The 57,671-nt window shown below is 45.2% G+C and carries 47 protein-coding genes and 1 pseudogene (2 of these 48 running past the window's edge); 37 read left to right on the top strand and 11 right to left on the bottom strand.

What is annotated here, in order from left to right:
* From M3085_RS05690 to M3085_RS05675, 4 genes are all read left to right on the top strand, one after another.
* Nucleotides 1-273 carry the 3' portion of a peptidylprolyl isomerase gene (locus M3085_RS05690; protein ID WP_178257128.1) on the top strand. The gene continues 315 nt to the left of window position 1, outside the view, so the window shows 273 of its 588 coding nt (coding positions 316-588); the start codon falls outside the window, past its left edge; its stop codon occupies nt 271-273.
* Nucleotides 274-359: 86 nt separating this feature from the next.
* Complete coding sequence (locus tag M3085_RS05685; RefSeq protein WP_249052496.1) at nt 360-1,205, top strand: ATPase; 846 nt, start codon at nt 360-362, stop codon at nt 1,203-1,205.
* Nucleotides 1,206-1,247: 42 nt separating this feature from the next.
* Nucleotides 1,248-1,952 (top strand): SIMPL domain-containing protein, encoded by a 705-nt coding sequence (locus M3085_RS05680; protein WP_178257126.1) that lies wholly within the window; start codon nt 1,248-1,250, stop codon nt 1,950-1,952.
* A 293-nt stretch (nt 1,953-2,245) separates the two neighbouring features.
* Nucleotides 2,246-2,683, top strand: coding sequence for an Hsp20/alpha crystallin family protein (locus M3085_RS05675; RefSeq protein ID WP_178257125.1), 438 nt, complete (start codon nt 2,246-2,248; stop codon nt 2,681-2,683).
* A 64-nt stretch (nt 2,684-2,747) separates the two neighbouring features.
* On the opposite strand, the pseudogene M3085_RS05670 reads toward M3085_RS05675, so the two are convergent.
* Nucleotides 2,748-3,137 (bottom strand): annotated as a pseudogene (locus M3085_RS05670) (VOC family protein); the annotation flags it as partial.
* 139 nt (nt 3,138-3,276) lie between these two features.
* Between M3085_RS05670 and M3085_RS05665 the strand changes: the two are divergent.
* From M3085_RS05665 to groL, 3 genes are all read left to right on the top strand, one after another.
* Entirely contained in the window at nt 3,277-4,197 is a 921-nt protein-coding gene (locus M3085_RS05665) for a DMT family transporter (protein ID WP_178257188.1), read from the top strand.
* 390 nt (nt 4,198-4,587) lie between these two features.
* Nucleotides 4,588-4,860: a co-chaperone GroES gene (locus M3085_RS05660; protein WP_178257187.1), complete on the top strand. Its 273-nt coding sequence runs from the start codon at nt 4,588-4,590 to the stop codon at nt 4,858-4,860.
* 65 nt (nt 4,861-4,925) lie between these two features.
* Nucleotides 4,926-6,557 (top strand): chaperonin GroEL, encoded by a 1,632-nt coding sequence (gene groL / locus M3085_RS05655; RefSeq protein ID WP_178257186.1) that lies wholly within the window; start codon nt 4,926-4,928, stop codon nt 6,555-6,557.
* A gap of 65 nt (nt 6,558-6,622) precedes the next feature.
* Here the strand turns inward: groL and rmuC are convergent, their stop codons facing one another.
* Entirely contained in the window at nt 6,623-8,047 is a 1,425-nt protein-coding gene (gene rmuC / locus M3085_RS05650; RefSeq protein ID WP_178257185.1) for a DNA recombination protein RmuC, read from the bottom strand.
* A gap of 151 nt (nt 8,048-8,198) precedes the next feature.
* Complete coding sequence (locus tag M3085_RS05645; protein WP_178257184.1) at nt 8,199-9,173, bottom strand: ROK family protein; 975 nt, start codon at nt 9,171-9,173, stop codon at nt 8,199-8,201.
* A gap of 147 nt (nt 9,174-9,320) precedes the next feature.
* On the opposite strand from M3085_RS05645, the gene M3085_RS05640 reads away from it, so the two are divergent.
* The 5 genes from M3085_RS05640 (at nt 9,321) to M3085_RS05620 (ending at nt 15,060) form a co-directional block, all read left to right on the top strand.
* Nucleotides 9,321-10,040 (top strand): ABC transporter ATP-binding protein, encoded by a 720-nt coding sequence (locus M3085_RS05640; RefSeq protein WP_178257183.1) that lies wholly within the window; start codon nt 9,321-9,323, stop codon nt 10,038-10,040.
* A 24-nt stretch (nt 10,041-10,064) separates the two neighbouring features.
* Entirely contained in the window at nt 10,065-11,315 is a 1,251-nt protein-coding gene (locus M3085_RS05635; protein WP_178257182.1) for an ABC transporter permease, read from the top strand.
* Between the two features lie 2 nt (nt 11,316-11,317).
* A complete protein-coding gene (locus M3085_RS05630; protein ID WP_178257181.1) occupies nt 11,318-12,562 on the top strand; it encodes an ABC transporter permease in 1,245 nt (414 codons plus the stop codon).
* Nucleotides 12,563-12,627: 65 nt separating this feature from the next.
* Nucleotides 12,628-13,725, top strand: a complete 1,098-nt coding sequence (locus M3085_RS05625; RefSeq protein WP_178257180.1) for an efflux RND transporter periplasmic adaptor subunit — start codon at nt 12,628-12,630, stop codon at nt 13,723-13,725.
* Between the two features lie 3 nt (nt 13,726-13,728).
* Entirely contained in the window at nt 13,729-15,060 is a 1,332-nt protein-coding gene (locus tag M3085_RS05620) for a TolC family protein (protein ID WP_178257179.1), read from the top strand.
* A gap of 93 nt (nt 15,061-15,153) precedes the next feature.
* On the opposite strand, the gene M3085_RS05615 is transcribed toward M3085_RS05620, so the two are convergent.
* From M3085_RS05615 to M3085_RS05605, 3 genes are all read right to left on the bottom strand, one after another.
* Nucleotides 15,154-16,374: an anaerobic sulfatase-maturation protein gene (locus tag M3085_RS05615; RefSeq protein ID WP_249052494.1), complete on the bottom strand. Its 1,221-nt coding sequence runs from the start codon at nt 16,372-16,374 to the stop codon at nt 15,154-15,156.
* Between the two features lie 157 nt (nt 16,375-16,531).
* Nucleotides 16,532-17,050 (bottom strand): PH domain-containing protein, encoded by a 519-nt coding sequence (locus M3085_RS05610; RefSeq protein WP_249052493.1) that lies wholly within the window; start codon nt 17,048-17,050, stop codon nt 16,532-16,534.
* Between the two features lie 260 nt (nt 17,051-17,310).
* On the bottom strand, nt 17,311-19,638 hold the full coding sequence (locus tag M3085_RS05605) for a family 20 glycosylhydrolase (RefSeq protein ID WP_178257176.1): 2,328 nt from the start codon (nt 19,636-19,638) through the stop codon (nt 17,311-17,313).
* Nucleotides 19,639-19,949: 311 nt separating this feature from the next.
* On the opposite strand from M3085_RS05605, the gene M3085_RS05600 reads away from it, so the two are divergent.
* The 4 genes from M3085_RS05600 (at nt 19,950) to M3085_RS05585 (ending at nt 29,465) form a co-directional block, all read left to right on the top strand.
* Nucleotides 19,950-23,168: a SusC/RagA family TonB-linked outer membrane protein gene (locus M3085_RS05600; RefSeq protein WP_178257189.1), complete on the top strand. Its 3,219-nt coding sequence runs from the start codon at nt 19,950-19,952 to the stop codon at nt 23,166-23,168.
* A 16-nt stretch (nt 23,169-23,184) separates the two neighbouring features.
* Nucleotides 23,185-25,020, top strand: coding sequence for a RagB/SusD family nutrient uptake outer membrane protein (locus tag M3085_RS05595; RefSeq protein ID WP_249052492.1), 1,836 nt, complete (start codon nt 23,185-23,187; stop codon nt 25,018-25,020).
* Between the two features lie 152 nt (nt 25,021-25,172).
* Nucleotides 25,173-26,753, top strand: coding sequence for a sulfatase (locus M3085_RS05590; protein ID WP_178257174.1), 1,581 nt, complete (start codon nt 25,173-25,175; stop codon nt 26,751-26,753).
* 153 nt (nt 26,754-26,906) lie between these two features.
* Nucleotides 26,907-29,465, top strand: coding sequence for a beta-mannosidase (locus M3085_RS05585; RefSeq protein ID WP_249052491.1), 2,559 nt, complete (start codon nt 26,907-26,909; stop codon nt 29,463-29,465).
* A gap of 230 nt (nt 29,466-29,695) precedes the next feature.
* Here M3085_RS05585 and M3085_RS05580 read toward each other — a convergent pair whose 3' ends face one another.
* Nucleotides 29,696-30,532 (bottom strand): S1 RNA-binding domain-containing protein, encoded by an 837-nt coding sequence (locus tag M3085_RS05580; protein WP_178257172.1) that lies wholly within the window; start codon nt 30,530-30,532, stop codon nt 29,696-29,698.
* Between the two features lie 96 nt (nt 30,533-30,628).
* On the opposite strand from M3085_RS05580, the gene M3085_RS05575 reads away from it, so the two are divergent.
* Entirely contained in the window at nt 30,629-31,492 is an 864-nt protein-coding gene (locus M3085_RS05575) for an endonuclease/exonuclease/phosphatase family protein (protein ID WP_178257171.1), read from the top strand.
* A 9-nt stretch (nt 31,493-31,501) separates the two neighbouring features.
* On the opposite strand, the gene M3085_RS05570 is transcribed toward M3085_RS05575, so the two are convergent.
* Entirely contained in the window at nt 31,502-32,335 is an 834-nt protein-coding gene (locus M3085_RS05570; RefSeq protein ID WP_249052490.1) for a helix-turn-helix domain-containing protein, read from the bottom strand.
* Between the two features lie 167 nt (nt 32,336-32,502).
* On the opposite strand from M3085_RS05570, the gene M3085_RS05565 reads away from it, so the two are divergent.
* From M3085_RS05565 to M3085_RS05535, 7 genes are all read left to right on the top strand, one after another.
* Complete coding sequence (locus tag M3085_RS05565) at nt 32,503-33,789, top strand: cytidylate kinase family protein (RefSeq protein WP_249052489.1); 1,287 nt, start codon at nt 32,503-32,505, stop codon at nt 33,787-33,789.
* A 689-nt stretch (nt 33,790-34,478) separates the two neighbouring features.
* Nucleotides 34,479-35,978 (top strand): hypothetical protein, encoded by a 1,500-nt coding sequence (locus M3085_RS05560; protein WP_249052488.1) that lies wholly within the window; start codon nt 34,479-34,481, stop codon nt 35,976-35,978.
* Nucleotides 35,979-35,981: 3 nt separating this feature from the next.
* Nucleotides 35,982-39,062, top strand: coding sequence for a SusC/RagA family TonB-linked outer membrane protein (locus M3085_RS05555; protein ID WP_191709703.1), 3,081 nt, complete (start codon nt 35,982-35,984; stop codon nt 39,060-39,062).
* A 21-nt stretch (nt 39,063-39,083) separates the two neighbouring features.
* Complete coding sequence (locus tag M3085_RS05550) at nt 39,084-40,655, top strand: SusD/RagB family nutrient-binding outer membrane lipoprotein (RefSeq protein WP_249052487.1); 1,572 nt, start codon at nt 39,084-39,086, stop codon at nt 40,653-40,655.
* A gap of 212 nt (nt 40,656-40,867) precedes the next feature.
* On the top strand, nt 40,868-41,914 hold the full coding sequence (locus tag M3085_RS05545) for a glycoside hydrolase family 18 (protein WP_249052486.1): 1,047 nt from the start codon (nt 40,868-40,870) through the stop codon (nt 41,912-41,914).
* An 8-nt stretch (nt 41,915-41,922) separates the two neighbouring features.
* Nucleotides 41,923-43,293: a DUF1735 and LamG domain-containing protein gene (locus M3085_RS05540; RefSeq protein ID WP_249052485.1), complete on the top strand. Its 1,371-nt coding sequence runs from the start codon at nt 41,923-41,925 to the stop codon at nt 43,291-43,293.
* A gap of 10 nt (nt 43,294-43,303) precedes the next feature.
* Nucleotides 43,304-45,061, top strand: coding sequence for a BT_3987 domain-containing protein (locus M3085_RS05535; RefSeq protein ID WP_249052484.1), 1,758 nt, complete (start codon nt 43,304-43,306; stop codon nt 45,059-45,061).
* Between the two features lie 104 nt (nt 45,062-45,165).
* Here the strand turns inward: M3085_RS05535 and M3085_RS05530 are convergent, their stop codons facing one another.
* The 3 genes from M3085_RS05530 to M3085_RS05520 are packed head-to-tail and all read right to left on the bottom strand — an operon-like array spanning nt 45,166 to nt 48,211.
* Complete coding sequence (locus tag M3085_RS05530) at nt 45,166-46,737, bottom strand: sulfatase (protein ID WP_178257332.1); 1,572 nt, start codon at nt 46,735-46,737, stop codon at nt 45,166-45,168.
* Between the two features lie 26 nt (nt 46,738-46,763).
* Entirely contained in the window at nt 46,764-47,180 is a 417-nt protein-coding gene (locus M3085_RS05525) for a hypothetical protein (protein ID WP_249052483.1), read from the bottom strand.
* Nucleotides 47,181-47,236: 56 nt separating this feature from the next.
* Complete coding sequence (locus M3085_RS05520) at nt 47,237-48,211, bottom strand: GNAT family N-acetyltransferase (RefSeq protein ID WP_204499189.1); 975 nt, start codon at nt 48,209-48,211, stop codon at nt 47,237-47,239.
* 100 nt (nt 48,212-48,311) lie between these two features.
* Between M3085_RS05520 and M3085_RS05515 the strand changes: the two genes are divergently transcribed.
* The 13 genes from M3085_RS05515 to M3085_RS05455 form a co-directional block, all read left to right on the top strand.
* Nucleotides 48,312-48,644 (top strand): hypothetical protein, encoded by a 333-nt coding sequence (locus M3085_RS05515; RefSeq protein WP_178257334.1) that lies wholly within the window; start codon nt 48,312-48,314, stop codon nt 48,642-48,644.
* 8 nt (nt 48,645-48,652) lie between these two features.
* Nucleotides 48,653-49,453 carry a Rossmann-like and DUF2520 domain-containing protein gene (locus tag M3085_RS05510; protein WP_249052482.1) on the top strand — a complete coding sequence of 267 codons (801 nt, stop codon included), beginning with the start codon at nt 48,653-48,655 and terminating at the stop codon, nt 49,451-49,453.
* Between the two features lie 7 nt (nt 49,454-49,460).
* Entirely contained in the window at nt 49,461-49,979 is a 519-nt protein-coding gene (locus M3085_RS05505; RefSeq protein ID WP_178257371.1) for a KdsC family phosphatase, read from the top strand.
* Nucleotides 49,980-50,133: 154 nt separating this feature from the next.
* Nucleotides 50,134-50,718: a Maf-like protein gene (locus tag M3085_RS05500; RefSeq protein WP_249052526.1), complete on the top strand. Its 585-nt coding sequence runs from the start codon at nt 50,134-50,136 to the stop codon at nt 50,716-50,718.
* A gap of 270 nt (nt 50,719-50,988) precedes the next feature.
* On the top strand, nt 50,989-51,141 hold the full coding sequence (locus tag M3085_RS05495; protein ID WP_249052481.1) for a hypothetical protein: 153 nt from the start codon (nt 50,989-50,991) through the stop codon (nt 51,139-51,141).
* A gap of 42 nt (nt 51,142-51,183) precedes the next feature.
* Entirely contained in the window at nt 51,184-51,579 is a 396-nt protein-coding gene (locus tag M3085_RS05490; RefSeq protein WP_249052480.1) for a DUF5053 domain-containing protein, read from the top strand.
* 368 nt (nt 51,580-51,947) lie between these two features.
* Nucleotides 51,948-52,265, top strand: coding sequence for a hypothetical protein (locus tag M3085_RS05485; protein ID WP_191709748.1), 318 nt, complete (start codon nt 51,948-51,950; stop codon nt 52,263-52,265).
* A gap of 311 nt (nt 52,266-52,576) precedes the next feature.
* Nucleotides 52,577-52,981 carry a methylmalonyl-CoA epimerase gene (gene mce / locus M3085_RS05480; RefSeq protein WP_191709749.1) on the top strand — a complete coding sequence of 135 codons (405 nt, stop codon included), beginning with the start codon at nt 52,577-52,579 and terminating at the stop codon, nt 52,979-52,981.
* 98 nt (nt 52,982-53,079) lie between these two features.
* On the top strand, nt 53,080-54,633 hold the full coding sequence (locus tag M3085_RS05475) for an acyl-CoA carboxylase subunit beta (protein WP_191709750.1): 1,554 nt from the start codon (nt 53,080-53,082) through the stop codon (nt 54,631-54,633).
* A 24-nt stretch (nt 54,634-54,657) separates the two neighbouring features.
* Nucleotides 54,658-55,587 (top strand): OadG family transporter subunit, encoded by a 930-nt coding sequence (locus tag M3085_RS05470; RefSeq protein WP_249052479.1) that lies wholly within the window; start codon nt 54,658-54,660, stop codon nt 55,585-55,587.
* Nucleotides 55,588-55,607: 20 nt separating this feature from the next.
* Complete coding sequence (locus M3085_RS05465) at nt 55,608-56,036, top strand: biotin/lipoyl-containing protein (RefSeq protein ID WP_191709752.1); 429 nt, start codon at nt 55,608-55,610, stop codon at nt 56,034-56,036.
* 2 nt (nt 56,037-56,038) lie between these two features.
* On the top strand, nt 56,039-57,199 hold the full coding sequence (locus M3085_RS05460) for a sodium ion-translocating decarboxylase subunit beta (protein WP_191709753.1): 1,161 nt from the start codon (nt 56,039-56,041) through the stop codon (nt 57,197-57,199).
* A gap of 380 nt (nt 57,200-57,579) precedes the next feature.
* Nucleotides 57,580-57,671, top strand: partial view of a cyclomaltodextrinase C-terminal domain-containing protein gene (locus M3085_RS05455; RefSeq protein WP_191709754.1) — the 5' end (the start) only. It continues 160 nt past the right edge of the window; 92 of the gene's 252 nt are visible here — the first part of the coding sequence; its start codon is at nt 57,580-57,582; its stop codon lies beyond the right edge, outside the window.

Raw genomic sequence — 57,671 nt, 5'->3', positions numbered from 1 at the left:
GATGCGGAAGGCAATCGCTTTTATGCCAACGTGGGAGAAATAGGCGACGATAAAGTTGTACTTGACCTGAATCACCCACATGCAGGAAAAGACTTGATTTTCGAAGGAAAGGTTATCGAAATGCGCGATGCCACAAACCAAGAAGTTACCGAAATCCTGAACATGATGAGCGGCGAAGGCTGTGGAGGAGGATGCGAAGGCTGCGGAGGCGGATGCGGCGAACATCACGAAGAAGATGGATGCTGCGGAGGCGGATGCGGGCATTGTCATTAATAGATTTCTTTATTACAAACACGGATTGTACGATCTATGAGCGTACAGTCCGTGTCTCATTTTAACCTTATAACAAACCTATTTCTGTGATTCTACTTGCAGACAGTGGAGCAACAAAAACCGATTGGTGTATTGCTAATACTTCATCGGGGTATACCATCATACAGACCGAAGGAATCAATCCGTTCCATCAGCCTGAAAGCCATATACGGGCTATCATCGAAAACCAACTGTTGCCATCACTGCCTTGTTCTACACGCGATATTCAAGCTATTTTTTTCTACGGAGCCGGTTGTATTCCTTCACAAAAAGGCAGTATCAACAACGCTTTACAAAACAACTTTCCTCAGGCTACTTTCAGCGTAGAAAGTGACTTGTTGGGAGCTGCACGCGCTTTATGCAAACACCGCGAAGGAATTGCCTGTATTTTAGGAACGGGTTCCAATTCATGCCTGTACGACGGAGAGCGTATCGTTCGAAACATTTCCCCGCTGGGATATATTTTAGGCGATGAAGGCAGTGGGGCTTACTTAGGAAAACGCTTTTTAAGCGATTGCCTGAAAGGATTATTACCTGACCGAGTTAGCAACGAGATGTTGGACGAGCTTCAGCTTACCGCTGCCGATATACTCGAAAAAGTGTATCGCCAACCGCAAGCCAACCGTTTTCTTGCCGGCATCGTACCTTGCATTCATAAACATAAAGCAATACCTGAAATACATTCTTTCCTGACCGATTGTTTTTCGGATTTCATCCGTCGCAACGTATTGCCCTACCATGCCTCACTTCCTGTCTCTTTCACAGGCTCGGTAGCGTGGTTTTTCCAAGAAGAAATAAAAGAAACACTGGCTTCGCTGAACCTTACAACCGGCATATTTGTTAAAAATCCCATTAAGGAACTGGTAGATTATCATCTTAGAATCTGCCGATAAAGACAGACAATAATCGTTTCACTTATTTAATACCAATGTATTATGAAGAATTTTAGAATCGAAGCAGCCATTCTGGCTATCGGATTGCTGCTGTTGGGCGTATTTATTGAGAAAGGATTCAGTACATTTGCTGAACGAGACCGCAGTGTAAGCGTAAAAGGACTTGCTGAAATGGAAGTTCCGGCTAATAAGGTTACTTGGCCGCTGGTTTACAAAAGTTTAGGAAACGACCTCGGTGCACTGTACGACGAAATCAAACGTTCTAATCAGACTATTATCCAATTCCTGAAAGAAAAAGGATTGGATGAAAAAGAAATCAGCGTCAATGCTCCTGAAATCATCGACTTGAAGGCAGAACGTTACGGAAATACCCAAGCCGAAAACTACCGCTATAACGTAACAACTGTCATTACGGTAACGTCAGAGAAGGTCGATTTGGTTCGGGGACTGATTAGCGAACAGGGAGAATTGCTAAAACGGGGCATCGCCATTACGTCGGGCGAATATCGGTATAACGTACAATACGAATATACGGACTTGAACAAAATCAAACCGCAAATGATTGAAGAGGCTACCAAGAATGCCCGCGAAGCTGCCGAAAAATTTGCAAAAGATTCTGACAGCGAATTGGGTAAAATCCGCCATGCCAATCAGGGACAGTTCAGCATCAATGACCGCGATGCGAATACGCCTTATATCAAAAAGGTGCGTGTAGTGACTACTGTTGACTATTCTTTGAACAATTAAAGCTACATATTGAGTTTACAACACCCAGCGGGCTGACATTCTGTTATCCAATGATGACGGTTTGTCAGCCCGCTGTCAGTTTATACAGTTAACAATGTATGCAAACCTTTAAAAACAAATTCTTCTGGTTTAAAAAGGTTTTCAGAAGTTTAAAGTAACCGGCAGAGTTGTCAACCGCTCATCAAAGCGGCATATCGTTTGCACTATGTAAGGCGAATCGCGAAACCGAAAGGCGGAGGGGTTCAAAGAGATAACAAACGAAATGTATAACTAAAATATAGGAGATTACAACTATGATGCCTGTTAGAAAGTACAACAATCAGAATTGGTTACCGAGTATCTTTAATGATTTCTTTGATAACGATTGGATGGTAAGAACCAATGCCACAGCTCCTGCAATCAATGTAAGCGAAAGCGATAAAGATTACAAAGTTGAAGTTGCAGCTCCGGGTATGACCAAAGAAGATTTCAACATCCACTTGAGTGAAGATAACGAATTGGTCATCACAATGGAAAAGAAGAACGAAACGAAAGAAGAGGACAAAGAAAACAAGAAATACTTGCGCCGCGAGTTTTCTTACTCTAAGTTCCAGCAAGCGTTGGTTCTTCCGGACGATGTGGAAAAAGATAAAATCAGTGCCAACGTAAGCGATGGCGTTTTAACAATCGACCTTCCGAAACGTACACCTGAGGAAAAGGCTAAAGTCAATCGTCAGATTGAAATCAAATAAAGGTAACGCATAAAAACTTAGAAGCCTGCCGTGCAGCCGGTCGTCAGACGGACTCACACGGCAGGCTTTTTTTGTAAACACACTCGATGCGGTTTCCGTCGGGGTCGAGTATCACGCTTTCAAAATATCCGTCGCCCGACGTGCGCGGCTCGCCCACCACCCGATAACCATCGTTGCGCAACTGCTCTGTTATGCGCAACACATCTTCCTCGCCTGTAAAAGAAAACGCAAGATGTGTCAGCCCCCGCCGGTTTTCTTCGGGGATTTCGTCTGTCACGTCGGGGCGGCTCATCAGTTCCAGCGCTACCCCGCCTTCAAACGTTATGAAGTAAGATTCAAATCTCTTACGCGGGTTTACGTATTTTTCGTTACTCCGCCCGCCAAAATAACGGACGTAAAATGTCCGGAGCTCCTCTAACCGAAATGTCCAGAGGGCAATGTGATGCACTTTCATACCTCTTTTTTTATCAAAATCGGAGGTAAAGATAATATTTTCCATCGTTTTACGATGCTCTTCCGAGGCTTGAACGTAAAAAATTAATATAAAATCTGTATTTTTGCGCCCGTTAACACACATCTTTCAACAAATGAATATGAATACTAAAGTAAAAGGCTTTTTCTACGGGATTATAACCTCGGTTACTTTCGGTTTGATACCGCTGTTTACCTTACCGCTGATGCAGAAGGGAATGCAATCAGACTCTATTCTGTTTTATCGTTTCGTGGCTGCCACACTGGCGCTGGGCACGATGATGCTCATTAAAAAAGAATCGTTCCGAATCGGCGTACGCGACTTGCCGATACTTATCATACTTTCACTTTTCTATACCGGCTCGTCGCTGTTCTTGCTTTACGGCTACGAGGTTATGGGTGCCGGCGTAGCTACCACGCTGCATTTTACGTATCCGGTTTTCGTTACGCTGCTGATGCTGTTTTTGTTTCAGGAAAAAACGTCATGGGTAACGTGGACGGCTGTGGCGTTTGCCGTCGGCGGAGTGGCTAAATTGTCGTTGCAAGGCACTCAACTGCGAATCGAGCCGATACATGTCATCATCGTGCTGCTTTCCGCCGTAGGCTATGCCAGCTACATCGTAGCGGTCAATAAGTCACACATCCGGGAAATGCACAGCCGGAAGTTGGCTTTCTATGTATTTGTCTTCACGGCACTGATGTTTGGCATTAAGACGGGGGCTTCACAGAATCTGCAACCCATCCCCGACGCATGGGCGGTAGTCAACATCCTGCTGCTTGCCGTGGCTCCTACCGTGATATCGAACATTACGCTGCTGCTTGCCGTGCGTTACATTGGCGGTACCACGACCTCCGTTCTGGGTGCGCTCGAACCGGTCACTGCGGTATGTATCGGCGCATTAATATTCGGCGAGGAATTTACATGGAGCGAAGCGATAGGTATTGCACTTATCTTGATAGCTGTCACCATTGTAATCCTGAACCGAAACATCCAGAATAACCTTTCGCTCCTCATCAAACGCATCAGACCGCGTCACGCCTGAGATGCGAAAAAGAGGGGCTTAAAACCTATCGGAACACCCCATCAAACAGATGCACAGCCCAAAGGATGCGCTGTGCATCCTTCAAATCTATAAACATCTTATTTTTAACACCTTACGGCTTAGCCGAAAAGCTGAAAAATTCTACCCATAGAACCGACCTACACTATGGGTAGAACCGGTCAACGCTACCGCATGGGATGAGTAACACTACTCATAGCGTTTTTCAGGGTATAAAAACGGGAAACAGGTCAAAACTGACAGTCTTACCGACATTTCTGTCAACCAGAATACGCCAGTTTGTCAGTTTTCGGTTATGGCACAGTTTTAGCTAATAACTTAGCGTCCGCAACAGGACAAGAACAACGATAAACAGAATAAAAATATAGCATTATGAACATTAAACCATTAGCAGACAGAGTTCTGATTCTTCCTGCTCCGGCAGAAGAGAAAACAGTGGGTGGCATTATCATCCCCGACACAGCAAAAGAAAAACCCTTGCAAGGCGAAGTAGTTGCAGTAGGTCACGGCACAAAAGACGAAGAAATGGTCTTGAAAGTGGGTGATACCGTATTATACGGCAAATACTCAGGTACGGAAATCGAATACGAGGGTGTAAAATATTTGATGATGCGCCAAAGCGACGTTCTCGCCGTATTGGGATAAACGCACAGAGGAGTGTAATTACTCGGAAACTTAAAAAACTAACCAATTAAAAAACTGAAAGAATCATGGCAAAAGATATTTTATTCAATATTGACGCACGCGATCAATTGAAAAAAGGCGTTGACGAACTGGCTAACGCCGTAAAAGTAACGCTGGGTCCGAAAGGCCGTAACGTAATCATTGAAAAGAAATTCGGCGCTCCGCACATCACAAAAGACGGTGTAACGGTGGCTAAAGAAATCGAACTGGCTGATGCGTTCCAAAATACGGGTGCGCAGCTGGTGAAGTCGGTTGCCTCAAAAACCGGAGACGATGCAGGCGATGGTACAACAACTGCTACCGTACTGGCTCAGTCTATCGTAGGCGTAGGCTTGAAAAACGTTACCGCAGGTGCAAACCCGATGGATTTGAAACGTGGTATCGACAAGGCTGTTGCTAAAGTGGTTGAATCAATCAAGGCTCAGGCTGAAACCGTAGGCGACAATTACGACAAGATTGAACAGGTAGCCACTGTATCAGCAAATAACGACCCGGTTATCGGTAAACTGATTGCCGACGCTATGCGTAAGGTTTCAAAAGACGGTGTCATCACCATCGAAGAGGCTAAGGGTACGGATACTACCATCGGCGTGGTAGAAGGTATGCAGTTCGACCGCGGTTACTTGTCGGCTTACTTCGTTACCGACGCTGAAAAGATGGAATGTGTGATGGAACATCCGTACATCTTGATTTACGACAAGAAAATCAGCAACCTGAAAGATTTCTTGCCTATCCTCGAACCGGCTGTACAGAGCGGACGTCCGCTGTTGGTTATCGCCGAAGATGTAGACAGCGAAGCACTGACTACACTGGTTGTTAACCGCTTGCGCGGACAGTTGAAGATTTGTGCCGTTAAAGCTCCGGGATTCGGCGACCGTCGTAAAGCCATGTTGGAAGACATCGCTATCCTGACAGGCGGTGTGGTTATCAGCGAAGAAAAAGGCTTGAAACTGGAACAGGCTACACTCGAAATGTTGGGTACTTGCGACAAGGTTACCATTACGAAAGAAAACACTACAATCGTAAACGGTGGCGGCGACAAAGAAAACATTCAAGAACGTATCAACCAAATCAAGGCTGAAATCAAGAATACTACTTCTGACTACGACAAAGAAAAATTGCAGGAACGTCTTGCCAAATTATCGGGTGGCGTAGCAGTGCTTTACGTAGGTGCAGCAAGCGAAGTGGAAATGAAGGAAAAGAAAGACCGTGTAGACGACGCTTTGTGTGCAACACGTGCAGCCATCGAAGAAGGTATCGTTCCGGGTGGTGGCGTAGCTTACATCCGTGCCATCGAATCACTGGAAGGTTTGAAGGGCGACAACGCTGACGAAACGACCGGTATCGAAATCATCAAACGTGCCATTGAAGAGCCGTTGCGCCAGATTGTGGCTAACGCCGGAAAAGAAGGTGCGGTGGTAGTTCAGAAAGTACGTGAAGGAAAAGGTGACTTCGGTTACAATGCACGTACAGACGTTTACGAAAACTTGCACGCAGCAGGTGTGGTAGATCCGGCTAAGGTAACACGTGTGGCTTTGGAAAATGCGGCTTCTATCGCAGGCATGTTCCTTACTACCGAATGTGTTATCGTAGAAAAGAAAGAAGAAAAACCCGAAATGCCGGCTCCGGGAATGGGCGGCATGGGTGGAATGATGTAATTCTTTCCCGATAAAGATACTGTCAAGGCACAGATTCCGTGGAATAAAAACGGTTTAGCATAACGCTAAACCGTAAGTTCCGCAGAGTCTGTGCCTATTTTATTTGTATCCTCTCCGGCTTCACCGGCATCATCTGCCTCATCCAACTTATTCTGAATGCGGGGCGAGAATTTTTTCTTCGACGTAATGCCCAGCTTTTTCAGCATCTCAGCCTGACGAATCACATTGCCACGGCCGGTAGAGAGTTGCCCCAGCGCGTTTTCGTATGCCGCAGAAGCATTTTTCAACGTATCGCCTACTTTTTCAAAGGTTTCGGTAAAGCCCACTAATTTTTCGTAGAGAGCCGTACCGCGTTTCACGATGTCTTGAATGTTCTTCACTTGATACTCACGTTTCCACAAGTCGAGTGCCAAACGCAGGGCAGCAATCAGGTTGGTAGGACTCATCAGTACCACCTTCTTCTGATAAGCATAATTCCACAGATTCGGCTCGGTTTGCAGGGCAAGCACATAGGCCGGCTCATTAGGGATGAACATCATCACAAAGTCTAACGATGCCAAGTTATATTTCGAGTAATCCTTCCGGCTCAGTTCGTCAACATGCGTTCTTATCGAATTGAGATGGGCTTTAAGATACTGCTCTTGCTCTGTTTTGTCGGTACTTGCCACGTAATTGGCATACGCCGTAAGCGACACTTTCGAGTCGATAATCACTTGCCGGTTATCAGGATACACCACCAGCACGTCGGGTTGCATCCGTTTTCCCTCCTCGTTTCGGGTCACCTCCCCATGCTCGTCGGTTAAAAATTCCTGACGGAAATACTCTTCCCCTTCCCTCAAGCCGGAATTCTGGAGAATGGATTCCAATATCATTTCCCCCCAGTTACCTTGCGTTTTGGCTTCTCCCTTCAGCGCGCGGGTAAGGTTATTGGCATCGTCGCTGATCTGCTTGTTCAGCAACACCAGTTCTTTGATACGGTCTTCCAGCGAGAAACGTTGTTTCGACTCCTTGTCGTAGACCTCTGCCACCTGATGTTTAAACTCATTCAGGTTTTCACCAAATGGTTTCAGCAGGTTCATCAGACTTTCCGAACTCAACTTATTAAAACTTTCTGTTTTCTGTTGGAAAATCTTATTGGCAATGTTTTCAAACTCCATGCTGAATTGCTTATGAAGTTCCTCCATCTCGCGCTTTTGGTTTTCCAACTTTTCTTCTAACCCACGCTTCTCCACCTGTACGGCAGAAAGAGTCTGCCGGGCTTCCATCAGCAACCGACTGGTTTCTTCCGCCTGCTTTCGGAACAAGGCTGTTTCTTGTTTTTGCTGTTCCACCGCAACCGAAGCCTGACGCTGTTCGGCTTTCACCATTTCGTCGGCATGGGCTTCCTGCATTTGCAGTCGGGTATGTAACACGCCTATTTTACGCGATACCATCAGGTAACCCAACCCAAAACCTACGGCTATCCCAATAACTAAGTAAATAAACTCCATTGTTTTATGTATTTATATGGTTTCGTTTCCGCTTTTTCTTTCACAGTCCGGCAGACCGTCGCATCTCAAAAGCCTGCCCGGTAAAAAAAAGCGGAATATGCAAGTAAACTCACATATTCCGCTTCACGCTCTTTTTATGTGTAAAAAACTATCAATCTTCTTTTACTTCCCATCCCAATGCGCTTGCTCCCAACACGGCAGCATCGGCATCTTTCAACTGAGAAAGCAACAGTTTAGTTTTACCTGCGTAGATTTTCAAGATATTTTCATCGATTGCTTTCTTAATCGGCTTCATGATATAGTCGCCTGATTTAGCCAAACCACCAAACAGAATGATTGCTTCGGGGCTTGAGAATGCAATGAAGTTAGCTAAAGCTTCACCCAAAATACGGCCTGTATATTCAAAAATATCCAAAGCCAGCTTATCGCCTTTCACAGCTGCATCGTAAACATCTTTCGAAGCGATTTCTTCCGACGGAATGTTTCTCAACAAACTCGGTTCGGTACTTTGTACCAAGAACTCGCGTGCCGTACGTGCCACACCGGTAGCCGAACAGTATGTTTCCAAACATCCTTTACGTCCACAACCACACGGACGTCCGTTACGGTCGATAATAACGTGTCCTAACTCACCGGCAAAACCGTCATGACCGTACACTAACTGACCGTTGATAACGATACCGCTACCTACACCAGTACCTAAGGTAATCATTATAAAATCTTTCAAACCACGTGCTGCTCCGTAAGTCATTTCTCCGATGGCAGCCGCATTCGCATCGTTTGTCAGAGCAGTAGGGATGCCCAACTTTTCTTCAAACATAGCAGCCAAAGGAATCACTCCTTTCCACGGCAGATTGGGAGCAAATTCGATAGTTCCGTTATAGAAATTACCGTTCGGAGCTCCAACGCCCATACCTTTAATCTTTTCCGTACCGCCAACAGCCTGTATCAACGGAATCAACTTCTTGCAAACTGCATCTACATATTCGTCAATATCCTCATGCTGCTGCGTCTTGATAGAATCAGAAGACAGCACATTACCACGTGAATCCACGATACCAAAAACAGTATTCGTACCGCCGATATCCATACCTACCACATACGGTTTTTCCATGTTTATAGTCATGATGTTTATATTTTAGGGTTAATTATACAGACAAAAGTAAGGATTCGACACATATAGAGCAAATTTTTTTCCGTTTATTTACGCAACTGTGTAACTTTTTCTATATTCGCAGCGTCTAACAAGACGGAAACCAAAGATTATAATAGAATGATACACTTAAAAGATATAAACAAAACGTATCACAACGGGGCACCGCTCCACGTACTGAAAGGCATCAATCTGGATATTGAGAAAGGGGAATTTGTTTCCATCATGGGAGCTTCCGGTTCGGGTAAATCTACATTGCTGAATATTCTGGGAATATTAGATAACTACGATTCGGGAGAATATTATTTGAATGATACGCTTATCCGAAATCTGAGCGAAACGCGGGCGGCGGAATACCGAAACCGGATGATTGGATTCATCTTTCAATCGTTTAATCTGATTTCATTCAAAAACGCAATGGAAAATGTTGCCCTGCCGCTCTACTATCAGGGCATCAACCGCAAAAAGCGTAATCAGTTAGCTTTAGAATATCTGGAGAAACTGGGACTGAAGGAATGGGCACACCACATGCCTAACGAACTTTCGGGCGGACAAAAACAACGTGTTGCCATTGCCCGTGCCCTGATATCGAAACCGCAAATCATCCTTGCAGATGAACCTACCGGTGCTTTAGACAGTAAAACTTCGGTAGAGGTAATGAATATATTAAAAGAACTGCACGACAAGGAAGGACTGACTATCGTGGTGGTTACTCACGAAAGCGGTGTGGCGAATCAAACAAACAAAATAATCCATATCAAAGACGGAATCATCGAACGTATCGAAAATAACATCGACCATAATGCTTCGCCTTTCGGTAAGAATGGATATATGAAATAACACTAAAAAGAAAAGCACACGATTATGGTTGACCTGATACAAGAAATCTACGGAACTATCATGCGCAACAAGCTGCGCACGGCGCTCACCGGCTTTTCCGTGGCGTGGGGTATCTTCATGCTTATCGTTCTGCTGGGAGCAGGCAACGGATTGATTCATGCTTTCGAAGGACAGTCGGAAGGCATGATGATGAACTCCATGAAAATCTTTCCCGGATTTACATCGAAGCCTTATAAGGGATTTAAGGAGGGACGAAGCATCTCTTTGGATGAAAGCGACCGACTTTTAACCGAGCGGGCTTTCCCAAACCACGTCATTGCCACGGGAGCTACTGTAAGCAAAAGCGATGCTTATCTTGCGTACGGAAAAGAAACGGTAAGCATAGGCATAGACGGGGTATTTCCAAACTACCCGGAACTGGAAGCCGTAAAGGTGAAGGAAGGACGGTTTATCAATCAGCGCGACATGCAGGAACGCAGAAAGGTTATCGTGCTTCACGAAAAAACGGCAAAGATTCTTTTCCCTTCTACCCAACCGCTGGGCAAATATCTTAACTCTAACGGTGTAGCTTATCAGGTAGTAGGTATTTACACTGACCAAAACAGTTTCTCACCTACCGCACTGATTCCTTTTACCACCTTGCAAGTGGTATATAATAAAGGTGACAGCATCGACAACCTGATATTCTCTACCAAAGGACTGACGGATGAAGCTACCAACGAGGCTTTCGAGCGGGATTACCGAAAAACAATCGGAGGAAATAAACACTTCGCTCCCGACGACGACGGTGCTATCTGGATTTGGAACCGCTTTACGCAATATCTTCAACAGCAATCAGCCGCCAGCGTATTGCATATTGCCATTTGGGTTATCGGTATCTTTACTTTACTGAGCGGAATCGTGGGAGTAAGCAATATCATGCTGATTACCGTGCGAGAGCGTACCCATGAGTTTGGCATACGCAAGGCGCTCGGTGCCAAGCCGATGTCTATTCTTTGGCTGATCATCTCTGAAAGCGTTACGATTACCACTTTCTTCGGATACATAGGGATGGTGGCTGGAATAGCAGTTACCGAATACATGAACCAAGTGGCAGGAAAGCAAACAATGGATGCCGGACCTTTTTCTGTCACCGTATTCGAGAATCCTACCGTAGACATGGGTATCGCCATCCAAGCTACTTTAACTTTAATTATAGCCGGAACGCTTGCCGGATTGTTTCCTGCCCGCAAGGCTGTCCGCATCCGCCCGATAGAAGCACTTAGAGCCGATTGATTATGAGACGATTTGATTTAGACACATGGGAGGAAATCTTAATCACCATTACCCGAAACAAGACCCGCAGTCTGCTCACCGCCTTTGGTATCTTCTGGGGTATTTTCATGCTGGTAGCGTTAATGGGTGGAGCGCAGGGTATGCAAGACAAGCTGCAACAAGGGTTCGTAGGATTTGCCACCAACTCCGGTTTCATGGGAACGAACAGAACCGGACGAGCTTACAAGGGATTCCAGCAAGGACGTGCATGGGATTTGGAAAACAAAGATGTAGAGCGGGTTCGCCGCAGCGTAAGCGAAGTGGATGTCATCACTCCGTCGCTGGCACGGTGGGGAATCGAAGCTATTTACAATGAGCATAAGATATCGGGTACGCTGAAAGGGCTTTACCCCGAATACGGAGAGATAGAAGAACCGTCTATCACTTACGGACGTTATCTGAACGAGATGGACGTGCGCGACCGGCGCAAGGTGTGCATCATCGGGAAGCGTATTTATGAAACATTGTTCCCCGAAGGAGGAGACCCTTGCGGTAAATTCGTTGAAATCAATGGCATTTATTATCAGGTTATCGGCGTAAGTATGAGTACGGGAAACATCTCGGTACAGGGACGTTCGGAGACTTCCATCATCATTCCTTTTACCACCATGCAGCAGAATTATAATTTCGGACAAAAGGTTCAGTTGCTTTGTTACACGGCGAAAAAGGGATATGCCATCAGCGAGGTAGAAAAGAAAGTGGCTCAGGTAGTTAAACAAGCTCACTTTATTCACCCCGACGATGAGCAGGCCATGATTATTCTGAATGCCGAGGCTATGTTCAGCATGATGGACAATCTGTTTACGGGCATCCGCATACTGAGTTGGATTGTCGGACTGGGTACGCTGCTTGCCGGGGCTATCGGTGTGAGCAATATCATGATGGTGACGGTTAAAGAGCGTACCACGGAAATTGGTATCCGCCGTGCGATTGGTGCCCGACCGAATGATATTTTGCAACAGATTCTTTCTGAAAGCATGGTACTGACCAGTATGGCGGGAATGGCAGGAATCTCATTCGCTGTCTTTTTATTAGATATTGTAGAAAAAGCGGTTTCCGAACCAAACGCCATCGTTCATTTCCAAATCAGTTTTTGGGAGGCTATCGGTGCATGTGTGTTATTGATGGTGTTGGGGTTACTTGCCGGACTTGCCCCTGCTTATCGTGCCATGTCTGTAAAGCCGATAGAAGCGATACGGGATGAATAGCTCTTTCATCACTTAATTATAACTCTACCACTCATTTTATCTGAATTTAAAACGAATAGCAAGATATGAAAAAGTACATTAAAATCGCTGTATTGGTGCTTATCGCACTAATTTTCATCGGGACTTTTGTTTTCCTTTATCAGAAGTCGCAACCGAAAGAAACTGTATATAACATCCTCACTCCGGAGGTTACCGACCTGATACAGACTACCGTGGCTACCGGAAAGATTGAACCGCGCGACGAGGTGGAAATCAAACCGCAGATTTCGGGCATCATTGCCGAAGTCTATAAGGAAGCAGGGCAAACGGTTAAAAAGGGAGAAGTCATTGCAAAAGTAAAAGTTATCCCCGAACTGGGTACGCTGAATGCTGCCGAAAGCCGTGTGCGCTTGGCGGAGATGAACGGACGGCAGGCTGAAACGAATTTGGAGCGCATGGAAAAACTTTACAACAGCAAATTGGTGAGCAGCGAGGAATACGAACAGACGTTGCTTGCAGCTCAGCAGGCTCGCGAAGAAACCCAAGCAGCGAAAGATAATTTGGAAATCGTAAAAGAGGGGATTACAAAAAACAGTGAATCGTTCAGCAGTACATTAATCCGCTCTACCATCGACGGACTGATACTCGATGTGCCTATCAAAGTGGGTAATTCGGTTATCATGAGTAATACGTTTAACGACGGAACTACCATCGCAACCGTGGCCGACATGAGCGATTTGATTTTCCGTGGAAACGTAGATGAGACTGAGGTGGGACGCATCCGCGAGGGGATTCCGGTAAAAATCACTTTGGGAGCTTTACAGAACATGAAGTTCGATGCCAGTCTGGAGTATATTTCGCCAAAGAGTGTGGAAAACAACGGTGCCAACCAGTTTGAAATCAAAGCAGCAATCAACGTGCCTGACAGCGTTACGATTCGTTCGGGATACAGCGCCAACGCAGAAATGGTATTACAGCGCGCCGACCATGTGTTTGCCATCCCCGAAAGTGCGCTTGAATTCAGCGGAGATTCTACATTTGTTTATGTGCTGACCGACAGCGTACCGGTACAGAAATTCGAGCGCCGCCCGGTTACAACGGGTATCAGCGACGGCATCAAGATTGAAATCAAACAAGGACTGAAGACCGGCGAATCGGTTCGCGGGTTGAAAAAAGAATTATAATCCATGAAAACAGTATCGAAATACATCGTAACGCTTGCCGTCGTTACCGGAGTTTCTCCCGTTTTCGCACAACAGGCATGGGATTTAAAGCAATGTATCGACTATGCCATCGAGCATAATCTGACGGTAAAACAGCAGGAGGCAACGCGCGACCAGAATGAAATAGAACTGAATACGGCGAAATGGAGCCGCCTGCCTAACCTGAACGGTAGTGCATCGCATTCTTTTAACTTCGGACGAAGCCTTCAGGCGAACAATACGTACCAGAGCATCAATACGCAGAGTACAGGTTTGAGTCTGAGTACCAGTATCCCGCTATTCACCGGGTTGCAAATTCCGAACAGCATTGCGCTTGCCAAACTGAATCTGAAAGCAGCCATCGAAGACCTTAACAAGGCTAAAGAAGATATCAGCATACAGGTCGCTTCTGCTTACTTGCAAGTGTTGTTCAACGAGGAACTCAGCAAAGTAGCCCACGAACAAGTAAAGCTGAGCCAAAGCCTGCTTGAACAGCAGGAGGCGTATTTCAAAGTGGGGAAAGCATCTGAATCGGAATGGCGTGAGGCACAGTCGCGCGTGGCGCAAGATCAGTTGTCTGCTGTACAGGCTGACAATAACTACCGGCTTGCACTGTTGGATTTGAGCCAGCTTTTGGAACTTCCTTCGCCCGATAACTTCAGCATTGTTTCGCCTGAATTAGAAGGCGACAACTTTATCGGGACGCTCACCTCTCCTACCGACATTTACAATCAAGCCTTGCTGATAAAGCCTTCTATCAAGGCAGCCCAATACCGGCTGGAAGGTGCAGCCCGTAATATCCGCATTGCCCAGAGTGCTTATTATCCTCAGCTCAGTTTCGGAGGCGGATTAAGTACCAACTACTATAAGGTGTCGGGCAGAGACAATGCCGGCTTCGGCTCGCAATTACAAGATAACTTCAGCCAATACTTCGGACTGTCGTTAAGCGTGCCTATTTTTAACCGACTCAGTACGCGAAATCGGGTACGCTCGGCGCGTGTACAACAAACCGCACTGAACTGGCAGTTGGAGGAAAGCAAGAAAACGCTGTATAAAGAGATTCAGCAGGCGTATTATAACGCCGTAGGTGCCGAAAGCCAGTATCGGAGCAGTCTGGCCGCCGATACAGCCGCTCAAGCCTCGTTTAAGTTGACGAAAGAAAAATACGTAAACGGCAAGGCAAACGCCACGGAGTATAACGAAGCACGGACCAACTGGATGAAAGCCGTATCAGACCGCATTCAGGCGAAATACGACTACCTGTTCCGTACGAAGATTCTCGATTTCTATAAGGGCATTCCGCTTACTTTGGAATAATCTTCCTGAAAGTAAACGGTCAGGCGCAAATCTTATCGGTTGGTATCGTTTCATTTAACCGATAGGATTTGCGCCTGACTGTTTTCTGGTTTATCAGATTTCTCCCCGCCTGATGGCTTCCATCACGTTGGCAGGCGCACGCTGCGCCAGAAATTCTTTCTTCATATAATCCATGTAAGGAGCGGCGTGGCGGAAAAACCGGTAGTATCCCGCACAAAGGTAATTCAGCCCGCTTTCTCCGGAAGCCGTTTGGGTAAAACGGTTTTTCGGACATTCGCCGTTGCAGGCAAACAGAAACTCACACTCGCGGCATTGGGTAGGAAGGCTGTCTTGCTTCATCCGCCCGAACTGTTGCTGCTTTTCGCCATACATCATTTCCACAAGGCTTTTTTCACGGATGTTTCCGAGTTTGAACTCCGGAAATACAAAGTGGTCGCACGAATAGACATCGCCGTTAAACTCCATCACGCCGGCGTGTCCGCACTGCTTTGCCAGCGTGCATACGCCGGGCTGTTCGCCCACCCAGTTTGCCAGCGTGGAATCGAACAACTGAATATAAAAGTTGCCCACGTCATTGCGCACCCATTCATCGAAAATGGTGCAAAGAAAGTTGCCCCATTGTTCGGGCGAAACGGAGAAATCCGCCAACTTCTCACCCTCATCGAGCGGCGTGGCAAGATAACGCCCGTCGGCACGACGCTTTATCCGCTCTACGATGGGGGTAAACTGGATATAATGGCAGTCGATTTCCTTGAAAAAGTGATAAAAATCCAGCGGATAGTCGCCATTAAAATCGTTTACCACCGCCAGTGCGTTCCACTCCACCCCGTGTTTGTTCAGCAGGCGGATGCCCTGCATCACCTTGACAAACGAAGGTTTCCCCTGCCGGTTCCTCCGGTACTCATCGTGAAACTCCTGCGGTCCGTCGACAGACACCCCCACCAGCCAGTTGTTGGCGCGGAAAAACTCACACCACTCGTCAGTAAGCAGCGTTCCGTTCGTCTGGATGCAGTTTTCAATGTTTCTGCCGCCTGCATACCGTTTTTGCAGTTCCATCACCCGCTTGTAAAAGTTGAGCGGACGCATCAGGGTTTCTCCGCCATGCCAAGTAAAAAGAACGCTTGACATGGTTTGCGCCTGAATATACTCGCGAATGAATTTTTCTAACAACTCATCGCTCATCACGTGTTTGGAAATGTCTTTATACAAGTTCGATTTTTCCAAATAGTAGCAATAATCACATGCCAAATTACACACCGAACCGATGGGTTTGGTCATGATATACAGTGGTTTAGCAAAAGGGGCTATAATCATTTCGATCAGTTAAAAAATTATAGCCGTAAAGATACATAAAACTAACGGAAGAAACCTACAACTTAACGAATAAGATTGGTAAACGCTACCCATAAAAAAATCCCTCCCAAGCCGGACACTTGAAAGGGATAAAAAGTGCGTTAAAAATAATTGTCAATCAACGGCCGGTTCTGTTTCCGCAGTGCCTGCTCAAGACTTCGAGAAGCTGTCCGCAGTCATCACAACTCACCACGTAAGTCTGATTGTCGGTTTTAATCTCAACCATCTCGTTTCCATTCTTGACAAATGCCTTATAGTTTCCGCTGTCTCCGCTCCGGAACAGCCCGATATGACCGAAATAGCCGCTGATGCCCCACAAACGGATATCCCGCATCAGACTCTTTTTATATCTCACCTGCCGAATGTCGCTAAAGGGGAGCGTAATCTTCCCCACTTTCTTCTGTATAACGAGGCTGTTTTCCGTTAACCCGACATATTCTATTTGAGATACAAATCCGTGGAACATAGCTGCGATTATGATACACAGTGCTGTTACCGCCATCCAAAACTGCCATGACCCGACAGAAGATACCGGAATACGGAGAGCGATTACATAGATTGCATAAAGCAACACAACAGTTACAATGCAGGTTGACAATAACATTCCGCTTGAGAATGATGACTTAAACTTTTTCATAATCATCTGTTTTTCAGGGTTACACAATCACTTACCTTTTAAGGCTCATAGAGATATAGCGAAAAATGTATCGTATAGCGTCAACTAAACCTCCAAACAATCACCACGGTTACCTACAAAAGAAAATTAGCAAATTTTGTCGTAAATAGAAAGAGTTAACAGAACAAATTATCCGCATTAAAAAAAGAAGCCTGCCCTTGATATTGGTTTCATCAAAGGCAGGCCACTTGCTACTTTGGGTTATATCAAACTGATGTCAATCAGTTGATGGCAATTTCATCGAAGAACAAGAAAGATTTCTTACCAGCTCCCGAATGCCACTTCGGTAGTACCGGAGTATTTTTACCCACGATACGCACGTAGCGCGTGTTCGTTTTGTCAAAACTGATTTCTTCACGCTTCAACACGTTGTTTTTGCTGCCCTTCTCAAGAACAGGAATCGACTTAGAAGCAATCTTGCGGAAGTTTTTCCCGTCTTCGGAAGCATAAACTTCCAGTCCGGTCAACCCGAAGATGTAATCGCCCGGAACGAGGTACGTACCTATTGAAACCGAGGAGATGTCTTTCGGCTCTTGCAAATCGACTACCGCATCGAAGTTTTGTCCGTAGAAACCGATGTAACGTCCGGAACGATAGTTGTCGTCGCCTTCCAAACCATCGACCAGCAGAGTAGCTCCCTTATAAGTGAACGATGCGTCGGGTTCTGACTTCAGCGTAATCGGGCGCATGGTGGCCAAATTATATTTCAAGGTTACTTCTGCAACGTTACTTTCCCGTCCGTCACGGATAGCTATAGCTTTTATCGTAGTTGTTTTATCGACAGTAAACGGTTCGGTATATTGCTGCGAAGCCGCGGTAGGCTCCGAACCATCGAGCGTATAATAAACGGGAGCGTTATCGAACGTACTCAGTGTAACTTCGGCTGCACCGCCCTCTCCTTTCGGTGTTGCACTGATGGTAACCTCTTCGATGTCTTCTTTGTAATGGAAACCGTATAAGCTGTATAAATCCAACTGATGACGCAGACGTTTCAAGAATCCGTTCAGGTCTTTCTTTTCAGGATTGCTCCACTGCAATTCGCTCAGCGCGGCAATGCGCGGCATCATCTGCCATTCCATCTTCACGCTGTCTTTCGTCCACTCCGTCCAGATACATCCCTGCACACCGATGATGTTTTTCTTTTCTTCGGGTGTCAGTTTTTCCGATTCAGGCTCAAAATTGTATACGCGCTCCACGCTGCTGATACCGCGCAAGCGGTTATATCCCGGATTGCTGAAGTAAAGGTGACTGATGGGACACACGATGGTAGGATGTCCTAACTGAGCTGCCTTGACAGATGCCGGTACGCCCGTCCATGCCATCACGGTAGTAGTTTCAGGATTGGGGTTTCCTTCCAGTATCTCATCCCATGCCAACATCTTTTTGCCGCGCTTGGCGATTTCCTTCTCTACTTCGTTCATAAAATAAACCTGCAACTGGTTTTCTTTGCTGTGTTCTTTGGTGTCGCGCAAGCCAAGCTCTTTGATTTTCGCCTGACACTTGGGACATTTTTCCCATTCCGCTTTCGGACATTCGTCGCCACCTATATGTATATAAGGAGCATCGGGGAATATATCCATTATTTCATTAACCACATCTTTTGCAAATTGAAGCGTTTTTTCATTGCCTCCGCAAAGCACTTCTTTAAACACGCCAAACTTGGTAGCCGTTTCATACGGACCACCCGTACATCCCAATTCGGGATATGATGCCAAAGCAGCCAGCATGTGACCCGGCATGTCGATTTCGGGAATTACCGTAATGAAGCGTTCTGCCGCGTATGCCACGATTTCTTTCGCATCTTCCTGCGTATAGAATCCGCTTACCGGAACACCGTCGAACTTGCCTGAGCCCGGAGCCGTAATGGTTTCTTTACGGTAAGAACCTACCTCTGTCAGCTTAGGGTATTTCTTGATTTCGATACGCCATCCCTGATCTTCACTTAAATGCCAATGGAAGTAATTAATGTTATGTAAAGCCATAACATCTATCAGTTCTTTCAAGTATTCTTTCGGGAAAAAATGACGACAAACATCAATCATGAATCCACGATATCCGTAACGAGGAAAGTCTTTCACCGTTCCGGCAGGCAGCGCGCCGTCGGCTTTTCCTCCGGTAATGGGAAGTGCCTTATGTATGGTTTGAGCACCATAAAACACACCCGCTTCCGTAGAACCGTTCAAAGTAACGCGGTCGGCAGTAATATCCAGTACATAACCGTCTTTCTGAGCGATAGCCGGGTCAATACCTAACGCAATACAATTATTTCCGGCAGCTTCGGTAGTAGTTTTCACCTCCGCACCAGTCACATCTTTAATATATGTAGCCAGCAAGCGAGCGGTTCGTTCTAATTTTTCATTTCCTTCCGGATAACAAATTTTAGTTGAAGAGCGGATAACAAAAGGCGAAGCATCTGCAACTTCAGCAATTTCTTGAGGCTGCGGAATCACATTCAAATCGCCGGTCTGTACCTCTCTCGGCGAACATGCAGCCAGAGCCCCTGCCGCAAACAGACAGAATGCCCATGTCTTTACCTGAATCTTGGTCATAATGATAACTTTTTAAAATACTATTATGCAAAAATAATTATTTTCTTATAGTTTATTGGTTTAATTAATAATTTTTTGTATGTTTGTTGCATATTTGATTATTAAAAGACGAATGAGTGCCTGTTTTTTCTAAAAAAAGAGATATACATTATTACTAATATCCTGATAGCAGGAAATGTAAAGGGAAATTCATTTTAGTACCTAATACCAAATATTAAAAAAGTTTTATGAATCTGTGTGTGTTTAGTAAAGGCTTTTTCAAGCGGGTATCGCTTTGTGGAGCCGCAGTTTTATTGGCATGTCCACAACTGATGAATGCCGAAGAGGTAGCAGTTGGCAACGACGCAATGAAAGTTGTCCAACAAACCGTGGAGGTAAAAGGTGTGGTATATGATGCAACAGGAATGCCCGTTATCGGTGCGTCAGTAGTAGAAAAAGGAAATCCGACAAATGGAGTTATAACCGATCTTGACGGAAACTTCACGTTGAACATTCCTCAAAACGGCGTAATTGAAATTTCCTACATCGGATACGCCACCCAAGAAATCAAAGCTACGCCGGGAAAAATTCTCAACATCACATTAAAAGAAGATAACCAACTGCTGGACGAAGTAGTAGTAGTAGGTTACGGTGTACAGAAAAAAGTGAACCTGACGGGTTCGGTAGCTACCGTTGAAGGTGAGACACTGGAACAACGTCCGTTGGCAAACGCCACCCAAAGTTTGCAAGGTTTGGTTCCGGGTTTGTATGTTGACAACACCAATGCCGGACGTCCGGGTGCCACTTCTTCATTGCAGTTGCGTGGTCAAGGTAACCTATCGGGAACTGGTTCTCCGTATGTATTGGTCGACGGTGTGGAAATGGATTTGGCAGATGTAAACCCGAATGACATCGAAAACATCTCTGTACTGAAAGATGCTGCCGCTTCATCTATCTACGGTGCACGTGCGGCATACGGTGTGATTTTGGTTACAACCAAAAAAGGCAAAGAAGGTAAAGCCCGTGTAAGCTATCAGGCAACGTTAGGATGGAGTTCTCCGATGTCATTGCCGGAGATGGTTAATGCAGCTGATTTTGCCAGATATTTCGATGCAGGTCTCTACAACAATAATCAGACCACACAATACGGTGAAGAAAAAATCGCATTGTTAGAACAATACATGCGAGACCCAAGCAGCGTAGACCCGTGGATGAATCTAACTCCGGGACAAACATTGGTCAACACCTTTACCAACAGCCCTGACGGTATAGGAAACGTAAACTATTTCGATTTGCATTATAAAAATGCGGCATTTAAACAAAACCACAACGTCAGCGTCAGCGGCGGCGGTGAGAAAGCACAATATTATGTATCCGGCGGCATGTATAAAGAAGAGGGTTTATTACGTTATGCAGACATTGATTATAGACGTTTCAATTTTAATACAACCATCAATGCTCAGGTAACCGATTGGATGAAGCTAAAAGTGAACACCAAATACATGAACTCAAATAATGAAACACCGTTTGGTGACGGTGGGTTAAATGAGGGGTTCTATCATAACTTGGCACGTTTCCGTCCTACTACCAGCGTCATTGATCCAAACGGAAACTTCACTGAAGCCTCTATGATTCCCTATTTACAGAGTGGAACAAATACCGTTACAGAAAACAATAACTTGACAATGACCGGAGGCTTGGAATTTGAACCGATTAAGAACTGGCGTATTTTCGTAGATTATACTTACCGCTACAATACCCGTGATTATGAAGCCGTACAAATTGCTCCCTTGATACCCAGAGCCGACGGAGAAACATATGATGTGGGAACTCGCGGAGAATTAGGAGTAGTAGAAGGTGGAAAATATACCCGCTATGCCATGAATAACCAATATCAGTCGCTCAACATTTACACTAACTATAATTTCTCACTGGCTGACAAGCATAACTTTACTGTCATGATTGGTTATCAAGAGGAATATTATAAATACAGATATCTTTATAATCAAGTATTGGACTTGCAATATGCTTCCAATCCAAGTCTTGAAATGGCAGATGGTGACCTAACCGTACGTGACAACCGTTATGCGTGGGCTACTCGTGGCTATTTCGGACGTATCAATTACGATTTCAAAGATCGTTATCTCTTAGAATTCAATGCACGTTATGATGGTTCTTCCCGTTTCGCCAAAGGAAATCGTTGGGGATTCTTTCCTTCTGTTTCTTTAGGCTGGCGTATCAGTGAAGAAGCTTTTATGGAGAAAACACGCGATGTTTTATCTAACTTGAAACTACGTGTATCCTGGGGATTATTAGGTAACCAAACCGGAGCTGCTTATTATACATTCGCTTCCTCCATGGATCCGTCAGGTATTGGCAACTGGTATTTCAATGGTATACGTTCTGGATATTATCGTCCGGGCGATGTAATTGACTCCAACACAACATGGGAAAAAGTAGACCATAAAAACATTGGTATTGATTTTGGATTCTTTAACAATTCATTAACCGGTACGTTTGATATTTTCCAACGTGACACCCGCGATATGTTAGGTCCGTCAGCTCCTTTATCAGATATATTCGGTGCTGTAGCACCCGAAACCAACAATGCGGAAATGCGCAATCGCGGTTGGGAATTGACCTTGCAATGGAGAGGTAAAATCGGCAGTGATATTGATTACACTATCGGAGGTTCACTCTCTGACGCTACTGCCGAAATCACAGCATACGATGGCGGCTATACAGACCCCGCAGGAGATAACGAAAATAGCACAGGCTGGTATAAAGGTAAGAAAATGGGAGAAATTTGGGGATACCGGGCTTCTGGAATTATTCAAACCCAAGATGAAGCCGATGCTTATAATGCGGCATACGATTTAACCGACATTTCACCATTGGCATGGGAACCCGGCGATGTTAAATATATTGATTTAAATAATGATGGTTCTATTGACAAAGGTACTAATAGAGTTGGTGATATGGGAGATATGACTGTCATTGGTAATACAACTCCTCGTTATCAATATACCATTAACGGTTCTATCTCTTGGAAAGGACTCTCATTGAGTTTAATGTTTCAAGGCGTAGGAAAACGTGATTGGTGCCCGGATAAAGGAACTGCTTATTTTTGGGGTTCAGGAGCATTGGCACAAGTAAACGTATTTAAAGAACACATGGATTATTGGACAGAAGACAATCCAGGTGCTTACTACCCGAAGCCGTATATCGGTGCGGCCGGTGCACGTTTACAGAACCTGAGAGCCAAGACATCGGAAAGAAGTGACCGCTATATACAAAATGCTGCTTACTGCCGTTTGAAAAACTTAACCATCAGCTATGATTTACCTGAGAAATGGATTAGCAAAGTACATCTTACTAAAGCCCAAGTATTCTTCTCTGGCGAAAATTTGTTGACCTTCACCAAACTAAGCAACATCTTTGACCCTGAAGGTTTGTTTACATATAGTGGTTATGGCAGCTCTAATGATTATGCAGGTAAGAACTATCCGATGACGAGGGTATTCTCTTTCGGAGTTATTTTGAATATGTAATTTATAGGATATGATTATGAAAAAGATACATTTATTAATAAGTTCTGTTTTATGTTTGGGACTTGCTTCTTGCTTTGACATGAACCAAGAGCCTAAAGGAGAACTTTCAACATCTGAAGCTTTCTCTACAACCAATGAGATACAGATGTACTTAAATATGTTTTATCAAGGAAGCGTTCCGAGAAGCGGAGGCGGAACTGTAAATAACACAGCTATAAAAACACATCCAAGTAATGCAAGTAGCGGTCTTGCTTTCGGTGATGCGGCCAGTGACAACTTGCTGCCTAATGAATTCGATTCACGCTTATCCGGAAACACATCCATAGCAAATGCTGTGGAGATGACTGATTACAGTGCTATTCGTAATGTAAACTTCTTGTTACAGAATATCGGCAGATGTGAAGATCAAGAGTCTGACGCTTTTAAACAATGTTTAGGAGAAGCTTATTATTTCCGAGCAGCTTATTATTACCATTTATTGGTGAATTATGGAGGCGTAACATGGTTAGATACTCCTTTAGACCCTAATACCGAATTAATGGCACGCCCGCGCAATACCCGTACGGAGCTAACTAATTATATCCTTACTGATTTGGATTTGGCTATTGAGAATCTAAACGAACAAAGTTCTAATGCAACAGGACGTGTACACAGAGATGTAGCACGGGCTTTAAAAAGCGAAGTAGCCTTATTCGCCGCTACATGGGAAAAATATCATCGAGCTGAAAATGACAAATTCTATGATACGACATTGACTAACGCAGAAGAACAGATAACAGACTGGTTGAATCAAGCTGTAAAGGCTGCAGAAGAGGTTATGCAACGTGATGTTTGGCAAATTCACAATACAGGTGATCCTTTGACTGACTATCGTGATTTGTTTATCACACTTGACCTAACCGGAAACCAAGAGGTACTTTGGTGGAAACAATACAATGCTGCTGCAAATATAGGTCATAACGTAACATATTACTCTTGTTATGGAGGCGGAAACAAGGGAGTTTCTGCATCATTGGTAGATGACTATTTGAAAAGAAACGGTGAATTATTTGAAGGTGCTGAAAAGTTGAACGCCAAGCGTACGTATGGTGTAGAATTATCTCCAACCTTGCGCGATCCTCGTTTATCCCAAACTGTTTTTACCCCCGGACAACAAATCAGAAGTGAAAACGGCGGAGCCTATTTTGAATGGCCGCCATTAGACCGTACAGATTACCACCAAAACACCACGGGATATTCTTTGTTAAAATATGAAGAATTCAACACCACCCTTGAAGCTTCTTATAATGAAGAAGGGCGAGGACAAGCTCCTGCCATTCAATTCCGTTATGCTGACATTTTATTGAATTATGCAGAAGCTTTGGCTGAATTAGATGGTGCCGCAAACGCACAGCGTATCATTAATGCCTTGCATCCCTTACGCCAGCGTGTAGACATGCCAGATGTAGATTTTGATAGAGAATATAACACAGATGCAGATTATCCGTTCCATAATTTGGATAAATACATTCAAGCAGTACGCCGTGAACGCCGTGTGGAAAAAGCAGCTGAGAATGCACGCTTGACAGATATTTTACGTTGGGCTGCAGCTGATGAATTAATTGTAGGCAAATATCCATTAGGTGCACTTTACACAGGTACTAATTTAGAAACTGAATTTTCAGACAAATTAACGCCGGGTGACGGTTTTTGGTTAAATTCTGAAGGTTACATTATTTCTGCTAACCCGGCAAGTTATCCTAATGGATGGCAGTTTAATGTAAACCGTGACTACTTGTTGCCTATCCGAGAAGAGATGTTAGGTCCGGATGGTCTGACCAGCGGACAATGGGAACAAAACCCCGGCTGGTAATCTTTTTATAACTTAATATAAAATGCACGGAGGTCGGATGTAACGTCCGATTCTCCGCGCATTTTCTTTTTATTTCCATAACAAAAACGTATCTTTGTCAATATTACGTTTCCCTGCATGGCAAATTTACTATTTAAACTTTTACATATTCTATGAAACAACTGACTTCCGCATTCCTTTACCCACTGACGGGAATGGCTGCACTTGCTTCATTGGCTTCATGTACCGAAGAAAAGGAGGCAGCAAAACAATACAACATTGTGTATATCATGACTGATGACCATACGGCTCAGATGATGAGTTGTTACGGTAATCATCTTATCGAAACGCCAAACCTCGATCGCATTGCCAATGATGGGGTTATTTTCACCAACAGCTTTGTTGCCAACTCACTGAGTGGTCCCAGCCGCGCTTGTATGCTGACGGGTAAACACAGTCATGCCAACGGCTTTACAGATAATACCACCTGCGTATTCGACGGTTCGCAACAAACGATGCCCAAGCTCCTGCAACAGGCAGGTTATCAGACGGCTCTTATCGGAAAATGGCATTTGATTAGTCTGCCTACCGGATTCGACCATTGGGAAATTGTACCGGAACAGGGCGATTATTATAATCCGGACTTTATTAACATGGATAATGATACGATACGGAAAGAGGGATATATCACCAATCTGATAACCGATATGAGTATCGACTGGATGGAGAACCAGCGCGACAAGAATAAACCGTTCTGTATTTTCATCCATCACAAGGCTATCCACCGCAACTGGTTGCCGGAACTGAAATACCTGTCTCTGTACGAAGACAAGACTTTCCCCCTACCCGACAATTTCTACGACGATTACGAGGGACGCCCGGCTGCAGCGGCTCAAGAGATGAATATCCTGAAAGATATGGATATCATTTATGACAACAAGATGGACCGCGCCGATAAGGAAACTCCTTTGAAAGAACGTTATGAAAGTTACGTGGGACGTTTGAGTCCGGAAGACCGCAAAGTTTACGATGCGTTTTACGAACCGATTATCGAAGATTTCTATAAAAAGAACCCGAAGGGAAAAGAATTGGCAGAATGGAAGTACCAACGCTATATGCGCGATTACTCGAAAGTTGTAAAATCATTAGATGACAATGTGGGGCGCGTACTCGATTATCTGAAAGAAAAAGGCTTACTGGATAATACGCTGGTGGTTTATACATCCGATCAGGGTTTCTATATGGGCGAACATGGCTGGTTCGACAAGCGATTCATGTACGAAGAGTCTATGCATACGCCGCTAATCATGCACTTGCCGAAAGACTTCAAAGCGAAGGGAGAAATTCCGCAGATGGTACAAAATATCGACTATGCACCTACGTTCCTCGATTTGGCAGGCGCACCGATTCCGGAAGATATTCAGGGGGTATCGTTGCTGCCTCTGCTGAAAGGAGAGAAACCTGCCGACTGGCGGAAATCTTTGTACTACCATTTCTATGAGTTCCCTGCCGAACACATGGTAAAACGTCATTACGGTGTGCGCACCGAACGGTATAAGCTGATTCATTTCTATAACGACATTGATGAATGGGAATTGTACGACCTTCAAGAAGACCCGACTGAAATGCACAACTTATACGGCAAACCCGGTTACGAAAAGATAACGGAAGACCTGAAAGCCGAATTAGTGAAACTTCAAACGCAATATCAAGACCCGATTGAAGAAAAACTGAAACAGCAACAGAAGAACTAATTCATTCTGTTTCGCTTCTTAACTAAATCCGATAATAAGGAAGCGTATCCGATACGCTACAACTGATGTCTTTTGACGCGGATTACACTATGCAACACGGTTTCCGTGAAGTTCCGTGTAATCCGCGTCTTATTTATATACCATGAAAACATTATGAAACGTAACCTTCTTCTTATAATGCTTTGCTATGCTACTCTTTTGTTCGGGCAATCGGAACTACAACCCGAAATCATAAAACTTGATACGTGCTGGAGTTTTGCAAAATCGGGAAGCAACGATTGGCTGTCTGCCACCGTTCCGGGTACGATACATCAAGACTTGTTACACCATAACCTGCTGCCCGACCCTTTTTACGGAACGAATGAACAGAAAATACAGTGGGTTGAGAACGAAGATTGGGAATATAAAACCTGTTTCTCACTCAGTGAAGACCAAATGAAACGACAGGCTGCACGCCTTGTCTTCGAAGGACTTGACACGTATGCCGATGTGTATTTGAACGGTGCGCGAATCCTTGCTGCCGACAATATGTTCAAGGGATATGCCGTTGAGGTGAAAGACATGTTGCGCTGCGGCGAAAATCACTTGCGGGTGGTTTTCCGTTCACCGATTAAAGAGACTCTTCCGCAATGGGAAACCAATGGTTTCGAGTATCCGGCAGACAATGACCATGCAGACAAAAAGGTCAGCATCTTCAGCCGGAAAGCTCCTTACAGTTTCGGCTGGGACTGGGGGATACGGATGGCGACCTGCGGCATCTGGCGACCTGTCACGCTGCAACTGTACAATGTGGCGCGCATTGACGATTATTATGTGAAACAACTGTCGCTTACCGACGAGAAAGCGTGCCTGTCTAACCAAGTGGAAATTTATAATGTGACCGGCGAAACGATACCGGCAGAAATAGACATCGACTGTTCTCTGTCGGGCGCGACTGAAAACGCCGCGAAACAGCAAGTTACGTTGCAACCGGGATACAACTCGGTGAATATTCCTCTCGACATCCGCAACCCGAAGCGTTGGATGCCTAACGGATGGGGCTCTCCCATTCTTTACGACTTCACAGTCAGAGTAAGCTATCAGAATGAAATCCTTGCCGAAAAACATCATCGCATCGGGCTGCGTACCATCCGCGTGGTAGCTGAAAAAGACAGCGCGGGCGAATCTTTCTATTTTGAAGTCAACGGGATTCCGATGTTTGCCAAAGGCGCAAACTATATCCCGTCCGATGCTTTGCTGCCTAACGTAACAGCAGAGCGTTACCAAACGTTGTTCCGCGACGTGAAAGAGGCAAACATGAACATGATACGTGTATGGGGAGGCGGAGTATATGAGAATGATTACTTCTACGATTTGGCAGACGAAAACGGCATTTTGGTTTGGCAGGATTTTATGTTTGCCTGTACACCTTATCCGGCAGACCCGCCTTTCTTAAAGAAAGTGGCGGAAGAAGCTGAATATAACATCCGCCGCCTGCGTAATCATGCGTGTCTGGCTATGTGGTGTGGCAACAACGAAATCGAAGAAGGCATCAAGTACTGGGGATGGCAGAAACGGTTTGATGCGGATGTCTACAAGCGTTTCGGGGCAGACTACCGGAAACTGTTCCATGAACTTTTACCTGCCCAAGTAGCGAAATTCGATGAAGGGCGGTTTTACATGCACACGTCGCCTTACTTCGCCAACTGGGGACGGCCCGAATCATGGAGCGTACGCGACAGTCACAACTGGGGAACTTGGTATGGCAGAAAGCCGTTTGAGTCGGCAGACGAAGAACGAAGCCGTTTCGTCAGCGAGTATGGTTTCCAGTCTTTTCCCGAAATGAAAACCATCCGTACGTTTGCTTCTCCTTCCGACTACCGGATTGATTCGGAAGTGATGACGGCACATCAGAAAAGTACGGTAGGCAACGACCTGATAGCCGAAAGCATGGAGCGTTATTTCAAAGTGCCTCAACGTTTTGAGGATTTTGTTTACATCGGATTGGTTTTACAGGGTCAGGGTATGCGCCGCAGCATGGAAGCGCATCGCCGCCAACGTCCGTACTGCATGGGTACGCTTTATTGGCAGCTAAACGATAGCTGGCCGGTAGTATCTTGGTCGAGCATCGACTATTACGGCAACTGGAAGGCGCTTCACTATCAAGCCAAGCGCGCTTTTGCACCGGTACTCATCAGCACGTTAGTAAAAAACGACAGTTTGCGGGTACATCTGATATCCGACCTTCTCGACAATCTTCAGGGGCTGACGCTCGACATGCGTCTGACCGACTTTTCGGGCAAGGTATGGAAAAAGGAAAGCCGTAAAGTGGATTTACTGGCTAATTCTTCGCACGAAGTTTTCGGCAGCACAACTGCTTACTGGAAATCCGCAAAAGACTTAACCGAATGTTATTTGCTGATAACCCTGAAAAACAGCAGGAAGCAGCCGGTAGCCCAAAGCGTATGCTACTTTGTTCCGACCAAAGACCTGAAACTGCCGGAAACGAAAATCCGCCGGAAAGTAAAGTATTCAGATGGCAGTTATACGATAACGCTTTCTTCCCCCAAGCTGGCGAAAGATGTATTCATCGAGATACCCGTACAAGGCGCACGTTTCAGCGATAACTTCTTCGACCTCCTTCCGGGAGAAAAACGTGTGATAACCATCGAGTCACCCCGCTTTACGGGAGACGAGGAAATCGCTGTCCGGCACATCCGCGATACGTACTAAAAACTCAGCTAAACATACTAATAACCAACAAAATAAAAGGCAGTAAGGAGTCACCCTACTGCCTTTTTCTATATCGGTAAACCGGTGCTCACTTGCCAAGACCGATGGACGCATTATTTCTACCGCTTGCGTTACCCCGTGCTACCGCTTGCGTTTGACAAAACATGCGGTAATGTAAGAGAAAACATGCGGTAGCGTTTTTCCACGTTTGCAGCCCGCTTCCCGGATGCTTACGCCAAGCGGATTCCGTCAGCTTCCAACACAATCAACCGCTTCTTATACAAGTCTCCGACTGCCTTCTTAAACGTCTTTTTACTTACCCCGAAAGTCTGGTAAATAACCTCGGCATCGGTTTTATCGTTCATGGTGGTATGTCCCCCCTGCTCCTTGATATAGCGCAACAGCACTTGGGCAAAATCATCCACCTTGCGCATTCCGCTCTGCTGAAGCTCAAGGTCTATCTTTCCGTCCTCGCGCACCTGCTTGATGTATGCCTTCATCTGCATCCCCATCCCTATCGGCTGAAATATTTCGCTGTGGAACAACATTCCGCTGTACTCATTGTCAACGATAACCTTATATCCCAAATCCGTCCGTTGCCATACCAGTATATCCACCTCTTCGCCCGGCTCGTATTCCGGTTTTTCTTTCGACAGATATCTCTCTATTTTCGCAGAAGCCACGATGCGGTAACTTTCAGTATCCAAGTGAACATGCACGATGTATTTCCGTCCCTTCTCCATCTTTGTCTTCTGTTCACGGAAAGGAACAAAGAGATCTTTCATCAATCCCCAGTTCAGGAATGCGCCAAATTGGTTCACCCATGCTACTTCCAGACAAGCAAAATCGCCTACCTGTGCGTATGGTTCTTGGGTGGTTGCCACCAAGCGTTCGTCCATATCCAAATAAATAAAGACATTCAGCATGTCTCCCGGCTTACATCCTTCGGGGACGTATCGTTTCGGCAACAGGATTTCACCGTCTTCTCCTCCATCTAAATACAGTCCGAAATCAACCTCCTTCACTATTTCCAGTTGATTATATTTTCCTAATCGTATATGACTCATTGCTTTTAATTTTTCGTAAAGATAAAAAGTTTTTTTCAACCCACAAATATAAGTCTTAACTTTGCGCTGAAAACAAACCCTAATCAAATAAACCGTATGAAAAAACAAATTTTCGCATTTGCAGCCGGCGCCGCTCTTTTGGGCTTGGCTTCCTGCACTCAACAGCCCCAAACTACGCAAGTACGCTGGGCTACTTTCAACATCCGTTATGACAATCCCGCAGACAGCCTGAACAACTGGCAGTACCGCAAAGATACCGTAGCCGGATTCATCAAGGCACAAAACCTCGACATCGTAGGTATGCAGGAAGTGCTGCATAACCAGTTGGAAGACCTGAAAGCCCGTTTACCCGAATACGCCGAAGTGGGTGTAGGCAGAGAAGATGGAAAGACAAAGGGAGAATATGCACCGCTGTTTTTCAAGAAAGACCGTTTCGAGGTTCTCGACAGCAATACATTCTGGCTTTCGCAATATCCTGACAGCGTAGGTTTCATCGGATGGGACGGAGCTTGTACACGCATTGCTACATGGGCTAAACTGAAAGAGCGTGAAACGGGAAAAATCTTCATGGCTGTCAATACGCATTTCGACCATGTAGGCGTAGAGGCACGTACGAAAGGAGCTTTGCTGATTATTGAGAAAATCAAAGAAATTGTAGGCGACCGCCCTGCCGTGTTGACGGGCGACTTCAACGTATCCGACGAATGGGATGCTTATAAAACCATCACCACCAACGAGTTTGTAATGAAGGATGCCTTCAAGATTGCAGAAAAGAAAGAAGGAGTAGACTATACATTCCATGACTTCGGCCGTATCCCTGCCGACTCGTGCGAGAAGATTGATTACATCTTTGTTACTCCGCAAATCAAAGTAACCGATGCCTTTATTCCGCAGGAGCCGCAAGGAGAAACGGGTTTTGTATCCGACCATAACCCGCATGTGGCTACACTGGAATTTTAAGCGGTAATCTTATTCTGTTTTCCGCAAACGGAATTTAAGAGGAGACACTCCTGTTTTCTTTAAAAAGAACTTACCGAAAGCCGACTGGTCAGAAAATCCTAACCGGTCGGCTATTTCTTTTATATCCAAGTCTGTACATCCAAGCAAGCGTCGCGCCTCTGCGCAAAGAATCTCCGACACATGGAAGTAAACCGTACGCCCGGTGACACGCTTCACGATACGCGACAGATAGGTTGTAGAAATATTCAGTTTTCCGGCATAAAACGAGATGTGGTGATGGGTACGGTAATGTTCTACCAACAGCTTCTTGAAATTACGGAAAACTTCCCCCGAACGACGCACGGAAACAGACGTATGTTCGCTGTCTTGATGCAAGATATTTGCCACCTGCAACAGTAAAAAGCTACACAAGTGTCTGCCAATTCCTTCACGATTCAGGCAATAGCTATCCGGACAACCGGCAAGGAACAAATCCAACGTTTGCTTCAAATAGGCATATCCGGCAGAATCCAAACGAAGAACCGGCAATGTATAACTGCCAAGAAAACGAACCAGTTGATTATACATCGGCTGACCATCGGGCAAAGTATCGAAATAAGCCGGCTCTATGTAAACACAAATCATTGAAAAACCGGTATCGGCCGTATCAAATGCCACCGTAATGCTTGGAGTCAGTATAAGCAAATCATATTTTTCTAACGCATATTTCCGGTAACTATCTTCCACAAGAGCTGTACCGTTTGTAACCAAAACAAAATAGAACCCTTCAGACAAAACCATCCGCTTTCCGTCTGATGAATCCGAATCTACCACACAGCTATACACGCTTTGTTGTTCTTTCAAACCGTTTATGTATTCCAAAAAAGAGAAATCCACGTTATCCGACCATTTATCCGCACAAAGGTAAACTATGTTTCGCTTTTAACCAAGATTGGTTTCTTTTTTATAACCGCTAAACGCCAAAATAACACAAACTTTGCAGCGCAATTCAAATTATAATAAAACCGATTATGAGTAAATTTACATCAAGACGCTACCTGCTGTTTCTTATATCCCTCTTTGTAAATGCCTTTGGCATTGCATTCATAACCAAAGCTCTGTTAGGAACCTCACCCATCACCAGCGTCACATACGTGTTAAGTATGTTTACACCTATGACGATGGGGCAATGGACCATCATTCTCAACATACTTTTCATTATCTTTGAAATCCCTTTCATGACGCGGGAGGTTTTCAGACAAGACCGACGGCTCTACCTGCTTCAAATTCCTATTTCGCTGTGCTTTGGTACATTCATCGATTGCTCCATGCGTATGCTTCACGCTTTAAATCCTATTACGTATGTATCTCAAATAGTAACGTTGGTATTCGGATGTGTCATCCTTGCCGTAGGCATTGCCTTAGAAGTAAAGGCAAACGTGGCTATGATGTCGGGCGAATACTTTGTACGTGTCATCTCTTTGCGTCTTAAAAAAGAATTCGGTTACGTAAAATTAGGTTTCGATATTACATTGGTTATCGTGGCGTGCCTGCTTTCTTTACTGTTTATGTCGGGTATATACGGAGTAAGAGAGGGAACGGTGATTGCCGCACTGGTTGTCGGTCCTATCGTACACTTTGTCAGTCCGTATTACCACTTCCTCGACCAATGGATCACTGCCCCTGCCGGGAAGGAAACCGCCGCAGCAAAAGCCCCCGAACATACGGTTATCACCATCGCGCGAGAGTATGGCAGCGGAGGACATCTGCTGGGTGAACTGTTATCAAAGGAATTGGGCATAAAGCTTTACGACAAAGAACTTATCCGGCTGGCTGCACAAAAAAGCGGTATCGACGAAACATATATTACCGCCAACGAACAGTCTATCCCTTCTTATTGGTTAAAATGCATGGTTTCGCAAAACAGCGAATCTCCTTTAGAGCGCAGCTTGTCGACCGATGATGTATTATTCGTTGCCGAAAGCAAAATCATCGAAGAAATCGCCCGAAAGGAGTCGTGCATCATCGTAGGAAGATGTGCGGACTTCATCCTGAAAGACTATCCTCATGCCATCAAGGTGTTTTGTTATTCAGACTTTGAAAACGCATACAAACGCTGCGTCAACGAATACGGAATCAAAAAGGAGGAGGCCGAGGCTATCATCAGGCGGACCAACCGGAACCGTATCACTCATTACGAATATTATACGGGTATGAAGTGGGGCGAGCCTCATCATTACAACTTAATGATTAACACAGGAAGCATAGGACTGCATACGGCTTGCGAGCTGATAAAAGCCGTTTACAGCAGGCAGTAAATTTCGCGGACTTACACTCTCACTTTTTTATCGGACTCTTGACGTGATTAAAACCTGATTAATCCGCCAAGAGTTTTTTATTTGATATTCCCACACCGTTAATCGGTCTGTTTCTCCAGCCCCGCTACCCCATCAAACTCTACGGCCTATTTTTTATTTCATGCGCTTGTTTCAAGATTATAAGGCTTTTCCAAGAGCCTGAAAACGCTAACGGTAAAACCAATCGGTCTTTCGGGTAGAATTGGTTAACTCATCCGCATGGAATGACTGACACTAACGGTTGCGTTTTCGGGGGGTATCCGCCGGAAAAATATCGTCTTGCAGTTTATCGTCCAAACAGGCCTGTAAGGATAAAGTTCTTTTACCTCATCCGATGAAATTTTTTATTCATCAGACTGCTTTTTTTTGCTTTTTCCAACGAACAAAACAGCTTCTTGTTTGTTACTTAACAAGCGAGATATTTCCAAAAAAGATTAAGGAAGTACAAAAAACAGTAAACATAACAAACATTGTTTCACCTTAAAAACTGAATAAACGTATGGAAAAAAGTACCTGCACGACAGTTTGGGTATGAAATCACAAACTAAGACAGTAAGGTTTTATTCACCCGACCTAAACAACAAAACTATTTATTTTTTGTGGAAAACACAGTTCATTCCACAAGTCTATACTTGAAAAAATCACAATCAATGAAAAGAATCATACATTTATTAGGAAGTTTTTGTGTGCTTTTGGCTGTGGTTGCTTGCTCTGACGACATCGCAGAAGAAGTATATCGGCAAGAGAAGCCCCAAGCAGAAGACAAAACTTCATCCCTGACCATTCATCTTGAAAATGCAGAAGAGCAAGAAGACTTGATTCTTGCCGCTTTATCTGAAAGTCCGTTCAACGAGCAGGGCGTGAGCAAAGAAATCGGTGAAGCAGATTTCTTGTTATCGCAGCCGGTGAAAGGAAGTCAAGTGGTATTCGACGACCTGATGGATTTTTATAAGAAAACACTCTACTTCAACGTTTATCAGAAAACGGAAGCAGGTTACAAGCCGAAAACCCACCTCGGTAATCAGTTGCAGTACGAAGTAGTGACAGGCAATATCGAAAAAACGATCGACTTGGCAGCTCCGCCTCAAGAAGTCATACGGAAAACATCGATAGCTGTTACCGTGGCTCCGGAATACAGTGGCAAAGACCTGTATCTGGTGAAAGAATCAAGCCGCAGCCACTTTGAGACGTCGCTGAAAGGTGGACAAAAACCGCAGGAAGACCTCTATGTGGCTGCTGCAATGGCAGAAAACAATGCCGCTTCTTTCGTTATCGACTCACCGAAGTCCACCGAAACCTATTGGATTTATTTATCGCAACCGGAAGAAGGTCTGCCCTTCCTGAAGAAAAGTAAGGAAATAGGATACGATACGGAAGAAAATGTTTCACTCACATTCGATAAGGAAGTAAAAAAACAAATCAAAGTTACTGCCATATATCTGATGGGGGAAGAAGGTTCGCAAACAGAAGAACCGTTCAACGAAAAAGAAATCTACCTGATAAACAAAACCGACTGGGAAACTGTGAAGCAGCACGTGGAAAACACTCACGGTAACCCCGAAAAAGGCACGTATGTAGAAAAGAAGAATACCTCGAAAGATGGCGTGGTAACTTTCGAACTGTTTTGTACCGAAGCCCAACAAGAGTATGTTATCTATGCGCCGAAATGGAATACGGAATACTATGACAATTATAAGATAGCTGAAAACGTAACGGTTACTCCGGAAAGCGACATCGTTACGGTAGAAATGAAATATCCGTTTATTCCTCCTACCAGCGAAGGTAGCGGAGGCATTAACAAGACGGTAACTTTCACGGTATCGGTGGCTTCATTGCCGGCAGGATTCATGGCGACCGGAACAAAAGCACATATAGTGAAAGATGCTTCAAAAATAAAAGAAGCAGCAACCGCCGCTATGAACAACCAACCCTTCGAAGGACTGACCTCTTCCAATGAAATGCTTTCCGGTCCGGGATCGATAACATTTGATGCTGAAATCAATACAGGTCAACGATTTGCCGTTTTCATATTAGGTCTCTACTACTGGAGTGGAAGTTACATCGCGAAAGAAATAGATGCTTCTGCAATAAGCGGTAACACCTATACCATAGAATTAAACGAAAACGATGAACCCCAATATCTCTTCTAAACTATGAAAAATTACATAAACAGAATAAGCATGTTGCTGTTTGCCCTGCTTTGTTACTCCGGAGCGGCAATGGCGCAAAATGTAACAATAACCGGACGGGTAGTAGACCAAACCGATACGCCGATTATGATGGCTAATGTACTCGAAGCGGGAACTACGAACGGAACGGCTACCGACATGGACGGAAACTATCAAATATCCGTACCCGTAGGTGCTACACTGGAGTTTTCTTTTATCGGATATACTCCTGAAAAACGGAAGATAGAAGCAGGCATGAGCGTACTCGACATCGTGTTACAGGAAGATACGCAGGTGCTCGACGCGGTGGTGGTTACCGCATTGGGCATCAAACGTCAGGAAAAAGCCTTGTCGTACAACGCCCAGAGTGTGAAATCAGACGAACTGACGCGCGTAAAGGATGCAAACCTTATCAACAGCCTGAGCGGAAAAATAGCCGGCGTGACGATTCAAACCAGCTCTTCGGGCGTGGGTGGTGCAGCAAAGGTGGTAATGCGCGGAACGAAATCCATCGAAGGAAACAACAATGCGCTTTATGTTATCGACGGTATCCCGATGTATAACGCACAGGGCGAACAGGGTACGGGACGTTATGCTTCACGCGGAACAACGGAAGGCATTGCCGACCTGAACCCGGATGACATCGAGTCGATGACTGTGCTTACGGGTGCTTCTGCCGCTGCGCTTTACGGTTCGTCGGCTGCCAACGGAGCCATCTTGATTACTACCAAGAAGGGAAAAGAAGGCAGACTGGAAGCTACTTTCACATCGGCAGCCGAATTTGCCGACGCTTTTGTAATGCCCGAATTCCAAAACACATACGGAAGCAGGCCGAACGATGCCGTAAGTTGGGGAGACAAGCAGGCTTCTACGGGTTACCATCCTTCCGATTTCTTTAAAACTTCGGCTACTTATACCAACTCTGTCACACTTTCAATAGGTAATGAAAAGAATCAGACATACGTTTCGTTGGCTGCTACAAATGCCAACGGATTAATCCCGAACAACCGATACGACCGTTATAACCTCACTGTCCGCAATTCAAGCATGGCGTTAAAAGACCGCCTGCGCGTAGACCTCGGTGCGCAGTATATCATTCAGCGCGACCAGAACATGGTGAATCAGGGAGAATATATGAATCCGCTGGTGAGTGCATATCTTTATCCGCGCGGATTGGACTGGAATGATGCCAAATATTTCGAACAATGGGACGAAGACCGCGGCATTCTTACCGCAAGTCCTTTCCCCGAAGGAGATTATACGATGCAGAATCCGTACTGGACGGCTTACCGCAACATCCGTACTTCGGAACGCAAACGTTTCATCGTGTCGCTGGGCATGTCGTATCTCATCAAAGAATGGTCGAACTCTGAGAAGTGGGACATCGGCGTACGTTACCGCATAGACCGGACTGCACAAGAGTATAAAGACAAACGCTTTGTAGGTACGGTTGCTACCCTCATGGACGGAGGTACCAAGAACGGATTCTTCGGAATGAATACCGGATATGACATGCAGAATTATGTGGATGTCTTAACCAATCTGAATAAAAACATTGGCGAGGATTGGGGATTGGCTGTAAATCTCGGTGCGAGTCTCACTGACCAGCGGAACGATATGCTTTTCAATCAGGGACCGCTGCGCGACGACGGACTGCCCAACGTATTTAATGTGCAGAACATTGCACAGGGTGCTAAAAAAGCACAGTTCTATCAAGAAGGATGGAGAGAGCAAACGCAATCTATCTTTGGTAGTGTGGAAGTAAACTGGAAACGCTTGATTTACCTCACCGTTACGGGACGAAACGACTGGGCTTCGCAATTAGCCGGTTCAAATCACAAATCGTTTTTCTATCCTTCTGTGGGATTATCGGGGATATTGACCGACATGCTTTCATCGGAACTGAGAGACAAAATGTATAACTCGCTCTCGTTTGCCAAACTGCGACTGGCATACGCGCAAGTTGCTTCGCCTTTCCAACGCGGACTGACCATGCAGATGAATACTTTCAGCCAGAGCGACAAGAAATGGGTGAAGGAAGGATTTTATCCGCTGAAAGATTTGAAACCGGAACGTACCAACTCGTTTGAAGTGGGACTTTCAACCAAGTGGTTACGCAATATCATAAGCCTTGATGTGACTTATTATAAAACCAATACGAAGAACCAAACTATCCGGGCAGCTATGTCGGCATCATCAGGTTACAATTACACGTATGTACAAACGGGTAATGTGGAAAACCGTGGTGTAGAATTGGGCTTGGGAGCTACGGTAGACCTCTCGAAGAATTTCACATGGGATACGTATTTCACTTACGGATATAACAAGAATGAAATCAAAGAGCTGGTTAAAAACGTACGCAATCCGCAGAACCCCGAAGAGCCGTTGTTTAACAAAGACGAACTGCTGAAAGAGAGTTTCGGAAATGCGCAAATCATCTTGCGTCCGGGCGGAACATTGGGAGACATCTATGCCAAAACGGATTTTGTAAGAGACGTACACGGAAACATTGATGTATCGCAAGACCTGAAGCCGCGTAACGAATACCTCAAACTGGGTAGTCTGCTTCCGGATGCTACAATGGGCTGGAGAAACGATTTCCGCTTCAAACAGTTCAGCTTCGGATTTATGCTGTCGGCTCGCTTGGGCGGTATTGTGGTATCGGGCACACAGGCTGCGCTTGATTATTCGGGCGTATCAAAGGCTACTGCGGATGCACGCGACGCGGGAGGCATTACCGTGGCAGAGGGCATCGTGATACCGGCACAGAAATATTACCAGCTTCAGGGACGTCCGAAGGATTACTTGGCGCAATATTATACTTACAGTGCAACAAACGTGCGTCTGCGCGAAGCATATATCTCGTACAACATTCCGCGCAAATGGCTGGGCAATGTACTCGACCTGACTGTTTCGCTCACAGGGAAAAACCTCTGGATGCTGTATAACAAAGCTCCGTTCGACCCCGAAGCGGTATCGTCAACGGGTAACTACGCACAGGGCATTGATTACTTCATGATGCCGTCGTTGCGCAGTTTCGGATTCAGCGTAAAAGCCAAATTCTAAATCTAAAAAAAGAAAAATCAGATGAAGAAAATTATACTGACTGGAATTATCGGTTGTATGGCAATAAGCAGCTGTACGACGAATTTCGAAGAATATAACCGCGACCCCTACGGCGTAACCGATGAAGTGCTGGCGTCGGGAGGTATCGCAGAGAAGATAGCCAATAACTGTGGCGTGCTTACGGGCATCGTGATTCCGCTGCAAGAAAACCTTTACCAGTATGCCATCAGCTTGGGATGCGAATCCTTGTCGGGGTACATGGGACAGACTAAATTCAGTGATTTCGGGAAATTCAATTACAATGCGGGATTCATTGAATATCCGTTTACCGATGCCGAATCTTTGGTTAAAGTCATCAAGCAATATAATGCGCTGGCTCTTGAGACGAATGCCGACCGGGAGAATGCTTTCTACGCATGGGGAACCGTGCTGAAGGTTGCCATTCTGCATCGCCTTACCGACATGTACGGTCCTATCCCTTACGAATTTTCGGGAACAGAGGCACAAAAGCCGTATCAGACGCAGGAATACATCTACCGCAAAATGATAGAAGAACTGACGTGGGCTTCGCAGACTTTATCATCTGCCACGCTGACGAATGTAGAAAAAGCGGCATGGACCACGCAAGATGACGTTTACGGCGGAGACTTGAACAAATGGGCGAAGTTTGCCAACTCACTCAAGTTACGTCTTGCCATGCGTACTTCCGGTAAGTTGCCCAATGAAGCAAGGGCTTGGGCGGAAGAGGCTGTAAAAGCAGGGGTTATAGAAAACAATACCGACAATGCCACGAAACCCACGTCGGATAATCCGTTCTATAAGATGAGTGTCAACTGGGGAGATACGCGCTGCGGAGCAGACATCATTGCTTACATGACGGCGTATTCTGACCCGCGCTTGGAGGCTTACTTCGAACCTACCAGCCGTAGCGGACGGGATACGTACTTCGGATTGCGGTCGGGCGTGAATCTGCCTGCCAAAGAAGAACTGATTAGCGGAAACATCTACTGCTTGCCGAAGGTGGGCATGACCGACCCGGTGGTGTGGCTCACGGCTTCCGAAGTGGCTTTTCTCCGGGCGGAAGGTGCGCTTAAAGGCTGGAACATGGGCGGTAATGCCGAAACCTTCTACACGCAAGGCATCGAACTGTCGATGAACATGCATCAGGTAAATATAGGTAACTATCTGAGTAACCGGAACAAGCGGAGAGCGTTTACCGACAGCAAGTATGCCCAGTTTAACAACGCATCGTTTGCATCCGACATTACCGTGGCGTGGAGCGACAATCCTGCCGGACAGTTGGGGCAAATCATTACGCAAAAATACATTGCCATGTATCCTTACGGAAGTGCCGAGGCATGGGCTGAATGGCGGCGTACGGGATATCCCAACCTCCTGCCGGCTATCGACTATAACCACGAGGTGACGAACATTCAGCGTAATGCCGACGGAGCCGATATGCGGGGATACCGGCGTTATCCGCTTCCGCAAGTAGAACATGACGTAAACGGTGCAAACGTTACACAGATTATCGCCGAAGATTTGGATGGTAATGACAGCCCGAATACCGATGTGTGGTGGGCGAGAAAATGAACCTGTTTAAACTGTTTCGCTGACTGAAAATTCTTTGCCGGAACGTACCGGAAAACGCTACCGTTAGCGTTACCCATCCCATGCGGATGCGTTGACCGGTTCTACCCATAGAACAGACCGGTTTTACCGCTTGCGTTTTTCCAAGTTCCGGGCAAAGAAGGAGACCGTTTGAACAAACGCTATAAAACCCAATGATACAACACTTTATATTTATGAAACATTTTATCTACATCATAGGAATAACAGGCTGCTTGACTGCTGCAAGCTGTACGGACATCGAACCGCTCGACATGCAGGTGGGCGGCGTTCCGCAAGACATGGAAACGATACAGGCTTTCAAAGCCTCCGAACATCCCCAAACGCTGGTATGGTTTAAAAACTGGAAGGCAGACGGAAATATGAACACGTATCTTAATACCCTGCCCGACAGCGTGGACATGGTGGTAGTGGAACAAGGGTATGAAACGCTTTCACAGTTCCAAACTACCGACCTCGAAACGGCGCAAACGGTAAAAAAGACCCGCGTACTGATTTTGGCGGAGCTTGACTCGTGGACTGCCGAATACAAAGAGAAAATTGAAGAAGCTGAAATAGAGGGAGAAAATAATGCCATCGAAGCTGCCGAGGCTGAAACTCCTTCGAGAGAGGCTACAAACGAAGAAATTGAAGCTGCCATCGAGGTTGAGCGCAGCAAGGTGAACAAAGAGTTTACCGAACGCTTCAACGCCTTGCCCGACCAACTGGAAAAGACGGTTGCGGAGCATAATTACGATGGAGTGAGCTTGCGCATCACTGCTGCCGACGATGCGTTCATCCGTGAGAGACTGAACGAAATCATCGCCCGGCTGGGAGGGAAATTCGGAAAGAAAGCGGGCAACAGACTTCTGGTTTTGGAAGGTGTGCCCGAATACTTTACCGCTTATTTCGAATGTTTCGATTACCTGATCAGCACCACGCTCAAGACCGACAAGCTGAGCTACGTACAGCAGGAATATGACAAACTGAAGGTATATGCCGGATTTGATGCCGCCAAGATGTTAACGTATCTGTCGCTTGAAAACGACGGATGGAAAACTCCGTTCGTCGACCTGATTTCTTCGCAACCGCTGACTGCTCCCAAGAATCTGACGCTCGCTACTTGGCTGCCGGCTGACGGAAAGGCTGTGGGAGGCATGGCTATCCGAGGAATCGAAACGGATTACGAACAGAATTACGAAACACTGAGAACTACGATACAATATCTTAACCTTAACAAATAATGGAAAGTATGAAAAACAGAATCATATATTTCGGATTACTTCTCTGCCTGATCGTTTTTGCAGGGTGTAAGGACGAATTCGGAAAAACATTGTTCGGACCGGAGGATACGGTGGCTCCCGAAAAGGTGACCGACCGCACACTGGTTTTCCTGAATACTACCGATGCCGAGAACATTGCAAACGGAACGGCTGTAACTGCCGACCCGGTAGATGTTATCTTCTCGGCTGTTCAGCCCGTTGGTCAGGTTAAGGAAATCAAGACCTCTGCCAAACTGACTAACGGCAAGAGCAAACGCGACCAAGTGTTTACGGTGAGCGTATTACAAGATGAAGCTGTTTTGCAGCAATACAAAGAAACAAACGGTTACCGGGTGAAGTTCTTGCCTGCCGAGGCTTACCACGTGGCTACTAATCTCATCAATATTGAATACGATGCTACAATGGCGGTAAGCCAGAGTCTGGTGAAGATTATCAACAGCAGCAAACTGGATTTAGACCAAGATTATCTGCTCGCTTTGCTATTAAATACGGCAGAGGGTTTTACTCTCGACGACTCGAACCGCACGCTTTATCTTCACGTGAAACGGAAAGGTGGTTCGGGAGAAGCTCAGGGCGCAGCCGACTTACGTCCGATGGCAGGCGATGACGCACTGGATGCCGACGGTGTAGACTTGGGTATCAACCGGAATAACCTGTATTACCAAACCGAAGGCTATGCGTTCCAGAAACTGAATGCATGTACGCTCGAAGGATTGGTTTTCGTCGATTCGTTCAAGGCGGCAAGCGAACGCGGAGATGCTACGCTGGCGGGTATCTCGTCGGTATGGGGATATGAAGCCGGAAGCGACGCTCCGTTCCTGATGAGGTTTGGTGATGCGGGCGTAGACCCGAACAAACTGCAAGTGAAAGCAGGAGGTAAAACGCTGTTGGTGAATTACAGTTTCCGCGAAAAGACATGGTATCACATCGCACTGACTTACGACGGTACGAATATCCGCGTGTATGTCAACTCGCGCGAACGGGCTTCTATGGCACATACGGGAACGCTCGACTTGGCAGGCGCACAGTTTGTCATCGGACAGTCATTCAACCAGTGGCGCGGATTCAACGGCATGATGTCGGAAATCAGAATATGGAATACCGCACGCACCGCAGCCCAACTGCGCGAAAATGCACTCGACGTGGTAGAGTATGAAAGCGAAAAGTCCGACTTGCTTGCTTACTGGAAATTGAATGGAGCCAAACCCGGTTCGGACAACAAGCAGATAGCCGACTTTACCGGAAACGGACACGACCTGACTGTGAAACGACAGGGAGCGGCATCGGCTGTTCAACCGAAAGTTGTGATAAACCAAGACATCGACATTAACCTCAAATAAAGACCGTATCATGAACTATATATCAATCATTAAAGCCGGCATGTTGGCTGCATTGGTCTGCCTTGCCGGATGTAAAGAAGAAACGCTGACCGCGGAAGTTCCCGTCCCCGGAACCGGAGGCGGAGAACTTACGGGAGAAACGCGCTTCGTATTGCCTCAGGAGGAAGGAGTGAACACACATGTATGGAAGGGAGAAGACCTTACGTTCGAGCTTCGCCGCGGAATGAATGACAAACGTGAGATTACCGCTGCTTTCGACACCGATGAGGAGACTCTGAACGCCCTTACAGCCAAATATGCCGAGTTAAAAGGCATAAATCTTTATAAATTGTTAAGCACGGAAAGTTACGAAGTGCCGCAAACGGTAACCCTTGCTCCGGACAAAGCATCGGTTTCAGTTCCCGTAAAGATTAAAGATGTAAAAGAAGGGACGTTCGTTCTTCCGCTGGTACTGAAGAACGGCGAACATGAAATCGGCGTACAGTTTGTTGAAGTGGTACGCCACCCGGAAGCTGATTTCAACATGAGCTGGCTCGACCGCACTCCGTCGGTAGAAGAACCGCGCTTTGTGGCTATCATTGAAACGGCCGAAAACGACATCCGTAACGTGGGCAACTATGTGCTTTATCCGAACGGGGAGGAACAGGCAGATACCCGCCGTCCACTGTTCGACATGACGGTTATTTTCTCTGCCAACATCAACTGGAACGGCATTCAAGGCAAACCCGAACTGTATTATAACGAAAGTGTACGCCGCATTCTTGATAACCGCGATGTATTTGTAAAACCGTTGCAAGACCGTGGAATCAAGGTGTTGCTCTCGCTTATGCCGAATCATCAGGCCATCGGCTTCTCAAACCTCGACATTACAGGCGAACGCAGTATGATTAAAGGACTTGCCCGCGACATTCAAGAGGCGGTTCAGACTTACGGACTCGACGGAGTGATGTTCGACGACGAGTATGCCAACTATCCCGAAACTCCGGAAGCTGAACAGCCGGGACGTCCGATGGTACAGATGGGAAGTTTCCATTTCCTGATAAAAGAGCTGAGAGACTTAATGCCTATCGTAGAAGGTCAGGCATGGAAAGACCGTCACAACTTGATTACGCTGTATAACACAGGGCCGTTCACCAACGGTGCCGGAAACGGATGGTGCCTGTTCGGAAACAAGTTCGACCTCATAAAAAAACATGCTGCAGGATGGGAAGACGAACGTTACGGAAATCCGATTGCCGAAGACAAAAAGGCGGTACGCGAGTGGGTAAAAGACCCTGCCAACCAAGCCGTGCTTGAAGAAATAGGCAAGATAGAAGTAGGCAGGCTGTTTGATTATGTATGGAATGCCAACTACCTGCGCGGCGATAACCACCAGTATTCGTTCAGTAGCGGCAGAACCAGTGATACTTGGATAGCAGGACTGTCGGGCGAAGATGCTGAGAAGAAATACGGTGTGGCTTCCTTTGAAATGAGTCTGGAAAACGATTACGGACGCATCCAGCACCAGACTCGCTTCTGGGAGCAGGGTGAAGGCAAGCGTAACGAGGCTTTGACCACCACCATCGGCAAGCAAAAAACCGGAAAACACCAGTCTATCATTTGCTTCAACCTGCAATACGTACCCGATACGTGGAAAGATGCACCTTACACGAATCTGTATCTGCAAGACTTCCCGCTGTTTATGAAACAGTTAGGAAACACTGCCAATCCTGTTGTGAAGTTTGAGGGAGTAAACTACGATACACTTCTTCCGGCTTATATGAAGTAAAAAACCTACCAACCTATCATACATAAGTATGAGTACAGCAAAGAGACCGCCCGTGCGATACGAAGCGGTCTCTTTTTTTGTAGTCTTTCACCGATATATTACCGTTAGCGAATCACAGCCTCATCGGGCCACGGAATCAGTTCTCCCGTTTGCTTGTACGACGGGCGCTGAGCATCACAGTCTTTCAGTGCGGCAGTCAACTCTTTTGCCAGCTGTTTTGCCAAATCGGGTTGCATCTTTATCAGATTGTTTTGTTCGCCTATGTCTTCACGAACATTGTAAAGACGCAGCTCGCGGTTTTCCCAAAAATACAAAAGGTGATAATCGCCTTTCAGAATGGCAGAATAAGCGCCGAATCCCTCTGCCGTATCCTGACTTTCACCCCAAAGGTTCGGGAAATGCCAGATGTTGGTACGGTCGCGTTTCAGTGTGGGGTCTTTTAATATGTCCACAAAACTCTTTCCGTCTACGTGTTGTACAGTTTGATATGACTTTGCCCCTGCCATTTCGAGAATAGTAGGAAAGAAATCTTCTATCATCACACGGTTTTCGTTTACCGTTCCTCCTTTTACCACACCCGGCCATGATACAATCATCGGTTCATGTACGCCACCTTCGTATGCCGAACCTTTACCTCCACGAGCCGGATAGTTAGGGTCACGGTTCAGAATGCCTTGCCGGGGTCCTACGCTCTGCCCTCCGTTGTCGGACATGAAAATAAGAATGGTGTTGGCTGCCACTTCGGGACGTTCGCCCAAATAATCCAGTATATCTCCCAAACTCTTGTCCATACCTTCCACCAAAGCTGCATGATTGATTTCATTTTCATCCAGATTGGCTTTCAGTTGGGCATCGTACACACCGCTGCCGTCCGGCTGACGGTAATTTCCCGTAAAGCGTTTGTCGGGGTTATAGGGTGCATGAATGGCATAATGAGACATATACAGATAAAAAGGCTGACGATTGGCTATGGGCTTATCGAGAGCTTTTAAAGCCTCAATGGTAAGAGCTTCGGTCAGGAAAGTACCCTTGCTGTAATATTGTTCCAATCCGCTAACATGGAAAGCCCCAGAGCCAAATTCATTTTCGGCAAGATAGCTTCCGGGAGCTCCGTTGGCTCCACCCCCGATGTTCACGTCGAAACCAAAGCTCAAAGGATTTTCTCCAACCGTACCGCGCGCGCCAAAATGGGCTTTGCCACAATGTATGGTATAATAACCATTTTCTTGCAACAAACGGGGCAATGCCGTAATGGGCGTGGCATTTTTCAAATCGTGTTCACCGGCACGGTCAACGGGCTGTATGCCGTTGTAGTTCCAATCGGGCAACTGTAATACGTTGCTTTCGACATCGGTCTGCACGTCATACTCCAGCGTCCAGTTGGTTACCCGATGACGGGCTGCGTTCATGCCGCTCATCAGACTGCATCGCGAGGGTGATGAAATGGCACAAGCGTATGCCTGCGTAAACTTCACCCCCATCTGTGCCAAACGTTCCATATTGGGAGTATGATAACGCTCATTCAGCGGAGTTGGCTCTTCATAAAAAGGAACAGAGGTTTCCTGCCATCCCATATCATCTACTAAAAACAGAATGATATTAGGCTTATCTTGCGCCGAAACGTTCCCTAAAGCTGCCAGAAATGCTGCCGTAAACAAATGTCTTTTCTGTTTCATATTTCTGATTGTTTATATTAAAGTTATTATAATTCAGACTTATCCTGCATGTCGGGTCCCGATAAACGGAAAGCCACAGCAGGCGATAACAGTGTGGTTATTAAAACCAGTAACCACAGATTTCCAGTCATCGGATTATAAGCAGCCATTAGTTCCGGAAAAGCAATGCCCGAAACCTGCCCGCATACAAGTTCAAACAGGATGGTTAGAAACACCCAAAACAAACCTACGCGGTAACACATTCCACGACTAAGATTTTTTATGCGAGGCAAAAGTATCCATGTAAGAAAAAAGATGCAAACGCTCAGCAAGATTCCGCTTATCGGCAATGCCCATTGAGCAGTAAACATTGGAGTCAGCACGTATTCCCGCAATCCTCCGTTCAGAATAGCCACGGGGATAAAACAAACCCATATCAGAACCGATTTTAATAGAATCATCATTGCATAATAGATTGTGATAACATTACTCGTTTTGCCTAAACCAATCTACCGGCTGGTTACACATAGACTTTAATAAGCAGGCGATTCAGCCATGGCCAACGTACGCGATACCATCGGCGACTGCTCGTCTGCCTGCCTCCGAAGCGTAGGATAAAATCGCGGAAACCATACTTCTTAAAAGGAAGTCCGGCATCCATAAACTCAAAGTGACCATACCCGTGGCGGCGGGCATAAGTCATGGCATTCCATACCGCCAACACACCGGGATATAACAAAGGATAGCTTTTACGCATCCCACCCGAAAACAGCAAATAAGCACTATCATCGGAAAACAGGCAAACCGCCCCTCCTATTATTTTATCCTTATAACGTATAAGGAATATTTTACCGGCTTCGCGCCGCAAAGGTTGTGAAAAAAGAGATAGGAAAAAGCCTATATCGGGTAAATATTGGTTGATCTTTGAGGAATAATACTTCTTCAGCATCGAGAAAAAAGCATAAACATCGTCGCTGGTCCGTGCTACATCCATAACTGCACCGTTTTTCAGTCCGCGCTGAATCTGACGCTTGCGCGAGGTACTCATCCATTTGTCCAGCGCGTGGTGATGAATCGAATTACGTACGCGCAACCAGCGTATGGGAAAATAACCGTTCTGACGGAAATAACGATAACCGAACAAAGGTTCTTCCAAATTGCGAAACTCTATGAGGAATGATTTTTCGCGATAAGTGGATGTAAGGTAAGTCAGCATTTCATTGAATATCTGTTCGCGACGGAAAGAGCTTTTGAAATATTCGCCCGTACCATAAACATACGTCTTTTTAAGCAATCCCGTTATATGAAAATAGCTGCGCGTAGTACAAAGCAATTTTCCAACAACCTTGTCTCCCTCGTATGCCACCAACAATACAGGCTGATAGCCGGATGTCTGCTCCAAAGCCTGAAACAAAGCGGTAGAATGGAAGACATTCGTTCCGGGTAAAGACGGAACGTCTTTTGCATGGTAATATGTCGTCAGACGGATATCCATATAGTGCAAATTTATAACTTTTTATTGAGCATTTAAAAGAGAAAGCCTATATTTGTGGAAGAAACAAGATTTTTGTGAATCTATTTATCAAAAAAAGAGTATGGCGACAAAGGCTATAAACAATAAAGATACATGTAGGGCGGCAGCTGTATTTCTGACCTTAACGGGTATTATTTACTTACTTGACCGCTGGATAGACTTTGCCGATTGCGGACTGGCGTGGGTAACGCAGAAAGACACGATGCTGCTTTATGCATCGGTGGTTTTCCTGTGGTTCAAATCAGACAAGTCTGTGGGTATCATCCTTGCCGGTATCTGGCTCATTCAGAACATCAACTTAGTAACAGAATTACTGGGACAAATGTCATCGTACCTTCTTCCTACAAGTCTGCTTGCCGTGGGTGTCATCCTCTATTTTATTTCCTCTAAATAGAAAAACCGATGAATGAAACAATTACTTCCATTGCGATTATAGGAGCCGGAAATGTAGCCACACATCTGGCTTTGGGACTTTCCGGCAAAGGCTTTACCATTCGGCAGGTATTCAGCCGTACCGAAGAGTCCGCCCGCGAACTGGCAACCAAGCTGAATTGTCCTTATACGAGTTCGCTGGAACAACTAACGCCAGATGCCGACCTGTATATCGTATCCATAAAAGATTCGGCATTAGAGTCTGTCATCCCACATATCACCCGCCGCAATCCGCAAGCCCTGTTCGTACACACGGCAGGAAGCATGTCGGCAGACGTTTGGAAAGGATATGCCAACCGCTACGGAGTAATTTATCCGATGCAAACATTCAGCAAACAGCGCACGATAGATTTTACAGATATCCCGGTTTTTATTGAGGCCAACAATGCTGACGATACCGACCGGCTGACGCGGCTGATGGAACAGTTGAGCCGGCACATTTACCATGTGTCTTCAGAACAACGGCGTTACCTGCATATCGCTGCCGTCTTTGCCTGCAACTTTACGAACCACATGTACGCCGTGTGCGAGCATCTGCTGAAAGCTCATGGACTACCTTTTGCAGCCATGCTCCCGCTTATCGACGAAACGGCCCGCAAAGTACATTTGCTCTCTCCCACGGAAGCACAAACCGGACCTGCCTGCCGATATGATGTAAACGTTATCGACCGACACCTGCAAATGCTGAACGGGGAACCCGAACTCGCTAAACTTTACGAGCTGATAAGCCAAAATATTCATGTATATAACGAAAGGAAAAGTAAACATTAATTACCGTATGATAGATTACGATTTAACCCGAATAAAAGCATTGTTTTTCGATGTAGACGGCGTGTTAAGTGCCGAAACCATTTTTCTCCATCCCGACGGCGAACCGATGCGGTCGGTCAACATCAAAGACGGATACGCACTTCAGCTCGCAGTCAAATGCGGACTGCATGTTGCCATCATTACCGGAGGCAAGACAGAAGCAGTAAGAAAACGTTACAAAGGATTAGGCATTACAGACGTGTATTTAGGAGCTGCCGTCAAAACCAACGAATACAATGAGCTGCTGCAAAAATACAACCTCAAGCCGGAAGAAGTGCTTTACATGGGCGATGATATTCCCGATTATGAGGTTCTTTCCCTCGTGGGACTTCCTTGCTGCCCTGCTGACGCGGCTCCCGAAATAAAATCAATCTGCAAATACATATCCCACCGAAAGGGAGGGTACGGCTGCGGACGCGATGTGATAGAGCAGGTGCTTCGCGCTCAAGGCAAATGGATGTCTCATGAAGAGGCTTTCGGCTGGTAATAATCCCCCCCAAAAACGCTACCGTTAGTGTTACTCATCCTATGCGGTAGCGTTTACCGGTTCTACCGCAAGCGTTTTTCAAGCCTCCAAACAGATTCGAAACAAGCTCGCTACAAACTTAAACTTCCTCATCATAAAAGAATATAAAACAATGATACTTAACAACTTATCGAAATACAAAATCAAATTAGCATCCAACTCCCCCCGCCGTCGGGAGCTTTTATCGGGATTAGGCATTGACTACGAAGTAAAAATCTTGCCGGGAATCGACGAAACCTATCCTGACACCTTACAAGGTGAAGAAATACCGGTTTACATAGCCCGTAAAAAAGCGGATGCCTACCGTTCGGCGATGGAAAAAGACGAACTCATCATAACCGCCGACACAATAGTATATATCAATGGAAAGGTTTTAGGGAAGCCACGTGATGAAGCAGACGCCCGTTACATGCTCCGCCAACTGTCAGGTTCTTCCCATCAAGTCATAACCGGAGTATGTATTACCACCTGTGAATTTCAAAAAACATTCTCCGCCACTACAGAAGTAACATTTGACAACCTGACCAATGAAGAAATAGATTTTTACATCGAAAGATATCATCCCATGGATAAAGCTGGCTCATACGGCATTCAAGAATGGATAGGATTTATCGGTGTATCCGGAATACACGGTTCCTACTTCAACGTTATGGGTCTTCCGGTACAGCGTTTGTATCAGGAACTCAAGAAGATACGGTGATAGATGGCTATACATCGGTTTCCCGTAAAATAACATATTAAACTTAGTTCGCTATAAATCAGGACATGATGTAACAGATAATACGCGAAAAGTAGCAGACACAGATATGCCCGCTGCCGCATCCGGCAAAATTACTTTCGCCTTCTTTCTATGCAACGTAATGCAAAGATGAAGATTTTACCGAATATAAACAAAAAACAGCCTGAAAAACTTGCGTATTAAACGAATGTTGATTACATTTGTAATGCAATAAAAACAAAGGAGGTATTAATGAAGAAAAAGCGAAAAAGCAAAAAACTTCAAGAAGCCGAAGATGACCTATTATTTTATTTGGAGTTTTACAAGAAATTTCCAGATAGCTACAAAAAGAAAATAGCAGATAAGGAAATCAAGGAGCTTGAAGAAAAAATTAAAAAAGAGTAAAAACATCCCTCCCTTCGGAGAGGGAATTAAAATAACAAAGCCATGACATATTACGATAAAATAAAAGAATTGGCAGCCCGTAACCGGGAAGCAAAAACAAAAGAAGAAAAGGCGGTCATTGCAGAAGAAATGATGAAACTCCAAAATGAAAATCCGGAAGAATATCAGTCTGCTCTTGAAACCCTCATCAAAGAGACCTCTAAAGAAGTAGAAACACTCACCATGGCTGAAAAACTTGGAGAAGTGACAAAAATAGTTTCAATGGCTTACATTGCACAACACTATTTTGGAAAGACAAGAAGCTGGCTTGCCCATAAACTTAACGGAAACACGGTAAATGGAAAAAAAGCCGGTTTCACCTCTGGCGAAATAGAGACATTGAAATTCGCATTATCAGACATCTCAAAAAAATTAGGCTCACTAAGTGCTACCCTTTAGTACACTTTGTTTTTATTGCCCGTCCCCGCAGCATGAGCCGTCTGCGGGGATTTTTTTAGGTTCACCACTGCCACAAGCTCCAGTTCACTATTATGGGTCTTCCGGTACAGCGTTTGTATCAGGAACTCAAAAAGATACGGTGAGATACGATGCGAAAAACGGAATTCTTGTGGTATAAATAAAGAAACAGAAACAAAAGAAAAAGAAAAAAAAGAATTAAAATTATTTTGACCAAAATAAAACAAATACTACCTTTGAACTCGCGGTTACGTCTGACATTAACTTATAGATTATTTCCTCTCTAAGGATAACGTTTGATAAAACCCGCAAAATTAATCGGATATTTAATTATCTTCTAACTATTTGTAATGAAGAAAAAATCAAAATCAAAATTACCGAAAAAGATATTGGTAAAATACACGAAAAAAGGAAACTCTGAGGCCAGCAAACCAAGTTGTTATGATTATGAAACGATTCTTTCTTCCGAAGAATTGTTCTCCATACTAAATTTCAGAGAAAATCAGAGTTCTAATATAGGCATGGCAAGACCTGCTTGTGTAAAACGTATTACCGCTACTTGTGTAAAAATCTCATTAACACAGATTACGCAAAACTCAGTTCATTTATCAACTGAATCGAAAACAGACAAGGAGAACAACGAAAAAGACACTGAAAAAGACAAGTAATTTCAACTTCAAGAAATCCGGTGCAACTTCCGGAAACAATCAGCACATTCAAGTTGCATCTCAAACAAAGAAAAGAGAACACAACAGTGAAGGAAGTCTAAAGATTTTCTTCACTGTTGTGTTATATACAGACCAACAAAATAGCCTGCGAAAATTTTCACAAATCCACAATAAAAATGAAAGGCTAATTAACACGATTCCGAGGAAAGATTTTCTATAAAAAGTTTCGTATTTCAACACAATTTTGCTTTCTTTGTCTGCAAGTAAAAAAAAGAGCTTTAAACTTAATATCCATAAAAAACTATTTTATTATGAAGATTTCTCACATCGAACATTTGGGCATTGCAGTAAAAAGCATCGAAGAAGCCCTGCCTTATTATGAAAACGTTCTTGGACTAAAATGTTATAACATAGAAACGGTGGAAGACCAGAAAGTGAAAACGGCATTCTTAAAATGCGGTGAAACCAAAATAGAGCTGCTCGAACCTACGGGGGCAGACAGCACTATCGCCAAATTTATAGAGAACCGGGGCATGGGAGTACACCATGTGGCTTTCGCTATCGAAGATGGGGTAGCCAACGCTTTGGCTGAAGCCGAAACTGCCGGTATCCGACTGATAGATAAAGCACCGCGTAAAGGAGCTGAAAACTTAAACATCGCATTTTTACATCCCAAATCAACAATGGGTGTACTGACCGAACTCTGTGAAAAATAATTAAGCAAGTGTATGGAAAGCTGTCTTTTACAGTTTTTACTGACATCTTTTCGTGCTTTGATTTAATACATTACCAATTCATTTAAAAGACTAATACCATGAGCAAACAACTTGAAAAAGTAAAAGAGCTGATAGACCTGCGCACCCAAGCACGTATGGGCGGAGGTGAAAAAGCAATCGAAAAGCAACACGCAAAAGGAAAATATACAGCCCGCGAACGCATCTCCATGCTTTTAGACGAAGGAAGTTTCGAAGAAATGGACATGTTTGTACAGCATCGGTGTACTAATTTCGGCATGGACAAAAAACATTATTTAGGAGATGGTGTAGTAACGGGATACGGTACGATAGAAGGACGTCTTGTGTATGTCTTTGCACAAGATTTTACGGTTTCGGCCGGCTCACTGTCGGAAACAATGTCAATGAAGATTTGTAAAGTAATGGATATGGCTATGAAAATGGGAGCGCCTTGCATCGGATTGAACGATTCGGGAGGTGCACGTATCCAAGAAGGCATTAACGCACTTGCAGGTTATGCTGAAATCTTCCAACGCAATATCATGGCTTCGGGAGTAATTCCGCAAATTTCAGGAATCTTTGGTCCGTGTGCCGGAGGTGCGGTTTACTCACCTGCTCTAACCGACTTTACGCTGATGATAGAAGGAACTTCTTACATGTTTCTTACAGGACCGAAAGTTGTAAAAACGGTTACAGGCGAAGATGTTTCTCAAGAAGATTTAGGCGGAGCCAGTGTACACTCTACACGCTCAGGAGTTACTCACTTCACTGCTTCAACTGAAGAAGAGGGACTTACACTTATCCGTAAACTATTAAGCTACATTCCACAAAACAACCTCGAAGAGCCTCCATACATTGACTGTACAGACCCCATCGACAGATTAGAAGATTCGTTGAATGAAATCGTACCCGACAGCCCGAATAAGGCTTATGATATGTATGAAGTAATCGGAGCCATAGTAGATAACGGTGAATTCTTAGAGGTACAACGAGATTATGCTAAGAATATCATTGTAGGATTTGCCCGTTTTAACGGACAGTCAGTAGGTATTGTAGCTAATCAACCTAAAGTATTGGCAGGTGTACTCGATTGTAATTCATCACGTAAAGGCGCACGCTTCGTACGGTTCTGCGACGCATTCAACATTCCAATCGTATCATTAGTAGATGTTCCGGGATTCCTTCCGGGTACAGGACAAGAATATAACGCCGTAATCTTAAACGGAGCCAAATTGTTATATGCCTACGGAGAAGCTACCGTACCTAAAGTAACCATAACCTTACGTAAATCGTACGGCGGTTCTCACATTGTGATGAGTTGCAAACAGTTGCGAGGCGACATGAATTACGCATGGCCAACAGCCGAAATAGCTGTCATGGGAGGAGCCGGAGCCGTAGAAGTCCTTTATGCTCGTGAGGCCAAAGAAGCTGCCGACCCCAAAGCTCTTATGGCCGAAAAAGAAGCCGAATACACGAAATTGTTTGCTAACCCATATAATGCAGCTAAATACGGTTACATTGATGATGTAATAGAACCGCGCAATACACGCTTCCGTATCATACGCGCATTACAACAGTTGCAGACTAAAAAACTGACGAACCCTGCAAAGAAGCATGGAAATATTCCTTTGTAATATTAATCTTTAAATTCAGTTTCTATGAACAAACCTTTAATCGGAATATTTTTCATATCCATTTTGCTGGCAGCGTTTAGTTCGTGTACCACTCCCGAAGGGAAAACCAAAATAGTAATCAATGAGGTTTTAATTGATAATGAAAGCAACTTCGAGGACGATTACGGCGTACACAGCGGATGGGTTGAAATATTCAATACCTCTTACAATAGTGTTAATCTGGCAGGATGTTACCTGAAAGTTAGCAGCGAACCGGGAGATACGGTTTCTTATTTTATACCGAAAGGCGATGTGCTAACAGCCATCAGCCCGCGCCAACATGCTCTTTTTTGGGCAGACGGCACTCCACGCAGAGGAACGTTCCACACCAACTTTGTGTTAAGCAAAACAAATGATAACTGGGTAGGACTTTATGATTCCGGCAGAAATTTACTCGACCAAATAGTAGTACCTGTCGGCATTTTGAAAACAAACCAGTCTTATGCACGAGTAAGCGATGGTTCAAACGAATGGGAGGTCAAAGATGACAGCGAAACCAAATATGTTACGCCCAGTACGAACAACCAAACGCTGGAAGGAAACCCGAAGATGGATAAGTTTGAACAACATGACTCTGTGGGTATCGGTATGACGATAACTGCAATGTGCGTAGTGTTCACCGGTCTTATCCTACTTTACCTCTGCTTCAAGTTAGTCGGCAAAATTGCTATCAAGCTGCGCAAACGCAACGCCATGATAGCGCATAACATTACCGATAAACAGGAAGCTAAAGACCGCAAGTTCGGAGAAACTCCGGGCGACGTAATTGCTGCCATATCTATGGCGTTACACGAAACTCAGGGAGCCGACCACGATGTGGAAGAAACCATTCTTACCATCAGCCGCGTAAAGAGAAGCTACTCTCCGTGGAGTTCGAAGATTTATACCTTACGCGAAAATCCTCATAAGAAATAACCCGCTAACGATTAATAACCATGAAAGAATATAGATACAAAATCAACGGAAATCTTTACAAGGTAACCGTAGGAGATATTGAAGACAACAATGTACACGTAGAAGTCAACGGAACAGCATACACCGTAGAGTTAGAAAAGAAATCTTCTCCTAAAATAAAACCGGTGGTACGTACGGCTTCTACCAGCCCGGCTACACCGCCTCCCGCTGTGACCCGTCCTACACTGGCAAGTAGCAAATCGGGACTGAAATCTCCGCTACCGGGAGTAATCCTCGAAATTAAAGTAAAAGAAGGTGATACCGTAAAACGTGGACAAACCCTGATTGTGCTCGAAGCCATGAAAATGGAAAACGACATCAAGGCAGACCGAGACGGCAAAGTTACCGCTATCAAAGTCAACAAAGGAGATTCTATTCTTGAAGGTACAGACCTTATAATCATTGAATAACTATGGGAGAATTTGTTAATTTCTTACAGAATAACTTGGCGGATTTCTGGACATATACCGGATTTCATAATGCAACTTACCAACATTTTATCATGATTGGTGTCGGTATATTCTTCATTTATCTTGCCGTGGCTAAAGAATTCGAGCCAATGTTATTGATACCTATCGGATTCGGTATGCTGGTAGGAAACATTCCATTCAACATGGAAGCGGGATTACAAGTAGGTATTTACGAACAAGGCTCAGTGTTAAACATCCTATATCAAGGTGTAACGTCGGGATGGTATCCGCCCCTTATCTTCCTCGGTATCGGGGCGATGACGGACTTCTCGGCATTGATTTCCAATCCCAAACTGATGCTTATTGGTGCAGCAGCCCAGTTCGGTATCTTCGGTGCATACATGATTGCGCTTGAGTTGGGTTTCGACCCCATGCAGGCAGCCGCTATCGGTATCATCGGTGGTGCAGACGGCCCGACGGCTATCTTCCTTTCATCCAAACTGGCTCCTAACCTGATGGGTGCGATTGCGGTATCTGCCTATTCATACATGGCACTCGTACCGGTTATCCAGCCACCTATCATGCGCTTGCTGACCACGAAGAAAGAACGTGTTATCCACATGAAAGCTCCGCGTGCCGTATCGCATACCGAAAAGGTAATGTTCCCCATCATCGGTTTGCTGCTTACGTGCTTCCTCGTTCCTTCCGGTTTGCCGCTGTTAGGTATGTTGTTCTTCGGAAACTTGCTGAAAGAAAGCGGAGTAACCCGCCGTTTGGCAGAAACAGCACGCGGTCCGCTAATCGACACCATCACCATCTTGTTGGGATTGACAGTAGGTGCATCCACACAAGCATCCGAATTCCTTACCGTTAATTCTATCTTAATATTTGTATTGGGAGCATTGTCTTTCGTCATTGCTACGGCATCGGGTGTATTGTTCGTCAAAATCTTTAACCTGATACTGAGCAAAGACAATAAGATTAACCCGCTGATTGGTAACGCCGGTGTATCTGCCGTACCCGATTCAGCCCGTATTTCTCAAATCATCGGATTGGAATACGACCCTACCAACTATCTGCTGATGCACGCCATGGGTCCGAACGTAGCCGGAGTGATCGGTTCGGCTGTAGCTGCCGGTATCTTGTTGGGCTTCCTTGTATGATGAAGTAAAAATACTAAAATCATAAAACAGCCGGGGCTTGAGTGGTAAAATCATTCAAGCCCCGTTTTTGTATCCATCAATTCCGCCAAACTCAGCCTTGCATCCTCCCCAAAAACACTACCGTTAGTATTACTAATCGCATACGGATAAGTTACTCCATTCTATTCGGAAGACCACTTCACCCATGCGGTAGGAATTTTTCCGGAATAAAACCGGATAAAATTAAACAAATCCGGTCAGAATAACTTTTCATTTTACCCCGTTTTCTTGATTTATATCATGAAAAACCTGCAAATCCATACATTTTTTATGCTTCATACTCGGAAAAGAATACAAACATTATAACTTTGCCCATGCAAAACAACTAACTTAACAAGAATATGACAGCAAAAAAAACTGTAAAGTATTACATCCCTCAGAAAGGAGTATACTTATACGCCTACACTCAGAATGGAAAAACAGAAATGATTGT

This window comes from Bacteroides caecicola (assembly GCF_023337095.1).
Lineage (GTDB): Bacteria > Bacteroidota > Bacteroidia > Bacteroidales > Bacteroidaceae > Phocaeicola > Phocaeicola gallinarum.
The sequence above is the reverse complement of the archived record's forward strand: the minus strand, read 5'-3'. Positions and strand labels throughout refer to the sequence as shown.

Excerpts from the sequence above, each read along its gene's own strand:
- M3085_RS05510 (WP_249052482.1), top strand. The coding sequence starts at position 48,653 with ATGAATGAAACAATTACTTCCATTGCGATTATAGGAGCCGGAAATGTA.
- M3085_RS05680 (WP_178257126.1), top strand. The coding sequence starts at position 1,248 with ATGAAGAATTTTAGAATCGAAGCAGCCATTCTGGCTATCGGATTGCTG.
- M3085_RS05560 (WP_249052488.1), top strand. The coding sequence starts at position 34,479 with ATGAAAAGAATCATACATTTATTAGGAAGTTTTTGTGTGCTTTTGGCT.
- M3085_RS05595 (WP_249052492.1), top strand. The coding sequence starts at position 23,185 with ATGAAAAAGATACATTTATTAATAAGTTCTGTTTTATGTTTGGGACTT.
- M3085_RS05470 (WP_249052479.1), top strand. The coding sequence starts at position 54,658 with ATGAACAAACCTTTAATCGGAATATTTTTCATATCCATTTTGCTGGCA.
- rmuC (WP_178257185.1), bottom strand. The coding sequence starts at position 8,047 with ATGGAGTTTATTTACTTAGTTATTGGGATAGCCGTAGGTTTTGGGTTG.
- M3085_RS05635 (WP_178257182.1), top strand. The coding sequence starts at position 10,065 with ATGGTTGACCTGATACAAGAAATCTACGGAACTATCATGCGCAACAAG.
- groL (WP_178257186.1), top strand. The coding sequence starts at position 4,926 with ATGGCAAAAGATATTTTATTCAATATTGACGCACGCGATCAATTGAAA.
- M3085_RS05525 (WP_249052483.1), bottom strand. The coding sequence starts at position 47,180 with ATGATGATTCTATTAAAATCGGTTCTGATATGGGTTTGTTTTATCCCC.
- M3085_RS05590 (WP_178257174.1), top strand. The coding sequence starts at position 25,173 with ATGAAACAACTGACTTCCGCATTCCTTTACCCACTGACGGGAATGGCT.
- M3085_RS05540 (WP_249052485.1), top strand. The coding sequence starts at position 41,923 with ATGAAAAACAGAATCATATATTTCGGATTACTTCTCTGCCTGATCGTT.
- M3085_RS05475 (WP_191709750.1), top strand. The coding sequence starts at position 53,080 with ATGAGCAAACAACTTGAAAAAGTAAAAGAGCTGATAGACCTGCGCACC.
- M3085_RS05640 (WP_178257183.1), top strand. The coding sequence starts at position 9,321 with ATGATACACTTAAAAGATATAAACAAAACGTATCACAACGGGGCACCG.
- M3085_RS05460 (WP_191709753.1), top strand. The coding sequence starts at position 56,039 with ATGGGAGAATTTGTTAATTTCTTACAGAATAACTTGGCGGATTTCTGG.
- M3085_RS05505 (WP_178257371.1), top strand. The coding sequence starts at position 49,461 with ATGATAGATTACGATTTAACCCGAATAAAAGCATTGTTTTTCGATGTA.
- M3085_RS05520 (WP_204499189.1), bottom strand. The coding sequence starts at position 48,211 with ATGGATATCCGTCTGACGACATATTACCATGCAAAAGACGTTCCGTCT.
- M3085_RS05550 (WP_249052487.1), top strand. The coding sequence starts at position 39,084 with ATGAAGAAAATTATACTGACTGGAATTATCGGTTGTATGGCAATAAGC.
- M3085_RS05575 (WP_178257171.1), top strand. The coding sequence starts at position 30,629 with ATGAAAAAACAAATTTTCGCATTTGCAGCCGGCGCCGCTCTTTTGGGC.
- M3085_RS05495 (WP_249052481.1), top strand. The coding sequence starts at position 50,989 with ATGAAGAAAAAGCGAAAAAGCAAAAAACTTCAAGAAGCCGAAGATGAC.
- M3085_RS05630 (WP_178257181.1), top strand. The coding sequence starts at position 11,318 with ATGAGACGATTTGATTTAGACACATGGGAGGAAATCTTAATCACCATT.
- M3085_RS05610 (WP_249052493.1), bottom strand. The coding sequence starts at position 17,050 with ATGAAAAAGTTTAAGTCATCATTCTCAAGCGGAATGTTATTGTCAACC.
- M3085_RS05645 (WP_178257184.1), bottom strand. The coding sequence starts at position 9,173 with ATGACTATAAACATGGAAAAACCGTATGTGGTAGGTATGGATATCGGC.
- M3085_RS05665 (WP_178257188.1), top strand. The coding sequence starts at position 3,277 with ATGAATACTAAAGTAAAAGGCTTTTTCTACGGGATTATAACCTCGGTT.
- M3085_RS05620 (WP_178257179.1), top strand. The coding sequence starts at position 13,729 with ATGAAAACAGTATCGAAATACATCGTAACGCTTGCCGTCGTTACCGGA.
- M3085_RS05485 (WP_191709748.1), top strand. The coding sequence starts at position 51,948 with ATGAAGAAAAAATCAAAATCAAAATTACCGAAAAAGATATTGGTAAAA.
- M3085_RS05535 (WP_249052484.1), top strand. The coding sequence starts at position 43,304 with ATGAACTATATATCAATCATTAAAGCCGGCATGTTGGCTGCATTGGTC.
- M3085_RS05675 (WP_178257125.1), top strand. The coding sequence starts at position 2,246 with ATGATGCCTGTTAGAAAGTACAACAATCAGAATTGGTTACCGAGTATC.
- M3085_RS05660 (WP_178257187.1), top strand. The coding sequence starts at position 4,588 with ATGAACATTAAACCATTAGCAGACAGAGTTCTGATTCTTCCTGCTCCG.
- M3085_RS05530 (WP_178257332.1), bottom strand. The coding sequence starts at position 46,737 with ATGAAACAGAAAAGACATTTGTTTACGGCAGCATTTCTGGCAGCTTTA.
- M3085_RS05580 (WP_178257172.1), bottom strand. The coding sequence starts at position 30,532 with ATGAGTCATATACGATTAGGAAAATATAATCAACTGGAAATAGTGAAG.
- M3085_RS05490 (WP_249052480.1), top strand. The coding sequence starts at position 51,184 with ATGACATATTACGATAAAATAAAAGAATTGGCAGCCCGTAACCGGGAA.
- M3085_RS05615 (WP_249052494.1), bottom strand. The coding sequence starts at position 16,374 with ATGATTATAGCCCCTTTTGCTAAACCACTGTATATCATGACCAAACCC.
- M3085_RS05555 (WP_191709703.1), top strand. The coding sequence starts at position 35,982 with ATGAAAAATTACATAAACAGAATAAGCATGTTGCTGTTTGCCCTGCTT.
- M3085_RS05465 (WP_191709752.1), top strand. The coding sequence starts at position 55,608 with ATGAAAGAATATAGATACAAAATCAACGGAAATCTTTACAAGGTAACC.
- M3085_RS05565 (WP_249052489.1), top strand. The coding sequence starts at position 32,503 with ATGAGTAAATTTACATCAAGACGCTACCTGCTGTTTCTTATATCCCTC.
- mce (WP_191709749.1), top strand. The coding sequence starts at position 52,577 with ATGAAGATTTCTCACATCGAACATTTGGGCATTGCAGTAAAAAGCATC.
- M3085_RS05600 (WP_178257189.1), top strand. The coding sequence starts at position 19,950 with ATGAATGCCGAAGAGGTAGCAGTTGGCAACGACGCAATGAAAGTTGTC.
- M3085_RS05585 (WP_249052491.1), top strand. The coding sequence starts at position 26,907 with ATGAAACGTAACCTTCTTCTTATAATGCTTTGCTATGCTACTCTTTTG.
- M3085_RS05625 (WP_178257180.1), top strand. The coding sequence starts at position 12,628 with ATGAAAAAGTACATTAAAATCGCTGTATTGGTGCTTATCGCACTAATT.
- M3085_RS05545 (WP_249052486.1), top strand. The coding sequence starts at position 40,868 with ATGAAACATTTTATCTACATCATAGGAATAACAGGCTGCTTGACTGCT.
- M3085_RS05515 (WP_178257334.1), top strand. The coding sequence starts at position 48,312 with ATGGCGACAAAGGCTATAAACAATAAAGATACATGTAGGGCGGCAGCT.
- M3085_RS05605 (WP_178257176.1), bottom strand. The coding sequence starts at position 19,638 with ATGACCAAGATTCAGGTAAAGACATGGGCATTCTGTCTGTTTGCGGCA.